The following is a 55,908-nucleotide window of genomic DNA, read 5'->3' as shown; positions in this document are numbered from 1 at the left end:
TCCTCGGCGTTGCCCGTCACGTCGCCAGCGAGAATGCCTCTCTTCGATCCGGCGGCTGGCAGCGTTCGATCGGTTCCGATCTCAACGGCAAGACGCTCGGATTGCTCGGGCTTGGCAATGTCGGCTCGCGGGTCGCGACCATCGCCCAGGCATTCGGCATGAAGACCATCGCGTGGAGCCAGAACCTGACGGCCGATAAGGCCGAACAGTTCGGGACGACGCTGGTCTCTAAAGAGGCGCTGTTCCGGCAATCCGATTTCCTGAGCGTACATCTGGTGCTCAGCGATCGCAGTCGCGGACTGGTCGGGGCCGACGAGATTGCGCTGATGAAGCCTTCCGCCTTCCTCATCAATACCTCGCGCGGCCCTATCGTCACGGAGGCAGCGCTGATCGATGCACTCAAGCGCAAGGCCATCGCCGGTGCTGCGGTGGATGTCTTCGACGTCGAGCCGATGTTGCCGGATCATCCATTCCGGACACTGCCCAACGTCCTGGCAACCCCGCATATCGGCTACGTCTCGCAGTCGCTGTACGAGACGTTCTACGGCGATACCGTTAGCCATGTCAGCGAATGGCTGACCGCGAACGCCGGCTAGCGTTCGTGAAGGGACGGCTTGTACCGGCCCCTAATCGACCTCATCCGGTGCAAGAGGCGGCGCTATCTGCTCGAATGTGCACTGGCGCGGGTCCTTGTCCGGTCGCCAGCGCACCAGCGTCGTTCCGTGCCGGAAACGCCGGCCTGTCACCTGGTCGAAGCGGACTTCCACGACAAGCTCCGGCCGCAGGGGCTGCCACGCTGCGCTGCGCTCGGTCGTCCAGCGGCTGGGGCCGCCCGGCGCCTTGCCGGCAAAACCTGGTGGTGCCTGCAGCGCCTCGAGCTGTTTTGTGAGATCCGGTCGTTCCTCGTCCGAAATTGTCGAGGTGTAGCCGACGTGATCGAGCTTGCCGTCCTCGTTGTAGAGGCCGAGCAGAAGCGAGCCGACTTCGGCGCTGTTGCTCTCGTAGCGGAAGCCGCCGATGACGCAGTCGGCGGTGCGCAGGCGTTTCACCTTCAGCATCGCGCGGATGCCCGGCTCGTAGGCGCCGTCTCGGCGTTTGGCGACGACGCCGTCGGTGGCGCTATTTCCCGACGACGAAAGCCAGCGCTCAGCCTGGGTAAGGTCGGTCGTGAAGGGCGACAGTACCATCTGTCGCGGACGGGGGTTCTGCTTTGCGAAGCTTTCGAGTGCGCTACGGCGCTCGGACATCGGCAGGTCGACCAGCGGCATCCCGTCCGAAGACAGCAGCATGTCGAACATGACGAGGCGAGCCGGCGTGGCGGCGGCGAGCTTTCGAATGCGGCTTTCCGCCGGATGAAGGCGCATCTGCAGCGCCTCGAACGAGAGGTGACCGTCGATTTCGATCACCAACTCGCTGTCGATGATAAATCTCTCGGCCGGAATCTCGGCCAATAGTGCGAGAACCTCGGGAAAGTAGCGTCCGAGCGGTTTGCCGGATTTCGCATGAAGCGCGACTTCCTCGCCATTTTTGAACGCGAGGCAGCGGAAGCCATCCCACTTCGGTTCGTATTGCCAGCCATCGCCCTGCGGCAACGCCTCGGCGGAGCGCGCCTCCATCGGTGATGTATCGAGCGCGATGCCGAGCAGGTCTCCCTTGCTGACATCAGCCTTTTTGCCTTTCCGGCCTGCCTTCACCGCCATCAGGCCGCGTCCGCGCGCGATTTTGCGAGGCGCTTTACCGCCGGGGCGAGTGGGCGGGCGCCGTCGTTGTAGTCTTCCCAGGCCGAGCTCTTCTTCAGCAGGGCGGGCACGGTGCGGATTGTGAAGCCTTTCGGGTCGAGGTCGGACTTGACCTGCGACCAAAGGATCGGCATCGACACCGTCGCGCCCGGTCTCGCGCGTGTCGAAAGCGGGGCGACTGCCGTCGCCATGCGGTCGTTGCGCAGGTAATCGAGGAAGATGCGTCCGTTGCGAAGCTTCTTTGCCATGTTGACGACGTAGCGGTCAGGGGCGTCATGGGCCGTCTGAAGACAGAGGTCGTGGGCAAACGTCTTCGCCTCCTGCCATGTCAGCGCCGTCTTGCCTTCCGACAGAGGTGTGACGACGTGCAGGCCCTTGCCGCCGGTGGTCTTGCAGAAGCTGACAAGGCCTAGCTCCTCGAGCCGGTCGCGCAACTCGCGCGCAGCCTCGACTACGGTCGAGAATGGCACGTCAGGGCCGGGATCGAGGTCGAATACCAGTCTTCCGGGCACTTCGGGTTTTTTCGGCAGGCAATTCCAGGGATGCAGCTCGAGCGCCGCGACTTGCGCCACCGCGGCAAGGCCTTCGATGCGGTCGATTTCGAGATAGGGCTTGCGATCGCCTGATACGGTGACAAGATCCAGCAGGTTCGATGTGCTCTGCATTGCATGCCTCTGGAAGAACTGCTCGCCGCCGATGCCGTCGGGCGCCCGGATTATCGAGCACGGCCGACCGGCAATGTGGTCCATCATCCATGGACCGACCGCCTCCAGATACTGGGCAAGATCCAGCTTGGTGACCGGCTCGCCGTCGCCGGCGTCAGGCCACATGGCCTTGTCTGGATGGGAGATCGCCACGCCCATGACCGACGCCCGGGCTGCTGCGCCCCGCCGGGTTGCGTGGACTTTCTCTTCCGGATGCGGCACCTCTACCTTTACAGGCGATGCAGGCTTTTCGGCCTCGACCTCGGATGCGGGCTTGTCGTCGCGCAGGCCCTTGAACGCCGCCTGTCGAACCTGCCCGTCATTCGTCCAGCCGGCGAATTCGATCTCGGCGACGAGCTCCGGCCTTGCCCAGACAATGCTCGCATCCTTGCGCGGGGCACCGATGCCGGTGAATGGCGATTTGTCAGCTTTGACGGCTTCCAGTCTTGGTTCGAGCGTCTTGAGTTTCGCCTCGCCATATCCGGTGCCTACTCGGCCGACATAGACGAAATGATCGCCTCTGTAGACGCCAACCAGCAGCGAACGGAACCGTCCGTTGGTCGTTGCCCATCCGCCGACCACCACCTCGTGGCCGGCGCGGCATTTCGACTTCGACCACGAGGCGCTACGGCCGGAATGGTAGGGAGCGTCGAGCTTCTTCGAGATGATGCCTTCAAGGGAAAGCTGGCAGGCGGAGCGCAGCACCGCGTCGCCACCGGTGTCGAAATGCTCGACAAACCGGATGCGGGCATCGGGCTTTGCTTTGTCCAAGATCTTCTGCAGGCGAATCTTGCGCTCGGAAAGAGGTTGTTCGCGCACGTCCTCCCCGCCATCGAACAGCAGATCGAAGGCGAAGAAAACGAGATCCTCAGTCTTTCCCTCTGAAAGGGCTGCCTGCAGGGCGGCAAAGTCCGGCGCGCCATGGCTGTCGAGCGCGGCGATTTCCCCGTCGATGATGCCATCGGGCAGAGCCTCTGCGGCGCGGGCAATCGCGCTGAACTTGTCCGTCCAGTCGAGGCCCTTGCGGGTCTTCAGGCTGACGCTACCGCCCACTATCCGCATCTGGATGCGGTAACCATCGAACTTGATTTCGTGTACCCAGCCCTTACCGGACGGTGGCCGTGCGCCCGTGTCACAAAGCTGCGGCGGTATGAAATCCGGCATTGCCGAGCTGCTTTCCTTTGCGCCGGCTTTGCCCTTGACCTCGGCCTTGGCTGACTTGCGCGTTGGCTCTTTGGTAGCGCGTTCTTCTGCAGCCAGTCCCTCGCTGGTGTCCCAGACAGCGCCGGCGGACGAAGTGCTCTTAGCAAGCATGAAAGGTTTGGGGGCCTTTCCCTTGCCTGCGGCAATCGTTTCCAACGAGCGGCCGGACGCGACGGAGCTATCCTTCTCGAGAATTTTCTCGCCGCCGGTGTCCACGGCATGATCGTCATGATGCTTGATCAGCAGCCAGTTGGTTCGCTTGCCGCCGTTCCGGTCGTGCTTCATGCGGACAAGCACAAAGCTGCCATGCAGCTTTTCGCCCTCGAGACTGAATTTGAAATCGCCGTCTTCAAGCGCTCTTTCCGGGGTCTTGCTGCCTTCCGGCTCCCAGTATCCGCGGTCCCACAGCAGCACCGTGCCGCCGCCATACTGGCCTTTCGGAATTGTACCTTCGAAGTCGCCGTAGTCGAGCGGATGGTCCTCGACCTCGACGGCAAGGCGCTTGTCGCCGGGATCGAGAGACGGACCCTTGGTGACTGCCCAGGACTTGAAGACGCCGTCGAGTTCCAGGCGCAGGTCATAGTGAAGCCTCGTCGCGTCGTGCTTTTGGATGACGAACCGCCTTCTGTTCGAGGCAGCAATCTCCGTTTCGCCGCTCGGCTCCTGCGTTTTCTTGAAATCTCGCTTGGCGCGATAGGTCTTGAGATTTTCGTCGCCGACCATGGGTGTCTCCAGAGTTCCGTCATCGACACAACACAGGCGCGTGGCCTTTGTTCTGTGCCCGGATTCACTTTCGCCCCCTGCGCCGGAGTCTGGCGCGAGGGAGACGAAAGGATTGCGGGCGGATCAGCGGTGGCGGTTGACGCCGTGTACGGCCAGTGCCAGGAGATATCCCATGCCGGCTGCGGTCAGAACGCTGAGGACCGGGTGCAGCCTGACGGTCTCGTCGACCACCGCCTCTACCGCATTCGCGTTTGACTTGAGCTTGGTGCGCGCCGCATCTGTCATATCGGCTATGTAAGTCGACAGGCTGGCGACCTCGGCCTTTAGCGCTTCAACCTGGTCGGCGACGGTATCTGAAAAGTCCGACTTCGGCTGCGCCAGGGCTTCATCGACGAGCGGCGCGTCGGAGGGCTCGATGATGCCTAGCGGCGTAGCGGGTTTCGGTGTGAATTCTTCGGCCATGATGTCCTCCTGAGGTTGAAAAGCAGCAACCAGTCAGGATGGGATATGTTCCCATGGTTAGGAGCGTGATGGTTTCGGTTCGCGCATATGTAGGCACAGCTCATAACTTCGATCGCAAGCCACGGAGCAGCGGAAGCTTCTGGACGTCTGCGCCGGCTTTGGGGATCAGGACTTCGGCTTGTGCTCGGCTTCGATAGCCGCGTCATGATACCAGCTGCCGCCATAGGCAGCATCCGCATACGCACCTTCGGAAAACCGATTGAGCTTTCGATCGAGCAATACGACGGTCGCGTCACCACCGAGGTCGCGTCGGACCTTACGGGTGATGATGGGAAACTGGTAGATCGTTGCCGTTTCTGCGTGTGTGTTTGCCATTGATGTCTATCTTTCGTTTCCCCGTGGAGATCACGACTCCCGGCATTCTCAATGTAACATGTCTGCCTGCCATTTGCTCGAAATGATTAAAAAGAAATCATTATGTTGAATATGTAGGCAATTCGCCGTTTTCCGCAAGGGAAATCGTGGTGATATTGTGGCGTAAATTTACGCTGACAGATCATTGTCAGCGTTGTGCCGGCCTATGCCGTGAGCGAAGCGAACCGGAAGATGCGCTTCCATGCGGAAAAGGCCGCAGATGTCGCCACCAGCGCAGCGCGCTGGCCTCTTTAATATGTGAATTTTAGAATATTCTGGTTAAAGAAGTGTGCCAACCGCTGGAAGATGGCGTTGCGAAGGGGTTGGCGCAGAAACTGGCATAGCAAATGCATGTCTCTTGGCAAACGTGGACGGCCACGATCCGAGGCCGCCGACGCCGATAGACTTTACTGACCTTAGCTTCGTAAACCTATGAGAGGTTCGCCATGACGAAATATAAACTCGAGTACATCTGGCTCGACGGTTACACGCCGGTTCCCAATCTGCGCGGCAAGACGCAGATCAAGGAATTCGCCGCATTCCCAACTCTCGAGGAACTGCCTCTCTGGGGTTTCGACGGATCGTCGACGATGCAGGCCGAAGGCCGCAGCTCCGATTGCGTGCTGAAGCCCGTTGCCGTTTTTCCGGACAGTGAGCGCTTGAACGGCGTTCTCGTCATGTGCGAAGTCATGATGCCGGACGGCGTCACGCCGCATCCTAGCAATTCCCGCGCTACCATCCTCGACGATGCCGGCGCCTGGTTCGGCTTCGAGCAGGAATACTTCTTCTACGAGAACGGCCGTCCGCTGGGCTTCCCAGAAGCCGGCTATCCTGCTCCGCAGGGTCCTTACTACACGGGCGTCGGCTATTCGAACGTTGGCAGCATCGCGCGCCAGATCGTCGAAGAGCACCTCGACATCTGCCTTGCAGCCGGTATCAACCACGAAGGCATCAACGCCGAAGTGGCGAAGGGTCAGTGGGAATTCCAGATCTTCGGCAAGGGCTCCAAGCGCGCCGCCGACGAAATGTGGATAGCCCGCTACCTGCTGCAGCGCCTGACCGAAAAGTACGGCGTCGATATCGAATATCACTGCAAGCCGCTCGGCGACACAGACTGGAACGGCTCGGGCATGCACGCCAACTTCTCGACCGCCTACATGCGCGAAGTCGGCGGCAAGGCCTATTTCGAAGCCCTGATGGCAGCCTTCGAAAAGAACCTGATGGACCACATCAATGTCTACGGTCCTGACAACGACAAGCGCCTCACCGGCAAGCACGAAACTGCTCCGTGGAACAAGTTCTCCTACGGCGTTGCCGACCGTGGTGCATCGATCCGCGTGCCGCACTCGTTCATCAAGAACGACTACAAGGGCTACCTCGAAGATCGCCGCCCGAACTCGCAGGGCGACCCCTACCAGATCGCTTCGCAGATCCTGAAGACCATTGCAGAAGTTCCGACCGAAGGCAGCGTCTCCGCCGCCGCATAAGGTTAGTCTGTTGCGTCATCGATGGGCCGCCTCCTGAAAGGGTCGCGGCCCATTTTTTTGTTTATTGGCGGTACAAGGCGAACTGGTCGCGTCCTGCCGATTTCGCCCGGTACAGTGCGTCGTCGACATTCTTCAGAAGCGTCTGCCGATCATTGCCGGCCTCCGGTGCCACGGCCGCTCCGACGCTGACGCTGACGCGGATCATTTCCCCCTCGATCACAAAAGGCTCGCGGAAGGCCCCGACCACCCGTTCCGCCAATGCGGCTGTTGCTCTGGGGCTGCCGAGTTCCGGAGAGAAGATGGCAAACTCGTCGCCGCCCATGCGCACGGCGATGTCGCTCGAGCGGATGACTGCGCGGATGCGCTCCGCCCCCTGGCGCAGGATATCGTCGCCGCCGTGATGGCCGAGCCGGTCATTGATCGCCTTGAACCCGTCAAGGTCGATATAGAGCGCTCCGAACGGGCGGTCGGATTCGAGGGCCTTTGTCAAAGCGCTATCGACGAAGGCCGGCAGCGCCGATCGGTTGAAGAAACCGGTGAGCGGGTCCGTCATCGCCGCCGTGCGGAGATCCTGCTCGGTGAGCGACATGACGATATTCGACTTTTGCAGCCGCAACAGAGCGCTGGCGACCACCGCAAAGTTTCGCAATGTCTCGATCTGCAAGACGTCGAGCTCGCGCGGATGGGTGTCGAGAATACAGAATGCGCCCACTGCCAACCCCGGATCGAGCTCGACCGGTGCTCCTGCATAAAAGCGGAAAAAGGGATCGCCGTCGACGAAGGGGAGATGCCTGAGCTCGGGATCTTCCTTCAGATCGGGGACGACGAGCAGGTCGTTGCCGTAGACGACCCGTGTGCAGATCGACTGGTCGCGGCCGCAATCGCCGAGCACCAGGCCCGCCTGACCGGCTATGCGAAGCCAGTCCTCCTCTACGATGTTGATGGCCGCAAAGGCAGTTCCGAAAACATTGCGGGCAAGTCCTGCCAGAGCTTCCATTTCGGTGGTCGCGCCACCGCGTGCAGAACTCAGGGAACGGACGGCAATCAGCCGTTCCGCCTCGTTGTCTGGCTTCAGCCCAAGTCCTTGCACCCTTTCCTCCACCGCTTTTCGCCTGCTTTAGACATAAGGCAGATATCATGGAAAGGTAGAGGGCGCGGTTGTGCCATTCCGGTTACCTCGCCAAGAGACCGTTAACCAACTGCGCGTAAACAGGGAGCAGTAAACGAGGGTTTTGAGTCGCATGGCGTCGAAGTTGAGTGAACTGCTGAGTGTCGTTGGCAATGGCAATATCGTGGTGTTTCCGGTGGCAAGTCGTGCGGGTGATATCGAGCGTTGTGCGCGTGAACTGGACGACAAGCATGGCACCGACGCTGTCGATTACTGGAAAACTGAATGCCGAAGGTTGGCCGCGCAGCTGACGGCGGTGGGTCTTTCCGAGGATGACGTCCGCCGCCAGGTGATGCTGTTCCAGGACGAGGTACAGGCCGAGCTCGTGCGGCGCCACCAAGATCGCCAGCACGTCGAGGCGCCGGCCGAAAAGCAGGGCTGATCTCGCCTGAGAGTTTAACGTGTCGTCGAGCCGGTGGTCGACAGCAACGGGTACGATGCTGTAGCCTTGGGGTCGGCAGTTGGCATCAGCCTCCGCGACAGTCGAGAAATTACCATGAGCCTGATCTACGTCCTGAACGGCCCCAACTTGAACCTGCTCGGCAAGCGCCAGCCGGAGGTCTATGGCCATGAGACCCTGTCGATGGTGGAAGCCGATTGCCACCGGGTGGCGCAGGAGTTCGGCCATACGATCCGCTTCGAGCAGAGCAACCGGGAATACGAGATTATCGACTGGATCCATGCGGCCCGCGACGAGGCGGCTGCCATCGTCATCAATCCGGCCGCATTCACCCACACGTCAGTTGCCATCCTCGACGCGCTGAACGCCTTTGACGGCCTGGTGATCGAAGTGCACATTTCGAATGTTCACAAGCGCGAGGAATTTCGGCACCATAGCTTCGTGTCGAGCCGCGCAGACGGCGTTATTGCCGGTCTCGGTACGGAAGGCTATCAACTGGCCATCCGCAGGATCAGCTCGCTGCTGAAGACCTAGTGTCTTGCTGCAGCAAACCTGAAAAAGCCAGCCGACTTTAAATCAGCCCGCCTTGAGTTCCTCTGCCTTGACCTCTGGGGCGTCGAAGATTTCCTCGAGCAGCGCCAGGACCTTGCGAACACTTTCCGAATTGACGGTGTAGTAGACCGTCTGCGCATCGCGGCGGGTCTTCACCATGTGGGCCGAGCGAAGCTTCGCGAGGTGCTGCGACAGCGCCGACTGGCTAAGCCCGATCATATCGGCCAATGCGCCGACCGGCATTTCGCCCCGCGTCAGGATATCGAGAACACGCAGCCGCTGCTCGTTGGCCATAGCGCTCAGGAACGTTGACTTTTGCTCGAAGATAGGGTTTTCCAAAATGAAATTCCTTGAAAATTTGTTTAAAAATTAGCATCCGGACCTAATAAAGTCCAATCTAAAATGTCGGACTGATTAACGTGAGCGCATTTAACCACTTTTACGCGTGCTAATTGTGTACTCTACCCCAGAACCATGCCGCTTGTCTCCCGTTGGCCCTGCTGGGGAGGCGATCTCGGCAGATATTTTTGGGACATCTCTCATACAGGCTTGAAGGCATTTGGCCCAACAGACCTTTTTGCCCGAGGTTGTCCGACCAGCTTTCCTCGAAAAATGGGAACCTATCCAATAGGTCGTCGTTCGATTTTCAGGCTCCACCGCCTGAACCTTCGAAAGGACCTCCCCATGCGCGCACTCTGCTGGCACGGCAAAGAAGACATCCGTTGCGACACTGTTCCGGATCCGAAAATTCTCCATTCCCGCGATGCAATCATCAAGGTCACAAGCTGCGCCATCTGCGGCTCTGATCTCCATCTCATGGGCGGCTTTGCGCCCGGCATGAAGTCGGGCGACGTGATGGGCCACGAGACTATGGGAGAAGTGGTCGAAGTCGGCTCGGACAACAAAAAGCTCAAAGTGGGCGACAGGATCGTCGTGCCATTCACCATCGGCTGCGGTGAATGCCGCATGTGCCAGTCGGGCATGTGGTCGCTCTGCGAACGCTCCAATCCTGCTGGCGCCGAACAGGCCAAGCAGATGGGCTATGCCACTGCCGGCCTTTTCGGCTTCTCTCATCTCTATGGCGGGTTCCCGGGCGGCCAGGCCGAATACCTCCGCGTTCCCTATGCCGATGTCGGGCCGATCAAGGTGCCGGAAGGTCTCTCCGACGAACAGGTGCTCTTCCTGTCGGATATCTTCCCGACGGGCTACCAGGCGGCCGAGAACTGCAACATCCAGCGCGGTGACACCGTTGCCGTCTTCGGCTGCGGACCGGTCGGCCTGTTCGCCATCAAGTCGGCTTTCATGCTCGGTGCCGAGCGCGTTATCGCTATCGACACCGTTCCGGAACGCCTGGCGCTGGCTCGCCAGTCAGGCGCCGAGACGCTCGATTATGCGGCAGGTAACCTCCAGCAGCGCATCGTCGAAATGACCAACGGCAAGGGACCGGATTCGGTCATCGAAGCCGTCGGCATGGAAAGCCATGGCGAAGGCGGAATCATGGAAACCCTGCAGACCGACCTCACTTCGATGGAGCGGCCCTATGCACTGCAGCAGGCAATCATGGCCTGCCGTCCCGGGGGCACGGTGTCGCTGCCCGGCGTCTTCGTCGGCGCGGCTGTTCCGGTTGCGCTCGGTGCGGCGTTCGGCAAGGCGCTCACCTTCAAGATGGGCCAGACTCATGTCCAGCGCCATCTCGAGCCGTTGATGAAGCGCATCCTCGAGGGTGAGATCGATCCGTCGTTCATTATCACCCATCGCATCGGCCTCGAAGACGGTCCGGAAGCCTACAAGACCTTCCGCGACAAGAAAGATGGCTGCGTCAAGGTGGTCATCCACCCTAATGCCTGACCGATTTTCACAGGGCGGCCCTTGCTTGGGGTCGCCCTGCCCCTTTAAACCTCGGAGATAGTCTTTTCCGGGGATGCCCATGCCACTCGACGTCGTCATCGCCAATGCCCGCCTGCCCGGCGAACCGACGCCCGTGGACGTCGGTGTCGCCAACGGCCTGATCGCCGCGATCGCTCCCTCCCTCACATTCGAAGGCCCTGTCGAAAATGCCAGCGGCGGATATCTCTGCAGCGGGTTCGTCGACAGCCACATCCATCTCGACAAGGCCGGCATCCTCGGTAGATGCACCATCTGCGAGGGGACGCTTGCCGAAGCAGTGCGGGAAACGGCGCGGGCGAAAGCCGGCTTTACCGTCGAGGACGTCTATGCCCGCGCAGCCATCGTGCTGGAGCGCGCTATCCTGCAGGGAACGACCCTTCTGCGCACTTTTGTCGAGATCGACCCTCGCGCCGGGTTTCGCTCTTTCGATGCTATCCGCCAGCTGAAAGCGGACTATGCATGGGCCATCGATATCGAGATCTGCGCCTTTGCGCAGGAGGGGCTGACACAGGAGCCGGAAACCGAGGCTATGCTGGCGCAGGCGCTTGCCGACGGCGCTGATCTGGTCGGTGGCTGTCCCTACACCGATCCCGACCCCACGGAGCATATCCGCCGTATCTTCGATCTCGCGGAGCGTTTCGGCACAGCGGTGGACTTCCACCTCGATTTCGATCTGGACCCGGAGAACTCCAACCTTCCCTCGGTGATTTCAGAGACGATGGCGCGCGGTTACAGTGGGCGGGTCTCGGTCGGCCATGTGACCAAGCTTTCGGCAATGCCGCCGCAGGCGGTTTCCGAGATCGGTAGCCGGCTAGCCGACGCCGGTGTGGCAGTGACGGTGCTGCCGTCAACAGACCTCTTCCTGACCGGCCGCGACCGGGATCATCTGGTGCCGCGCGGCGTCGCCCCGGCGCTGGATCTGTCAACGCTCGGCGTGGTGACATCGATCGCCACCAACAATGTCATGAACCCTTTCACCCCCTATGGCGATGCGTCGCTGATCCGTATGGCCAATCTCTACGCCAATGTGGCGCAGGTTTCGCTCGATGCGGACATGCTGGGCGTCTTTGCAATGGTCACCGACGGCGCTGCGCGGTTGATGGGGCGGGAGCGTCATATAAAAATCGGCGCGCCGGCCGACATGATCCTCATCGATGGTAACGATCCGGCTGAGATCGTTCGCGAAATCAGGCCGGTACTGGCTGGCTGGAAAGGCGGCCGCAAGACTTTCGAGCGGCCGCGCGGACGGCTGATCAGGCCTTGACCTCCGCTCAAAGCACGCCCCAGCCTCGGTAGCGCCCGCGCCCGGTCATTTCGCGGATGCCGAGATCGGCGACAAGGTTGAGGGCGCCGCGCGGGGTAATACCGGCATGGCGGGCGACCATGCCGGCTGAGACGATCGGTCGCGACAGTACGAGGTCGATGGTTGCCGGCAGGCTGCTGTTGGAGCGGCGATCCTTGAGCCGTCGTTCCATCTGCGTCCTTGCCAGCGTCAGCCGGTCCAGTTCCTTCAGCCCCGCCTCGGCCGCCTCCGCCATCGCCTCGAGAAAAGCGGTCAGCCGCGTGAGGCGGTCGGGTGCGCGCCGTCGCTCGAAGCGGATGGCCTTCATCCCGACATTGAGGCAGAACAGGTGGGAGGTCACCTTGCCGCGCGACCGGAGATAGCTGGCCGTCAGAAGCCCCCCAAGCCAGTGCTGCCGACGCAGCGGCTCAAGGCGTTCCCAGGCATCGTAAAGCACCGCTGCGCCCAGTGCAGGCGGCATCCCGTCTGCATCACCGATCACGGAACGCCATTCGCGCAGGCGCTCGCTTTCATCCCATTCATCGTCGTGGATCAGGCCCAGCGGATCGTGATCTACGGCTGCCTTGGTTTCCGGCGCGCGGCCTTTGGTCTCCTCCAGAAGCCGGTCCGAGCGGGCCAGCACCGCATCGATCGCTGCCATCTCCAGGCTGAAGGCATCTTCGGCCCCGGTCTCCGACTCGGGATCGGCGGTCGCAGTCGAAGCTTCGCTGCCGCCCGTCTCGCCCGATCCGCGCAAGGCTGCAATGCCGGCTGGATCGAGCCCCCAGCCGGGCTCCGCCTGCCACAGCCGGCGCCGCGTGCGGAGCAGCGCGTGGGCGATGGTCAGTTCATGGGTCGGCGTGCGGGCATCCATATGGGCGTCGTGCAGCACGAGATCCTCGACATGCACCAGTTCACCGCCAACCCAGAGAGCCGCGACGGCATCGAAGAAATGGCCGCGCTCGCGAAATCCGTCGCCGATGGCGTGGCGCAGCACCCGTTCGTCCAGCCGGGCCAACCGGTCTTCGGCATGAATGATGGCCGGAAGGAGGGCGGACATCTGTGCCGCAGAAAGCTCATATCGCATTGGAATCATTTCGCACGTGTCGATTGCCTGAAGCTAACACACGAGCTGGCTTCCAGGTAGTTGCCGGTCTCGTTTGTCCAATGCAAAGAAACTGCTTGACCCTCCAGTCGCTGGAAGGTTCATAAAGCGAAACCTCAACGGGGTTTGGAGTACTGCCATGGCATCGAACGCCCACCATCACGACGCGCATCATGGTCACTCCCATGCCTCCGGCAATGGCATGCAGCCCGTCACCCGCGATCCCGTCTGCGGCATGATCGTCGATCCCGATGCGGGTAAGCCGCATCTGGCTTACGAAGGCCGCACATACCATTTCTGCTGCAACGGATGCCGGACGAAATTCGAGGCTGACCCGGGTGCATTCCTGACGGCCCGAGACCCTGTTTGCGGCATGTCTGTCGACCGGGCGACGGCGGCGCATTTCCTGCGGCACGAGGGCGCGAAACACTATTTCTGCTCGGCCGGTTGCCAGGCGAAGTTCGAAGCCAACCCGGCAGCCTATGTCGATGGAGCGGCCCCTGCCGCTTCGGCAATGCCTGCGGGCACCCAGTACACCTGCCCGATGCACCCCGAAATCGTCAGCGACAAGCCCGGCGATTGCCCGAAATGCGGCATGGCGCTGGAGCCGATGGGCGTTCCGGCCGCAGACGAAGGCCCGAACCCGGAGCTTGCCGACTTCATGCGCCGGCTCTTTGTGAGTGTGGTCCTTGCTGTGCCATTACTTGTTCTCGGTATGGGGCCGATGGTCGGCCTGCCTTTCGACACCCTGATCGGCGAGCGCCTGACTGGCTGGATCGAGCTTCTGCTGGCAACGCCGGTGGTGGTCTGGGCTGCCCTGCCCTTTTTCCGCCGGGCCTGGAATTCGGTGCTCAACCGCAGCCCGAACATGTGGACCCTGATCGGTCTCGGCGTCGGCGCCGCTTATCTCTATAGCGTCGTCGCCCTGCTGGCGCCCGATCTTTTTCCGATGGCCATGACGGCCCATGGCACCGGCGTGCCGGTCTATTTCGAGGCTGCGGCCGTCGTCGTGGCGCTGGTGTTTGTCGGCCAGGTGCTCGAACTCAAGGCACGCGAACAGACCGGCTCTGCCATCCGCGCCCTGATGGCCCTCGCGCCTGACACGGCACAGCGGGTCGGGCCAGATGGCACGGACCAGACGGTGGCGCTCGATCTGGTGCGCCTCGGTGATCGCCTGCGGCTGCGTCCCGGCGAACGGGTGCCGGTCGATGGCACGGTTGCCGAAGGCAGCTCGACGGTCGATGAATCAATGATCTCGGGCGAGGCCCTGCCCGTCGAAAAGCAGGTTGGCGCAATGCTCACCGGCGGCACCATCAACGGTAACGGCACCATGGTGATGGTGGCCGAGAAGATCGGCGCCGATACGACGCTGTCGCGCATCGTCGGCATGGTGGCGCTGGCGCAGCGCACGCGAGCGCCGGTGCAGGGCATGGTCGATCGGGTCTCGGCGGTCTTTGTGCCGACTGTCGTACTGGCCGCTTTTTTCACCTTCGGCATCTGGATGACGGTCGGACCGGAACCTCGGCTTGCCCATGCGCTGATGGCGGCGGTTGCGGTACTGATCATCGCCTGCCCTTGCGCTCTGGGTCTGGCGACGCCGATGTCGGTGATGATCGCCACCGGCCGTGGCGCGCGCGAGGGGGTGCTCATCCGTGATGCCGAAGCGCTGGAGCGCTTTGCCGGCGTCGATACGCTGGTGATCGACAAGACGGGCACACTGACCGAGGGCAAGCCCGAGCTCACGGATATCATCGCCGTCGAGGGTATGACGGAGGACCGGCTGTTGCAGCTCGCTGCCGGTCTCGAACAGGGCTCCGAGCATCCACTGGCAGCAGCCATCCTCGAGGCCGCGAAGCGACGGGGCATCGCTGCGGCCGCCGTTGCCGACTTCAAGGCGACAACAGGCATGGGCATTGGCGGCATCATCGAGGCAACATCCGCTGGCCTCGGCAATGGGGCTATGATGGAGGCGCTGGGCGCCGATCCGGCACCGCTCCGCGACCGGGCAGAGAGCCTGCGCCGCGACGGCAGGACTGTGGTTTTCCTCGCCATCGACGGCAAGCTCGCCGGCCTGCTCGCTGTGGCCGACCGGATGAAGCCGACGGCCGGAGCAGCGATTGCTGCCCTGCACCGGAGCGGCCTGAAAATCATCATGGCGACGGGTGATGCGGCGGCGACGGCCGAGGCGGTCGCCCGGCAGTTGGGCATCGACGAGGTTCATGCCGGGCTGTTGCCGGAGGGCAAGAAGGCGCTGGTCGATGCGCTGCATTCCGCAGGCGCCCGGGTGGCGATGGCGGGCGACGGTATCAACGATGCGCCGGCGCTGGCCGCAGCCGATGTCGGCATTGCCATGGGCACCGGCGCAGATGTGGCGATGGAGAGCGCCGGCATCACGCTGGTGAAGGGCGATCTTGGCGGCATCCTCAGGGGCCGACGCCTGTCGCAGGCGACGATCCGCAACATCCGCCAGAACCTGATCTTCGCCTTCGGCTACAATGCGCTCGGCATTCCGCTGGCCGCAGGCAGTCTCTATCCGGTGTTCGGCCTGCTGCTGTCGCCGATGATCGCGGCAGCGGCCATGAGCCTGTCTTCCGTCTCGGTGATCGCCAATGCCCTCCGGCTGCGCCACGAAAAGCTTCAGGAGGCGACATGAACATCGGCGATGCATCGGACCGGTCGGGCCTGCCGGCAAAGACCATTCGCTACTACGAGGAGATCGGCCTTGTCAGCCCCGACCGCAGCAGCAACGGTTATCGCGACTACCGCGAGGCCGACATCCACAAGCTGCGCTTCCTGCAGCGCTCCCGGGGCCTCGGCTTCTCCGTCGAGGAATGCCGCCAGCTGCTGGCGCTCTATGGGGATCGCGACCGCGCCAGTGCCGACGTGCGCCAGATCGCCAGCGCCAAGCTCAGCGAGATCGACCGGAAGATCCGCGAATTGAGCGAGCTGCGCCGCACCCTCGAAACCCTGGTGCACGCCTGCCACGGCAACGACCGTCCGGATTGCCCGATCCTGGAAGAGCTCGCCGAGGGTCCGGGCGACGGGCAGCCCTCTTAGATCCAACGTCTCCCGACGATTTCTCCAGCCTGGCGCTTGCCGAATGCTGCTTTCGACCAAGATAGCGCGATTGGAGAAATTTAGACCATGGCGTTTTTCGAGAGCCTGCTGACGCTGCTGCTGGTGGCAATCGTATTCCTGCAGCCATCGCGCCGGCTGATGATTCCCTATCCGACGATGCTGGCTGTCGCCGGCCTGCTGGTGGCGACCCTTCCCTGGGCGCCGACGATCTCGATCGATCCGCAGCTGGCGCTCGCCATCTTCATCGCGCCGGCCCTGTTCGATGCCGCCTACGACCTGCCGCCGAGAGCGCTGCGTGAAAACTGGGTGCCGCTGATTTCGCTTGCCGCCATCGCTGTCATCCTGACGACGGCAGCCGTCGCCTTCGTCGGCGTTACCTTTGCCGGGCTGCCTGTTGCCGCTGCCATTGCGCTCGGAGCCATCGTCGCGCCGCCGGATGCTGCGGCGGCAAGCGCGATGCTCAGCCGGTTCGCATTGCCCCGCCGAACATTTGCGGTTTTGAAAGGCGAGAGCCTGCTCAACGATGCCGTGGCGCTGCTGATCTTCGGCGCTGCCGTGGCGTTTTCCACAGGCGGAAATTCTGCGTCCGTCGTCATCCCGGAACTGGCGCTGGCAGCCCCCGGAGGCCTGGTGCTCGGCATAGCGCTTGGATTTCTCTACATCTTCATTGCGCCGCGGCTCGCAGGCACGCTGGGCGGCTCGCTGTTCGAATTCGTCGCCACGTTCGGCACTTGGGTGATTGCCGAGCGCCTGCATCTGTCGGCGGTGCTCGCCATCGTTGCCTACGCCATGGTGATCGCCCGCTACATGCCGGAACGCCAGACGGCGCGAAATCGCATCCATTCCTATTCGGTCTGGGAGGCGACGATCTTCATGTTCAACGTGCTCGCCTTCCTGCTGATGGGCATGCAGGCGCGCGAGACGATCCAGCAGCTTTACCCGAAAAACATTGAATTCGCCTTTGCCTTCGGTGGCGCCATCCTGCTTGTGGTCGTTCTGGTCCGGCTCGGATGGGTGATGCTTTATAACCGCGTGATCAATTATCTGGCACGTCGCAAGCTGGTCTCCGAGGAGCCGCCGACCGTCGGCATGAGCCTGGTCGCGGGCTGGTGCGGCATGCGCGGCTTGCTGACGCTGGCAACGGCGATTGCTCTTCCGGCGGATTTCCCGTCCCGCGATCTCATCGTCTTCGCCGCCCTGACGGTCGTCCTCGGCACCCTGATACTCCAGGGGCTGACGCTCGGGCCGCTCATCCGCATCCTGAAATTCGGCAACGACGACTCCATGCGCGAGGGCATCACGAATGCTCGCATGACGCTGCTCGACACCGCCCTTGCCGACCTCGACACGCTGGAGGAAACAGGCGAGGTGCGAACGCTCCGGGCGATCTACGAGGGCGACCGCAAGCTCACCGCCAACGGCATCCACCCGCGCGAAAAAAGCGAACTCGACAGCCTCCGGCGTCGCTCCATCAAGGCCAAACGCGTCAAACTCGCCGAACTCCGCCGCACCGGCTCCATCGACGACGACGTCTTCCACGCCCTCGAGCAGGAGCTAGACTGGGCCGAAATGGCCGCCTCGCCACCGGACAGGTTCGAGATTGTCGAGGGGTAGCGGTGTGTTGGCAGCGCGTTTCGGGGATGATCTCGATTGACGGGAAATATGTACGATAGCGCGCGATGTCGCATGTCAGCAACGGAATTGCCGCTACGACTGCGTGGGCTCCGATGAAGAAATCGGAAAGCACTGCGAACCGCGTCTTCTGAAATTTGGTCAATTTTTTCCAGCGAGAAGAGTAGAGTTTAGTGTCAAATCTCCCTCGGGACCGATTTAGCACCTGGATAGCTATTGCGGTTTCGCAGTTTATTTTTACGCTAAGAAACTTAAATTATGTTTTTATTATTCACCTTCTGGGTTGCGCTGGAGTTTTACAGGCAGGTTCCGGATACACACGCGAGATAGCTCGGTCTCCGAAATCACCATCTATGACAAGCTATTGTGAATTCAGAACTCCGCGCATGCGCGGGCCACTGATTATTTGTCTTCAGTATTTTCTCATTAAATGAATGATAGTGGCACACGCAATTGTCAGCCAACAGCGGAGGCGGCCGGATGAATTTCGAATATTCTGACCCGCAAACGCATATAGAGGGGCTTTTCGGCGGCTTTTTCCACATAAGTGCCTTTGGGCAAATAGAGGAGGGCGATGACGAGAAATTTCAGAGATTTCTTGAGCGAGTTGCACCTCCTCCTAGAACTTCAGTCTACATTAACTCAGGAGGCGGTCACCTTGAAGTAGCAATTGCTATCGGTAGGTTGATTCGTGGCGCATGGTTCTCAACTTCCATTGGCACCTATATCCTAGATCCCCAGCAGCCTGACGAGTTGATAATCCCTCGTAAGTTTGCGCCAGGAAAATGCATAAGTGCTGCAACACTCATGTTTCTTGGAGGGAGGCTCCGTTATTATCCAGATGGATCAAAGTTTGGTGTACATCAATTTTCATTTAAGAACCCGTCGCCAGAAAGCATGGAGCGTTCACAACGCCTTTCAGCGGCAATAGCGGCTTACATCGCCGATATGGGGATCCCCGCCACTTTCTTAGAGCTTTCAGCTAACACGCGCGGAGACCAAATAACGTTCGTCAGCGAAGAACAGCTTAAAGGTCTGAAAGTCATCACTGGAGGTATGACGGAAGCCACTTGGGGTGTCGAAATCCATCCAGAAGCGACGTGGGTGCGTGGCGAAAGAGACTCTTTGTGGGGGCACGGCAAGGTCATTTTAATATACTCGAAAACAGACGGGTTCTCGTTTGCAGCTCTCATCGAAACGATGGGAAGGGACAAGGAGCTGATGAGCTTCCCGCTAGTCGAGATCGTCGTGAACGGTGAAGATATTAGGATCGACATTTCGGACCGATGCGCGCGCGCGCCATCTGGTATTTACACCATGTTCATGGCTAGCCTCGTGGAGAACGAAGCTTGTTTGCTAGCTTTCTCTAAAAGCTTCGGGATCCAAATCCGTGGCTCCCCTCAGGCGGAGATATTTTTTGGTATCGCGGCAGTCTCTACGGACGGTGCTGAGGGAAAGCTACAAGGGCTCTATAAGCTGGGTGCAACCTAAAGCAACGCCATTTTGATGATTTTTCCGTTTAGCCAAAATGCCCGCATTCAAGTTAGGCGATGTATTAGCTTTTGTGTAAGAAGTGCAATCCATTTTCGCATCCAGAGGCGTTCATTTTCCCGTCACCACTTGGGGGATGATCCAAGGTAGCTTTAGTGACTGAAGCGAGGGCGCAAAACAGTCCTCGTGCATTTTTAGCACGGCGACACTGATACTTATTTCCAAGAAAATTGAATCTATTGCAATTGGCGCACTTTAGATTCCGCTACAATGTCACCCCGCGTCAGGGCCATGATTTCGTCGGTTGTCAGCCCCGCGCCAGCGTGTCCACGCAGACTACCAAACCCGTCGGTACGGACCTTGCCTTGAGCCGGCACCATGATGACATTGCCGTCTGGTGTCTGGCGGAAATCGACCTGCGTCCCGGGCTTGAGCCCAAGCAGCTCGCGGACTGCCTTCGGAATGGTGACCTGGCCTTTGGCGGTAACGGTCGTGCTCATTGCAAGCCTCAATTATATCTAGGAAACAAGTATTCCTTTCCCGACGGTCGTTCAAGACCCGCCCTCACCCTCTCTGCGTCTGCTAAACGGCCACGTCACCAACCCGCCCGCATAGAGCGCCCACCAGACCAGCACCGGTTGCAAGGCGAGCCTCGGGGCGTGGTACCACCAGCCGAGAACGGGTGGGGTGGGGGCGGAGAGGCTGTCGATGGCGTGCTTGATGTTGGCGGGGTAGACGCAGACGGCGTAGGCGGCGAGAGCGATGCCGGCGATGGCGCGCGTGCGGCCGGTGAGCAGGGCTGCGGCGCCGGCAAGTTCGCAGAGCCCGGTGACAATAATCACCTCGTGCGGCTTGGGGACCCAGGCCGGGGTGATGGTGACGAACACGTCGGGGACAGTGAGATGAAACGCACCGGCGACCGCGTAGATCACGGCGAGCGGGATGCGTGCGCCCCAGCGCTGCGGCTTTGCCTCAGATGCCAGCATACCACTCATAGCCCCTGTCCTCCCAGAACCCGCCCTTGCCACCCCAGAGATCGTCGAAGCGGTCGCGGATTTCGATGCGCATGAGATATTTCGCGTGCTTGTAGCCGAGATGGCGCTCGACGCGCAGCCGCAGCGGTGCTCCGTGTTCCACCGCCAGATCCTTGCCATTCAGCGAATAGGCAAGGATCGATTGCGGATGGAAGGCGTCGATGAGGTCGATGCTTTCGTAGTAGACGCCGCTGCCGTCGAGCGTCTGCTCTAGTTCATCGGCACAATGCAAAACGGCATAGCGGGCGCCCGGCTTCAGCCCCGCCGTCTGCAGGATCAGCCCGAGCGGCACGCCCTGCCATTTGCCGATAGCGCTCCAGCCCTCGACGCAGTCGTGGCGGGTGATCTGGGTGCGCGACGGCAGCTTCTTGAGGTCGGCCAGCGAGAATTCCATTGGCTGGTTGACCATGCCGTCGATCTTCAGGCGCCAGTCGACAAAGCCTGTTTCGCTCATGCGGACGTAATCCGGGCTGTTTGGCTGGGTCGAGCCGTTCGGATGGAAGCTCGGCGATATCTCGGCTTCGGTGAACTCTGGCGCCAGCGCCTGGCGCGACACCAGCAGGCGCTGGCTGCCCATGGTCAGTTTTTCCGCCATCGCCAGCACCTTCTGGACCTGCTGGTTGCCGGCGACATCGTCACAGCCGGTAAGGCCGATGGCGCCGAGGCCTGCGGCCGAACCGATCAGGAAGCGGCGACGGGAGAGAATATTGCTCATGGCTTGGTCTCCGCGGATATCGCATAGCGGCCGGTCACCATGGAGCGCATATTGTTCCAGAGGCCGGACAGAATGACCATGATCACATGGACGACGACGAAGAGCACAAGGCTCCAGGCGGCGATGAAGTGGATACCGCGGGCCGACTGGCGGCCGCCGAATATGTCGAGCAGGAAGGGATAGCCGGCATCCATCGCCGGAGACATGGTGAGCCCGGAGCCGACCATCAGCGGCAGCAGGATGAAGATCACGAGGATATAGGTCAGCTTCTGCAGCGCGTTATAGCGGCGCGCCTTCTCTCCCTTGGGAAAGCGCAGCCGGGCGTGATCCTTTATCTCCTGCCAGACATTGCGCGGGGCTATGTCATGGGCGGTTGGTGCGAGGTCGCGCCGGAAGTGGCCGCCGATCAGGCCGTAGAGAACGTAGAGCAGGCCGTTGATGACGAACAACCAGGCGAAGAAGAAGTGCCAGCGGCGGCCGGTCGCCAGATCCTGGAAGCTCGGAATGGTGGCCCAGGCCGGAAAGGCCCTCGCTGTCATCTCGCCATCCACCCGGGATGCTCCGAGCACGCCGGTGGTGGTCAGCGTCACGCTGCCGATGCGGGTGGTGCCGATGATCTTGTCACCGTCCTCGACGCTGGCAATCTCGAACCAGGATGGGTCCTCGACCGCGCCGTATTGTCCCCAGTGAAGCTGCGGATGGGCATTGAAGATCTGCATGCCGCTCATCAGCAGCAGCGTCAGACAGAGAACGTTGATCCAGTGGGTGATGCGGGTGACGACCGAGTGGCGCCTGATGTAGATCTTTGCCGGCTCTGGCGGCGGAGCGACCCCGATGTCTTCGATGCTGGCCATGGACAGTCCTCGTGCGATGCCGCTGACGCAGCCGGATCATTTTGAAGTGCGACGGTGCTGTGGCGGACGAACAGAACAGCCCGACTGCATGGTGCAGCCGGGCCGTATGACGATAGCGCATGAGCGCTGGATCACATAGGCGGAACGACGCCGTTGATGCCGACGACGACGCGGTCGGCTTCGACCATGTTGTCGCCTGCCGTGGTGCCGTTGATGATCACGCCGGCGCCAGCCTTGATGTCGCTCTTGGTGGCCGGGGCGATGGTGACGACAGGCGTGCCTGGCGGGATGGAGATCTTCTTCTCGCCGCCCTTGTAGGTCAGTGACAGCGTCGGACCGTTAACGGAGGTCACCGCGCTTGCAACCGTCGCATTGGTCATCGAGCTTTTTGGCTTCAGGTCCCAGCCGTAGTCGCCTTCGCCGGTGCCCTTCATGGCGGCCGGGAAGATCAGCACTTCGAGCGCGCCGTTGACGCCGCTGTCGGTCGGCATGGAAGCAATCCCGACGAAATCGCCCGGCTTGATGTCGCTGACGTCTGCCTTGACGATGCCGTTGACGGCCCAGCCGGACTTCAGCATGATCATCACATCCTTGCCTTCGCGCGACTTTACCTTCAGCGTATCGCCGCTCAAGCTCTCGACCACGCCGCGCACGCGGATCTTGTCGGCAGCCTGCGCACCCTGCGGGCCGACAACGGAAATCATCAGTCCGGCGGCCAGCGCCAGGGCGCCCGTCTTCATCTGTTTGCTGTTCATGATTTTCTTCCTTGATTGACCGCCCAACCGGACGGACTTCCGGCAATCGAGCACCTGCTCCCATGCCAATTTCGGGTCGCATGGCCAAAAAGCAAATTCGGTCGTGCGCAATACAAATATCTTATCGGTCAGGTGCGAGAGCAGCCAATCAATCTATAGTGAGACAGGAAGGCGAGTTTTGCTGAAACTCTCCGCCCCCGGCCGCCGTTACCTATTTCTGTTTTTCACGGGCTGAGAGAGCCTCGGGCCAGATGGCCGAGGACATGGCAGACGAGGCGACCGACCACGATGGCGGAGATGTCGTTGATATCCGCCCGTGGCTGGAATTCGACGATGGAGAACCCGGCCAGCCGGCGACCTCGTAACACTTCGGCGATCAGCGTGGTCATTTCCTCGAATGAAAATCCGCCCGGCGATACAGCGTTGACGCCCGGGCACGTTCCGGGATCCATTGCATCGCAGTCGATATGGATCAGCACCGCGCCGTCTCTCGGGATGCCGCCGATCACGGCACTCAATCCCAGCCGTCGCGTTTCAGATACCGTCACCAGCCGCGAGCCCCAGGCTTCTGCGGCTTCAACCTCCGGCCGCCGTGCGCTGCCGACGGCGCGGATGCCGACCTGCGTCATGGATGCAACGAACGGCAGTTCCGACGCCCGGCGCATCGTGCTGGAGTAACCGAGCCTTTCGTCGCCAATGTTGTCGCGCCAGTCGATATGGGCGTCGACCTGGAGAACATGCAGCGGGCCTGCTGCCCCGAGGCCGCGCATGAACGGGATGGCGACGGAATCGTCACCGCCGATCAGCACGGGAATGGCACCGGCGGCAAGGACGGCGCGCGTCGTGCGCTCGATATTTTCGCGGTTGGCGGCCGCATCCTGTGGATCGGTGAAGACATCGCCGAGGTCAATGACTTCGAGCGCGCCGTCATTCAGCAAGGGGCCGCCGAAATCGAAGTCCCAGTTTTCGAGATGGACGCACGCAGCGGAAATTGCCCTGCGAACTGCCTCGGGACCTGTCTCGCCGTCCTGGCGAGTGGCATCTGGATAGGGTGTGCCGTGCACGGCACCGAAGATCGCAACCGAGCCGGCGTGTGGCATGACTGCAGCAGGAATGCCGAGGAATGTCTGCCGTGCAGCCTTCAATGTTTCGGTGAGATCGGTGTGCATATATTGCTCCTCGTTCGATGGTGCATCGCTCTGGACTTGCCTAGGCGCTCTTCCTCAGATGCTCGCGCATCGCTGGCAACGTGTCGATAGGGGGCAACGGACCGAAATAGTTTGAGTTCGACCCATTTCTCAATCAATGTGCCTTGAGTGTTTCCGCGGCGCAAAGCCAAGAGTGTCGTTTCCGCCCACTATGCTGTCAGCAGGAAAGGCATCGAAGTGAACAAGCCTATTGCTGCTATACCTGCATTCGAAAATGAAACGGAAGAGCGCGCGTTCTGGGAAGATAACGATTCCGCGCTTTATCTCGATTGGAGCAAAACCCAGACCGTAGTGCTTCCCAACCTGAAAAAGAGTGCAATGTCGTCTGAGCCAGATAACGGGCCGCGCACTGACTCATAAAAACTGTGGCCGCAAACGGCACGCAAGCCATCACCATGACCCTCACTTCCGCGCCGCGAGAAATCTCTCCATCGTGCCAAACGAGAATGCGGAGATCGGCAGGTCTGTTCGGCCATCGAGAGCGAGGTCTGCGAGTATTTCGCCGATGACGCTGGTGAACTTGAAGCCGTGGCCGGAACAGGGCGAGGCGACGACGATGCGCGGGTTGCCGGGCATCAGGTCGATCAGAAAATCCTCGCTCGGCAGCATGGTGTAGCGGCAGGTAATGGCGTTGACGCGCAGCCCGTTCGCAGCGGGCAGGCGCCTGGCGATGAAGGCGTCGAGGAGCGCCGTATCGGCGTCGTTCACCGGTGGATTGGGCTCGTTCGGATCGATCGGTTCGCGGAAATGCGCATGGCGACCGATCTTGACCCCGTCGACGCCGATGGCCGGAAATCCGAAATAGGAGCCGTCGTCGCCTTCGTCGCGTATGAAGGCGGGCATGCGCTGCGGCTGGGTCACGAAGCCGTCGCGCGGCTGGTACCAGGCGACCACCTGCCGGATCGGCACTGCATGCTCTTTCAACTGCGGCACGAGTTCAGAAATCCACGACCCGGTGGCGACGATCACCTTGTTTGCCCGATACTTGCCCACGGCAGACGTAACAGTCACGCCGGCGTCGTCAGGCTCGATCCCGGTGACTTTCTCGCCGAAATGCAGCACGGCACCGTCTTCGGCGGCAAGCCTTATATAGCCCGCGACAGCCGCTTCCGGGCGGATATAGCCTCCCTGAGGATCGAGCAGGGCGATCTCGCCGGCATCCAGTGAGAACACCGGAAACCGCGCCTTCATCGCCGCCCGGTCCAGCTCTTCGATGGTAAGATCGTGCAATTTGCAGGAGGCGCGCGTGCCTGTCACGATAGTGCTGTCGGGCGCGCCGATTTGCAGCACGCCGGTGATTGTCAGGACTTCGCTGCGCAGCCGCCCTTCCAGTGCCCGCCAGTTGGCATAGGCCCGCTGCAGCAGCGGCACATAGGACGGGTCCTCGAAATAGCCGAGCCGGATAAGCCGGCTGTCGCCATGGGAAGAGCCCAGCGTATGGGCCGGATAGTAGGCATCTATGCCGATGGCTTGCACGCCGCGGGCGGCAAGATGCGACAGGGCCGCGCTGCCCATGGCACCGAGACCGATGACGGCGACGTCGAATTGCGGTGTCATGGCTACATTCCCGATTTCAGTGAGGCGGCGGTGGCACGTCGCGGATCAGCGACCTGATCGCCTCGATGTCGCCGCCAAGCGGACGGTCGTCGGCATAATGCGCGACGCGGCTGCGGACAAGCCGGTAAATCGTCTCTGTGCCATCGGCGCGCGCTGCCACCTTAGACAGGAAGTCGTGTGCCTGTGCGGCTGCCATCAGTTCGATCGCAAAGATGTACTCGGCGTTGTCGAGCACCGCGAGCAACTTGTTGGCGGCCGCGGTCGGATGGGCGAGAAAATCCTCCTGCAACGCCGATGTCAGGCCGCCATCGGTGCTGGCGGGAGCAGCCAGTCGACGGTTTTCGTTGGCGAGCGCTGCCGCACTGTACTGGGCGATCATCAGGCCGGAATGGCTGCCTGCGTCGCTGGCGAGGAACGGCGGCAGGCCGCTCACCAGTGGATTGACCAGTCGGTCCATCCGGCGTTCGCTCATGCCAGCGATCTGCGCCAACGCAATCGCGAGGCCGTCCGCTGCCTGGCCGAGTGCCGGCGATACGGCATGGGCCTCCGAGGAGACGACGGGATTGTCCGGCGTGCCGTAGACGGCCGGATTGTCGGTGACGGAGGCCAGTTCCTGGTCGACCACGCGGGCGGAATTTTCGAAGACATCGCGGGCCGCGCCATGGGCATGCGGGATGGCGCGCAGGCTGAGGGCATCCTGAGTGCGTTTGCCGAGCGCTGCCGCAATCAGACCGCTGCCGGCGAGCAGCCGCCGTAACGATGCGCCGACTTTCTGGACGCCATCCGAAACCTTGAGGGCGAGCGCGGTCTCGTCGAAGGCTGCCATCTGTCCGCCGGCTGCCTCGAGCGTCAGCGCGGCAATGGCATCCGCCCATTCGAGAAGATTGGCTGCACGCGCCAGTGCCACGCAAGAAAGCCCGGTGGCGCAGGCCGTGCCATTGACGAGACTGAGCCCCTCCTTGGCGCCCAGCACCAGCGGCACAAGGCCGATAGCCGCAAGCGCCTCGCCACCGGTCATCGGCTGTCCTGCAACATGGGCCGCACCCTCGCCGATCAGCACCAGTGCCGTGTGGGCATTGTGGGTGAGATAGCCTGCCGATCCCCTGGAGGGGACGTCTGGAATGCAGTCCTTGTCGAGAAACGTCCGGAGGTGGTCGACGATCTCGCGGCGCACACCGGAATAGCCGTGGGAAAAATTGGCGATCTGGGCGGCGATGATCGCCCTGACTTCGCGCCGGGACAGAAGCGGTCCGACGCCGCAGGCATGGCTGAGGATAATGTTGCGTGACAGCTTGCTCTGCGATGCGAGGTCTACCACTGTATCCGATAGGGCGCCGACGCCGGTGTTGATGCCGTAGGCCCGCTGGCCCGTTTCGACGATGCGGGCAACGATGCGGCTGGCATTGTCGATGCGCGCCCAGACTGCGGGGGCGAGCGACAGGCTTTCGCCGCCTGCGATGGCCGCGACGTCGCGCCAGCCGAGCTTTGCTTCGAGAGTGACGGTCATGGGATCAGCTTCCGAAATTGCCGATGAACTGGCGGAAAGCCGGCGAGCCGCCGCCGCCAAACATCTCTTCCGGGCTGCCGGAACTGTCGATCAGCCCTTCGCGCATGAAGACGACGCGGTTGGAGACGTTGCGGGCAAAGCTCATCTCGTGGGTGACGACCAGCATGGTCATGCCCTCTTCTGCCAGCGCCCGCATGACGCGCAGCACCTCGCCGACCAGTTCCGGATCGAGTGCGGATGTCGGTTCGTCGAACAGCATCACCTTCGGCTTCATCGCCAGCGCCCGCGCTATCGCCGCGCGCTGCTGCTGGCCGCCGGAAAGATGGGCCGGATAGGCATGGCGCTTGTCCGCGATGCCGACCTTCTCGAGCAGCGCCTCGGCGTCAGCAATGGCTTCCGCACGAGGCCGCTTCAGCACGTGGATCGGGCCCTCGATGACATTCTGCAGGATGGTCATATGGGACCAGAGATTGAACGACTGGAACACCATGCCGAGTTCCGAGCGGATGTGGTCGACCTGCCGGTTGCTCTCCGGCTTGCTCCGTCCGTTCTTGTGGATCATGCGGATTTGCTCGCCATCCACCCAGATTTCGCCGTCGTTGGCGACTTCGAGAAGGTTGATGCAGCGGAGGAATGTCGACTTGCCGGAGCCGGAAGCGCCGAGCAGGGATATGACGTCGCCATCCTCGGCATCCAGCGAGATGCCGCGCAGCACCTCGTGGGTGCCGAAGCTCTTGCGGATATTGCGGACCGAAAGTCGGTTGACGCGGGCCATGGTCGCTCCAGTTCAGACTGCGTTACGCCTTCAAAGCCTGCGGCGCTGCGCGGCGATGGCGGGAGAGGCGATATTCTAGCAGGCCGAAGGCCTGCAGGATGATGAAATTCAGGACGAGATAGATGACGGCGGCGCAGAGAAATACCTCCATCGTCCGGTAGGTGTGCGAGATCAGCCGCTGTGCGACGCCGGTTACCTCCCAGACGGTTACGAGGCTTGCGAGCGCCGTCGACTTCAACATCAGCACGATCTCGGTCGAATAGGCAGGCAGCGCATGGCGGAAGGCGATGGGCGCCAGAATGCGGCGCACCAGCAGAAAGCCGGACATGCCGATCGAGCGGGCTGCCTCGATCTCCTTCGGCGAAACGGCGCGGATGCCGCCGCGAAAGATCTCTGCCGTGTAGCCGGCCGTGCAGAGCGCCAGCGACAGCACGGCGCAGACAAAGGGCTCGCGCAGCAGCGGCCAGAGAAACGAGTAGCGGATGATGCCGAACTGGCCGAGGCCGTAAAAGATCAGGAACATCTGGATCAGCAGCGGCGAGCCGCGAAACACGAAGATATAGGCCTTGGCGAAGGCCGAAAGGATCGGATTGCCGCCGGTGCGCATCCAGACGAGCCCCAGCGCCAGCAGGCCGCCAAGGGTGATCGACGTGATGAACAGGGCCAGCGTCATCGGCAAGGCTGCGAGCAGCGTGGCCATGGTCGATGACAGGAAGGCGATATCCATGGCTCAAGCCTTCCCCATCGTTGCCGACGGCATGCTACGGTTGGCGCGACGCTCGGCTCGGTTGAAAACCTGGTCCGAAAGACTGGTCAGGATCAGGTAGAGGCACCCGCCGGCGATAAAGAACAGGAAATAATGCCGCGTCGAGCCGGCCGCCACCTGGCTGGTGCGCATCAGTTCGGCAAGCCCGGTAACAGAGATCAGGGCTGAATCCTTGAGGCTCAGCTGCCAGACATTGCCGAGGCCGGGGATGGCAAGCCTCAGCACCTGCGGCAGGATGATCCGGCGGAAGCGCAGTCGCGTGCCCATGCCGATCGCCGAGGCGGCTTCCAGTTCGCCCTTCGAGATCGCCAGGTAGGCGCCGCGAAACACTTCAGCCTGGTAGGAGCCGGAGATGACCCCCACGGCAAGGGCGCCGGCGGCAAAGGACGGCAGGCCAAGGAAGCCGTCGTAGCCCAGTGCCTTGCCCATGGAGGTCAGGGCGCTCGAGCCGCCAAAATAGATGAGATAGATGATCAGCAGTTCAGGCACGCCGCGAAAGACGGTGGTGTAGGCATGGCCGAGCGCCCATAGGAGCCGGTTGCCGGAAAGCTTGGCTGCGGCGACGAGCGTGCCGAGCACGGCGCCGATCGCCAGCGCCGCTGCAGTGACGGCGAGCGTCAGCAGCGTTGCCACGAGAAGCAGGGCGCCCCACCCGGTCGAACCGAAGCCCAGCAGTTGCAATGTCGACATCTGTTATTCCGAAATGACGAAAACAGTGACGCCCCCGGCCCTATCGACCGGAGGCATCTGTTGGAAAAGTTATTTCGGGCTGACGTCGGTCTTGAACCACTTCATCGACAGGGTCTTGACGGTGCCATCGGCGAGTGCCGACTTGATCGCCGCGCTGAACATGTCGCGCAGGTCTGTGTCGGACTTGCGAACGCCGAGGCCTTCGCCGATACCCCAGATGGGTCCGGCAATCTGCGGGCCGGAGAAGCCGAGCGCGCCATTGGCTGCTTCGAAGGCGGTTTCGAAATAGACGGCGTCGTCGAAGCCGAGGTCGATGCGGCCGTTCTGCAGGTCGAGGTCGCGGTCTGCGCCGGTCTTGTATTCGCGGATCGTGGCGATGTCTGCAAAGTTGTCATAGACGAACTTGGCGTAGACGGTGGCCGCCTGGATGCCGATGGTCTTGCCCTTGAAGGCTTTCTTCAGGGCATCGATCTCAGCCACGCCGGTCTGGCCGGGCGTCATGGTGATGGTCTTGCCGGTGCCGGCGGCATTCGCCAGCGGACTGTCCTTGGCGACGGCAAAGGCTGCCGGGGTGGCGGCATAGGGAACGGTGAAGTCGATGACCTGCTTGCGCTCGTCGGTGATCGACAGGGCATCCATGATGATGTCGAACTTGCCGGCGTTGAGCGCCGGGATCATGCCGTCCCAGTCGGAGGCCACGAGCTTGCACTCGACCTTGGCCTTTTCGCAGAGCACCTTGGCCAACTCCGGCTCGAAGCCGCCCAGCGTGCCGTCGGCATTGGTCATGTTCCAGGGCGCATAAGCGCCTTCGAGCGTGATGGTGACGGTTTTCCAATCCTTGGCTTCGGCGGCAGGTCCGGCAAGGGTGGCCAGCGCCACGGCGCCCGATAGTAGCAATGCATTGATTTTCATGGTCTCTCCTCTGGGGGCAAAATTGGCCGCGTCGTTGCACTGCCGGTCTGTGCCGGGTTGCTGCCTCGACATGGCCTCGGTGTAAAATGGTTTAAAGCCAATGCACCATATGAGATTTCGGAGGCGCGGCAAGCCGCCCCTTATTTAATATGCAAATTTGATTGCTGCTCAATGATTGGGCGATCCAGTCTGCGTCTCGCATAGGCCTCGCTGCGACATAAGTCTATATTTATGAAAATGCCGGATATGCCTCAGAAACTTCAAGCATTTCTGATAGACCTATGATTCTCAAATTTCGGTGATGAACGGAGACAGCCGCCGATGGCCATTCGCCCCCTCTTGATCGGTCTCACTCTCATTCTTGCGCTGGTGATGATCGTGCTCAGCATTCTGCTGGTCAATCCGACGCACACCATCCGCCAGGCCGAACCCTTTGCGCCGCAGCAACCTGGTGCAAATCCGCAGCAGTAAGCTGGTATTGTCGGGCCCAGGACCCCACCTACGGAACTGTCTGCTACGCGGTGCGTTTGTCGGGCAAGTTCACAAGGAAAAGTCCAATGCGAGTAATGATAGCCGTCGTAACGATCATGGTGGTGTCTGTTCTCAGCCTGTCGATGCTGACACCGGCCGGCGAAGAGATGACCGGCAAGGGTTCCAAGCTGGAAGCCTCCATCAACTAATTTGCGCTCTGATGACATGCTTCTCGTCTAAGCCGAAAGCAGACGGGTCATGGTGGCAACAAAACGCTTTCGGATCCGGTCCCGCCCGACATGCACTCCACCGCTGACCTGCTTGCGCCCGAGTGCCCAGACACTGTCGATCTTCACGCCTCCGGCAAACATCCAGTGATCGAGCAACTGGTCGCCTTCCAGATAGGGCACGGCGGATACATCCAGCGATACGAGATCGGCGTAGTTTCCTTCTTGCAGTCCTGTCGCGGTCTGTAGGGCGATACCACCGCCTCTTAATGCCTGATCGAACAACGCACGACCGGTCGAGCCGTTTTGAGGTGCCACCACGTTGCGGGCGCGGAGGTCGAGGCGCTGCGAATACTCCAGCTGGCGTAACTCTTCAGGCACCGAGATCAGGACGTTCGAGTCCGAGCCGATGCCGAACCGCCCTCCCTCTGACATGAACTGCGGGGCAGGAAATGTCCCGTCTCCAAGGTTGGCCTCGGTGATCGGGCAGAGGCCTGCCACCGCGCCGCTCTTGGCCATGCGTGTCGTTTCATCCTCCGTCATATGTGTCGCATGTATCAGGCACCAGCGCGCATCGACATCGGCATGGTCGAGCAGCCATTCGACGGGCCGTGCGCCGGACCAGGCAATGCAGTCCTCTATTTCCTTGACCTGCTCTGCGACGTGGATGTGGATTGGCCCGTTCCGCCCAAGCTCTGCGGCAAAACTCAGTTCTTCCGGCGTCACCGCCCGCAGGCTATGCGGCGCAAGGCCGAGCACGCCGCCTTCCAGTGCGCCAATCACCTGCCGGCATCCCTCCATCAGTGTCGCAAAGCTATCCGGCGTATTGATAAAGCGGCGCTGGCCCTCGATCGGCTGACCGCCTCCGAAACCGGACCGCGCGTAAAGCACCGGCAGCAGCGTCAGCCCGATACCGGCTTGACTGCTGGCAGCGCCGATACGTTCGGCCAATTCGGCAATATTGGCATAGGGCCTGCCGTCCTTGTCGTGGTGCAGGTAGTGGAATTCCCCGACGCGGCAAAAGCCGGCCTCCAGCATCTCCATGTAGAGTTCGGCCGCGACCGCCTCGACATCCTCGGGCGTCATCGTCAGGGCGAATTTGTACATCACCGTCCGCCAGCTCCAGAAGCTGTCGCTGCCGGGGCCTCGCACTTCGGCAAGACCTGCCATCGCCCGCTGGAAAGCGTGGCTGTGCAGGTTTGGCATGGCGGGTACGAGCACTGCGTGGCGCTCGTCGGCGGCCTCGGCCGGTACGCCCGCAGCGATGCTGACGATGCGCCCGTCGGCAATCTCTATGCGTACGTTCTTTTGCCAGCCGGTTGGCAATAGGGCTGATCCTGCGTGAAGTCCGACCATCGGCATTCCCCTTCTATTTGCGGGCGATCCGTCCTAGGTTCCTCGCCAGCTGCCATATTTTTGCTTGTCACACGACTATTATGTATATACATGTTAGGCCATAAAGAAAGGCGCAAAGCTGATGACCGGGAACAATTCCTCCGAACAGAATACCGCATTTCTAGGCCGCCCACGTTTGCTGCGCAACGCCCGGCTTGCGACGCTGGACAGCCGCCTGCCCGGCCTCGGCCTTATCGAAAAGGCTGCAATCGTCGTCGAAAATGGCCGCATCGCCTATGCTGGCCCCGAGAGTGAATTGCCGGTCTGGGCCATCGAGACCGCCGATATCCTCGACCTCGAAGGGCGCTGGGTGACCCCCGGACTGGTCGATTGCCACACGCACATCATCTATGGTGGCAATCGCGCCCGCGAGTTCGAAATGCGGCTCGAGGGCGCCACTTACGAAGAGGTTGCGCGCGCCGGGGGCGGCATCGTTTCCTCGGTCAATGCCACAAATGCCCTGTCCGTCGAAGGACTGGTGGCGGCCGCCTTGCCGAGGCTGGACACGCTGCTGGCCGAAGGCGTCACCACCATCGAAATCAAATCCGGCTACGGGCTGAACGTCGATGCCGAACTGCGGATATTGCGCGCCGCCCGAGCCATTGAGCGCATCCGTCAGGTCCGCGTCGTCACCTCCTATCTCGCAGCACACGCGACGCCCGTCGACTACAAGGGGCGCAACGACGCCTATATCGACGAGGTTGTGCTTCCCGGCATGCGGCAGGGCGCGGCGGAAGGCCTGATCGATGCCGTCGACGGATTTTGCGAAGGTATCGCATTCTCGCCGTCCGAAATTGCCCTGGTGTTCGACGCTGCCAAGGCGCTCGGCCTGCCGGTCAAGCTGCATGCCGAGCAGCTTTCCAATCTCGGTGGCGCCAGGCTCGCTGCATCCTACGGGGCCCTGTCGGCCGATCATCTCGAATATCTGGATGCTGCAGGCGTGGCTGCACTTGCCGCGAGCGGCACGGTGGCCGTGCTGCTGCCCGGCGCCTTCTATGCCATCAACGAGAAGCAGAAGCCGCCGGTCCAGCTGTTGCGAGACGCCGGGGTGAAGATCGCCATTGCCACCGACAGCAATCCCGGCACCTCGCCGCTGACATCCCTGCTGCTCACCATGAACATGTCGGCGACCCTGTTCGGCCTTACGGTCGAGGAGTGCATTGCCGGGACGACCCGCGAGGCCGCGCGGGCCCTAGGCGTGCTTGCTGAAACCGGAACTATCGAGGTCGGGAAATCGGCGGATCTCGCCACCTGGAACGTCGATAGCCCGGCCGAACTTGTCTACCGGATTGGTTTCAATCCGCTTTATGCGCACCTGTTCAAGGGCGAGAGGATCGATCGATGACCATCACACTCCATCCAGGTTCGGTGACGCTCGCCGATCTCTCGATTATCTACTGGACGGGCGAACCTGTCGTCCTCGATCGCTCGTTCGACGCCGGTATCGAGCGCGCCGCCGCCCGTATTGCCGAGATTGCCGCCGGCAATGCGCCGGTCTACGGCATCAACACCGGCTTCGGTAAACTGGCGTCGATCAAGATCGACCGTGCCGATGTCGCGACGCTGCAGCGCAATCTGATCCTCTCCCATTGCTGCGGCGTCGGCCAGCCCCTGGCCGAGAATATCGTCCGGCTGATCATGTCCCTGAAGCTGGTGTCGCTCGGGCGCGGCGCATCCGGCGTGCGGCTCGAAATGGTGCGGCTGATCGAGGCGATGCTTGAGAGGGGCGTTATCCCCGTCATTCCGGAAAAAGGCTCTGTCGGCGCCTCCGGCGACCTCGCGCCGCTCGCCCACATGGCGGCGGTCATGATGGGTGAAGGCGAAGCATTTTTAGCCGGCGAACGAATGAGTGGCGGTGCGGCATTGGAAAAGGCCGGGCTGACGCCGATGGTGCTGGCCGCCAAGGAAGGCCTGGCGCTGATCAACGGCACTCAGACCTCGACGGCGCTGGCGCTCGCAGGCCTCTTCCGCGCCCACAGGGCCGCCCAGGCGGCGCTGATCACAGGAGCGCTGTCGACCGATGCGGCGATGGGCTCGTCGGCGCCGTTCCATGCCGATATCCACACCCTGCGCGGCCATCAGGGCCAGATCGACACGGCGGCGGCTCTGCGGGCTTTGCTCGACAATTCGGTCATCCGCGCAAGCCATATCGAGGGCGACGAGCGCGTCCAGGATCCCTATTGCATCCGCTGCCAGCCACAGGTCGACGGCGCCTGCCTCGATCTGTTGCGCCAGGTGGCAAAAACGCTGGAGATCGAAGCCAATGCGGTGACCGACAATCCGTTGGTGCTGTCAGACAATTCGGTCGTCTCCGGCGGTAATTTCCACGCCGAGCCCGTGGCCTTCGCCGCAGACCAGATCGCGCTCGCCGTCTGCGAGATCGGCGCCATCGCCCAGCGCCGCATTGCGCTCCTGGTCGATCCGGCGCTGTCGCATGGCCTGCCGGCCTTCCTTGCCAAAAAGCCCGGGCTCAATTCCGGGCTGATGATCGCCGAGGTAACATCTGCCGCGCTGATGTCTGAGAACAAGCAGATGTCGCACCCGGCCTCGGTCGATTCCACACCGACCTCGGCCAACCAGGAAGACCACGTCTCCATGGCCTGTCACGGTGCCCGCCGACTGCTGCAGATGACCGACAACCTGTTTGGCATCATCGGGATCGAAGCGCTGACGGCGGCCCAGGGGATCGAGTTCCGCGCGCCGCTGGTCACCAGCCCCGAACTCACCGCCGCCGTCGCCGCCATCCGCCGCGTCGTGCCGACGCTCGAAGAGGACCGCTACATGGCAAACGACCTTGCCGCAGCCAGCGACCTGGTATCATCTGGCACACTGAATGCAGCGGTGTCCGAGGGTATCCTGCCGGGTCTGGAGGGCTGATCTTATGGAGGCTATTCCAAGCGGCAGTTTGCGCACGCAGAGGCCGACAACCGCCAAGGAGACCATTCAATGAGCGCTCCTGCTTTCGAAGTCCACCAGGGCTCCTCGCCCGTTGTGCTCGCCTTTCCCCATACCGGCACAGACGTACCAGCCGACATCTGGGAGCGGCTGAACGACAATGGGCGCATCCTCGCCGATACCGACTGGCACATCCACCGGCTCTATGACGGCCTGCTCGACGACGCGACGACGGTTCGGGCCACCTTCCACCGCTATGTCATCGACGCCAATCGCGATCCCGATGGGTCAAGCCTCTATCCCGGTCAAAATACCACCGGCCTTATCCCGGGCACGGATTTCGACGGCAAGGCGATCTGGAAGAATGGCGCCGAGCCTTCCGACTCCGATACCGCAGCCCGGCTGTCCGCCTTCCATGCACCCTATCATGCGGCCCTCGCTGCCGAGATCGCACGCGTCAAGGCGATCCATGGCATTGCCGTGCTCTATGACTGCCACTCGATCCGTGCCGACATTCCCTTCCTGTTTGAGGGCACGCTTCCGGATCTCAACATCGGTACCGACATGGGCAAGACCTGCGCGCCGGCGATCGAGGCTGCAACCGTTGCCATCGCCGCTGAAGCCGCCGGCTACACCAGCACGCTGAATGGCCGTTTCAAGGGCGGCTGGACAACGCGCTATTATGGCCAGCCGGCATCGGGCGTTCATGCCATCCAGATGGAGCTGGCGCAATCGACCCATCTTGCCGCCGAAGCTCCGCCCTTCGCCTATGATCCTGAAAAGGCCGAGGCGCTGCGCATTCCGCTCAAGTCCATCCTGTCGCGCATCGAACAGATCGCGCTCGACCTCATCAGCTAAGGGGATTTCGTCATGACCAATTCACGCCACAACATCCGCGAGATCCGCGCGCCGCGCGGGCCGGATCTCAACACCAAGAGCTGGATGACGGAAGCGCCGCTGCGCATGCTAATGAACAATCTCGACCCTGACGTCGCCGAAAACCCCAACGAACTCGTCGTCTACGGCGGTATCGGCCGGGCGACACGCACCTGGGAAGACTTCGACAGCATCGTCGCGACCCTGAAGACGCTCACCGAAGAAGAGACGCTGTTGGTGCAATCCGGCAAGCCGGTCGGCGTGTTCCGCACCCACAAGGATGCGCCGCGCGTGCTGATCGCAAACTCCAACCTCGTGCCACACTGGGCGACATGGGATCATTTCAACGAGCTTGATAAGAAGGGCCTTGCGATGTATGGCCAGATGACGGCCGGCTCGTGGATCTATATCGGCGCCCAAGGCATCGTCCAGGGCACTTATGAGACCTTCGTCGAAGCCGGACGCCAGCACTATGGCGGCAGCCTCAAGGGCAAATGGATCCTCACCGGCGGTCTCGGCGGCATGGGTGGCGCCCAGCCGCTCGCCGCGGTCATGGCCGGTGCCTGCTGCCTCGCCGTCGAATGCGACGAAACCCGCGCCGATTTCCGACTGCGCACGCGCTATGTCGACGAAAAGACCGACAGCCTGGACGAGGCACTGGCCAAGATCGATCAGTGGACCAAGGCCGGCGAGGCAAAATCGATCGCGTTGATCGGCAATGCTGCCGAAATCTTCCCCGAGCTTTTCAAGCGCGGCGTCCGACCGGATATCGTTACCGACCAGACCTCCGCCCACGACCCGCTGCACGGCTACCTGCCGCTCGGCTGGACCGTGGCGGAATGGAAATCCAAACAGGAGACTGCGCCAAAGGAAGTCGAGGCCGCTGCGCGCGCCTCGATGAAGATCCACGTCGCCGCCATGGTCGATTTCTGGAACGCCGGCGTGCCGACGCTCGATTACGGCAACAACATCCGCCAGGTCGCGAAAGACGAGGGCCTGGAGAATGCCTTCGCCTTCCCCGGCTTCGTCCCGGCCTATATCCGGCCGCTGTTCTGCCGCGGTATCGGCCCGTTCCGCTGGGCGGCGCTGTCGGGCGATCCGGAGGATATCTACAAGACCGACGCCAAGGTGAAGGAACTGACGCCCGGCAATACCCATTTGCACAACTGGCTCGACATGGCGCGTGAACGCATCGCCTTCCAGGGCCTGCCCGCCCGCATCTGCTGGGTGGGTCTCGGCGACCGTGACCGGATCGGTCTGGCCTTCAACGAAATGGTCAAGAACGGTGAGCTTTCGGCGCCCGTCGTCATCGGCCGCGATCATCTCGATAGTGGCTCCGTCGCCTCGCCGAACCGCGAAACCGAGGCTATGAAGGATGGCTCGGACGCCGTCTCCGACTGGCCGCTGCTCAACGCCCTGCTGAACACCGCCTCGGGCGCCACCTGGGTATCGATCCATCACGGCGGCGGCGTCGGCATGGGCTTTTCACAGCATGCCGGCATGGTCATCTGCTGCGACGGCTCGGAAGACGCCGCCCGCCGCATCGCCCGCGTCCTCTGGAACGACCCGGCCACCGGCGTCATGCGCCACGCCGACGCCGGCTACGACATCGCTATCGACTGCGCCAAGGAAAAGGGCCTGCGCCTGCCGGGAATTCTCGGCAACTGAGGTCGCGAGGTCAGTAAAGGCCGCCGCCTTTGGTGGCGGCCTTGGGGGATTGAGTCGCAGCGGGGCGTGGATTGGCGATTTTTCCGGCACGACGCGAGTAAGTCCCGCTGGTGATCTAGGACCGGTGCCAAAAGCGGAGAACTTCGCGTGACAACGCCGCCATGGCGCGCGCAGCATCTTGGCGTTTCATCTGCAACGCATCGCAAACGTGCTGTAATTCCACCCTGTCGGCCAACCTGTCAACGACCCACAAAGCTTTGCGTCCGATATCGCCGCCATAGGCATTTTCCGCCTTCGTGACTGCGTCTTGCGAAATCGCGCCGTGATAATCTATCAGCATGCCGAGATCGATTGCATCGCGATATGCGACTGCGCGATCCTGGCACCGGTCGGCATTGGCAAGCAATTTCTCCGCCATCATGTCGCTCGGCAAAAGGACTGGTACGCCGAGCCCAGCATTCATTATGCCGTCCAGCGGAATGCGGCTTTCCCGAACGATTTCGAAACGGATCGTTTGTTCGTCGAGCGAGAGCAGCGTGCGTACGCCATACTGATCTGCCCTCACTTCGCGTAAGGCTGTAACCGGCGCCGCAAACAGGCCACCGACACCCTTTTCGACGGCGAGGCTGCGCATGGCGCGGTAGCCATCCATATCGGCACAAAGGAAGTCTACGTCGAGGGAACGACGGTATTCGCCGTGCATCATGACAACGGCCGTGCCTCCGGCAAACCAGCAACGATTTAACACGAGAAGTGTCGGATCCATAAGCCTCAATGCCTTGGCAATTATCCGATGCTCCGGTCGCTGGAAGTCAGTCATGTGGTTCCTGCCCTCTGTGGCGACCGGGTGCGTGGCGGCTAACTTGAAACCAATAGTTCCCCGTGTCCGAACCGAGCGGTCAGCTCTTCGATAAGGGCTTTCTCACTGGGTGTCAGTCGCTGCCGATCGACAAAGCGCCAGTTCCGCTCGTAAATTGCAAACGCCTCGGCTGCGGCAACCGGGCGTGTCGCATCCCGGCTCCACACTATCAGGGCAAGCTCCGGGTAATCTGCAGGAACGATCATCATATCGGCATCGATTGTCATGGTGGCATAATAGGCCAAGATCGGGGTCCGGGGAAGAGCGGCCGATTTTTGTAATCAAGTTCGAAGGCATTCGAGGCAGGGTCGTGACGTTAATTACGTGACTTTCGTTCACTTGTCATGGATGTCATAAGAGCTATGAAAGCTCGGGTCTTTATCACAGATATCGTAGTTTTTTCTGATTGACGAAACGGCTTGATCCCGGTCTTTCAACGAAAAACAAAAGGAACCGCGGCACCAACGCCCCAGCCTAAAAAAAATCCACCACCGCTCGCGGGTGCAGACACCGTTGTCGCGGGGCGTATGGTCGGGTAGTTCTTGTTCTCCACGCGGCGGAATGACGAGGGACATCAGGATGACGGACGAGCCGGTTTTGGATAGCAAGCTGACCACTTCCAAGCGGCGGTGGGCGGCGGAGGGCAAGTTTCTGACCGGTCGCGTCAGCCGGGCGGAGAGCGAGCGGTTGCCGCCGGGGCAGCATCTGGTGAAGAACTGGCCGGTGCTCGATCTCGGCACCCAGCCGGAGATCGCGCTTTCCAGCTGGCGGCTGGAGGTCGGTGGCCGGGTCGAGGCGCCGCTATCGCTCGACTGGGCGGCATTCGGCGCCCTTGAGCAAAGCAGCAAGGTCAGTGACATGCACTGCGTCACCACATGGTCGCGCTATGACAACAAATGGGACGGGGTTTCCACCCGCGATCTTCTCGATCACGTCATGCCCAAGTCGGATGCCGACTATGTGATGCTGACCAGCTATGACGGCTATACGACCAACCTGCCGCTGGCCGATTTCGCTGCCGAGGACGCGATCCTTGCGACCGCCTGGGAAGGCCAGCCGCTTAGCCGCGATCACGGCGGACCGATGCGCCTCGTCGTGCCGCATCTCTATCTCTGGAAGAGCGCCAAATGGTTGCGCCGCATCGACCTGATGAAATCGGACAAGGCCGGTTTCTGGGAGAAGAACGGCTATCACATGCGCGGCGATCCCTGGCGGGAGCAGCGCTACACGGAAGACTGAATTCGACATTACGCCGGCAATTTGCCGACATCTCAATCGCACTCGGCGCAATTGAGCCGAGAGTGACGCCTGTCGGCTCTTCAATTTTACCGTGATCGCAGCGGGGCACGGAACTTAGCCCCGCTCCATGTGTTCCCCTGCCATCGCATATCACAATGACAGGAGAGCATGATGTTTCTCAAATTATTTGCCGCCTCGACACTCGCTTTGAGCATGGCTACCGCTGTTGTCGCGGAGCCGCTCACCCTGCGCGTCACTCCAAAAGGTCCGCGCGTAGTTACCGTTTACAGCGCCGTTATCGATCACTCCAAGGATGCAATCTCGCCAAGCGGTATCATCAATGTCGACCTGCCGTTCACGGGCACCACCAACCGCACGCCGATCCGTATCCAGTGCGATTCAAACCCGACGACGTCTGTGATGCGCAGCAACACTTTCGATGCTGCACCGCTTTCTGACTGCCCGTAAGGGCGGCGTGGCGCGGTCTCGCCTCAAGCGGCCTCTATGTCCGTAGCAGCAAAGCCGTTGCCAGAAAAAAGCAACGGCTGGCGGTAATATTTGGCGCAAGCATATGTCAGCCAGTCGTCGAGACTGAGACCGGCGCCGCCTTTACCAAAATTGTCGTTTTTACCAAAATTGGAGTAGGCCTCCACCGCCAGTGAAGCGGCTCGCGGGGGCACAGCCACTGACTGGATATTCATCAGTTGCAGGAAGGTGGCGACAGCCTCGGACGCTTCATCGACCGGAATTTCCAATTCGGCGACAAGCGCCAGTGTCGTTCGAGCCACAGTCATTGGCGACGTGAGGCGCACGGTCGACGCCTGCATCCGCCTTGCAAATTCGCGCGCGGCTTCCTCGTCGGTCATCATTGCCAGCAGTACAGAGCCATCGATAAACATCAGCGCGGCTCTGCATCGGCGTTTCGCACGTTGGTCTTCGTGCGCAGGTTTCGGCAGAAGGCCACGGCGATATCTTCCAGCACCGGCTTTGCCAGTTCGGTATCGAGCGCCAGTTGCAGCGCCTTGCGGACAGCCTCGGTCTTCGATGGCGCCTTGGTCAGCGCCTGATAGCGACGTGCCAGGCGGTCGATGGCATCGTCCTTGATGTAGAGTGGCATGGATCTGTCTCCTTGATGCCGCGGTGTTACGACCTCGGGGATGGCTGGACAAGCCGGCATCTGCGGCGCAGATGGTGAGAACACGTAGCCAGTTTCATTCGAGGCAGATATCGCTATGACACCTCCCGTCGCACTCGTCACCGGCTCGACATCGGGCATCGGTGCGGCAATCGCCCGGCGGCTTGCCGCAGAAGGCTATGCAATCGTCCTCCATTCCCGGTCGTCTGTTGACGCCGGGCTGGCGCTTGCAAGCATGCTGCCGATGGCGACCTATATCCAGGCCGATCTCGCTGTCGATGCCGACAGGGCAAGGCTGGTCGCCGGGGCGGTTGCCCAATGGGGCCGGCTCGACGTGCTTGTGAACAATGCCGGCATCAGCCGCGTCATTCCCCATTCCGATATGGCTGCGGCCACGCCGGCGATCTGGCATGAGCTCTACGAGGTTAACGTCGTCGCGCCGTTCCGGCTGGTGGCCGAGGCAGAACCGGCGCTGCGAGCAGCCGCTGGCACGGGACGACCGGGCTCTGTCGTCAATATTTCCTCCCATGCCGGTATCCGCCCCAAGGGTGCCTCCATCCCCTACGCTGCTGCAAAGGCGGCACTCAACCATGCGACGCAGCTGATGGCCCTGTCGCTGGCACCCGATATCCGCGTCAATGCCGTCGCGCCCGGTCTGGTCGATACGCCGCTGACGGCGGACTGGACTGCCGCACAGGATTTGTGGCGAAACCATTCGCCGATGCGCCGGGCGGCGACACCGGAAGACATCGCGCACGCTGTCTGGATGCTTGTCTCTTCGGACTATGCGACGGGAGAGATACTGTTGCTGGACGGCGGTATCAATCTCACCTAGTCCCAGCCCCAAAAGCCGTCCTGGCCCTCAGTGCGGGTGGTGTTGAAGCCGCGCTGGCGCCGGCTCCTCGGCAAGGTCGTCGAGAACGTCACGCAGTGTCCTTGCGATATCCAGCCGACCGCTTTTCAGCGCGGCACGGTGGGCTTGCGAGCAGAGATCCTGCAACGTCGCGCTCTCCTCGACGACGGGCACGACGGGGAAAACGATGCCTGCATATTGCGAGGGTGTGCCGTCTGCGTTTCGAAAGCAGCGGCCGAAGGCCATGATCTCGGTATAAAAACCTCTTGCAGACCGGACGCGGTAATTTTGCTGGCAGGGATACCCCGAAACCACGGCTTCATGCACGGCTTTTGCCACACGCGCCTTATCTTCCGGATGGACGCGATCGAGGTATCGCTCCATCGGCAGGCCGACCATCGTTTCTGACGGATCTAGGCCGAAAAGGGAGGCGAAAGCGCTATCGGCGAAGAATTGGTCGGTTTCGATATCCCAGGTGAAAACTCCCGAGTCCATCGGAGATGGCTGCGAATTCCGGACCAAAATCTTGTCTTTTGCCATGTACCTCTCCATGCCCGTTATTCAACATGAGCGCGCGGGCAGGCCTCTGCAAGGGACAAAAGGGCATGGCGCTGAAAAATATCGACGTTTCCTCGTCAGAATGCGTCGTAAGTACCCGCGTCATGCCGGAAAATCATCGACTTGCCGACGTGCCTGCCTCACCGCCCTTGCATTTCACTCGCGTGCCGGACAGCGGCCACGAAGGAGATCTCAGTCTTGATCTCCCGCGTCGACATCGACGTGACCGTTCGGCGCACGCCCGGCAGGCGGCTGAGCTCCTGACGCAGCTGGCGATCGAGTGCCACCATGTCGACGGCCAGGATATGTAGCAGGTAGTCGGCGTCGCCGGTCGTCGCATGACAGCGCCAGATCAGCGGGTTTTTCCGGACTGCTTCCTCGAACGCGTCCGACAGTTCGAAATCGATAGATACCTGGACAAACGCCTCGAGGCCGAAGCCGAGCTGGGCCGGATCGAGCGTCGTGGTGTATCCCCGGATGAGACCGGCAGCCTCCAGAGCCTTGACGCGCTTCCAGCAGGGCGTCTTGCTCAGCCCGACCTGCTCGGCCAGCGCTGCGAACGACATGCGGGCATCGCCTTCCAGCGCCGAAACGATTTTGAGATCCACCGGGCTTAAGATCATCGTTCTCTCTCTTCGCGCTAAAACAGAGCGATCGTTCTATCAGCTACGCATACTGCATGACAGAAAGGAACAATGTTCGAGAGAATATTTCGTATTCTTCCGAAAAAGAGCTGCTCAATAAGGGGACCAAAATGGATAAGCAGGAATACTGGGAGCGTATCGAGACACCCGATATGAAGGATTACGGCGTCTATCTGCAGTGCGACAAGCTGCTTACCTGCCAGAAGCCTCTGTCTGAAATGGCCAATGCAGACGAACTGCAGTTTCAGATCGTCCACCAGGTAGAGGAGCTGTGGATGAAGCTCATCGCCTACACGCTGGTCGAGGTGATCGGCTACATCGAGGAAGACAATCCCCACCGTATCGTCACGTTGATGGGCCGGGTGCACCGGCTGATGCGGATGATGACCACGCAACTCGATATGCTGGAAACGATGTCGCCGAAGGAATACCAGGAAATCCGCCTTCAACTCGGCAATGGCAGCGGACAGGAGTCACCGGGCTTCAAACTGCTGCTGCGTATGCCTGCCGATCTCTGGCGAGCCTTCAAGGCGACCTATCTGGATGGAAAGGGCCTCACCGTCGACGATGTCTATGACGGCAAGTACGACCATGGTGACAGCTATGTGGTGGCCGAGGCGCTGATAGAGTTCGACGAACTTTTCCAGAAGTTCCGCGCCAACCATGTCTACCTCATCCACCGCTCGATCGGGCTTGGATCAAAATCGCTGAAGGGTCGGCCGGTAGATCTTCTGCAAGCCGGCGCCCGGCACCGCTTTTTCCCCGATCTCTGGGATGTCCGCTGTTCGATGACGGACGCCTGGGGTAGCCAGTATGGCGTCGTCAGGGACAGTATCTCGAAGCCGGAGGCCGTGGCAGAATAAGGCAGCTCGCCGCGCAACTCCGCTGAAACTTGCGCCTGGGATGTGTAAGCGTCTCGAAACTTGCGCAGGGATTGTGTCAGGCTGTGTATATTGACGACGGGTGTCGGCTCGCCTAGTTTTGGCCACGTTCTCCCATAATTTGGGGCGAGCTAAATCCGAGGGCAATCCGTTTTCATGACTGAAGGTCCGCTTTACGTCCAGTTCCCCGCGGAAGCGGCGATACCGGCGCAGCCGCATCATGAAACATTCCACCTGCCGTTTTTTCCGCGCTCCGCCCATGCACGTCATCTCATCGCGCTCGGACTTGCCAGCGCCGGATCGATGGCGCTGCTGGCAGGTGTGCTTTATCCGCTGATCACCCGCAGCGCCGTGGCGTTGCCGGTGTTCGTTCCTCCCGCCCAGATCGTCCAGCCGATGCCTCTCGCACTGAAGGGCAACCGTCTCGAGGCGAAGCGTCACTTCGACGGCTCGCGCTTTGCCCAGGTGGCCGAAAAGCTGTCGACGGGGGAAACGCGTATTTTCACCTATCACCGGCTGACGCTGGTCTTCAATGGCGATAGCGAGCAGCGGGATGCGCCGGTCGCCTCTTCCTTCACCGAGGAAAACGAGGCCGACACACCGATTGCGACGCCAGCAGTGGCAACTTTTGCCGACAGCATCTATCCGAGATCGGCAAATTTTGCCTCGCAGCGCCGGTCGCGTTTCCCGATACGCGGCGTTCCGCTGAATGTCAGTGTGGCGACGGCGGGTACCACGCAGCCGCACCGGGAATTCCAGCGGCTGGTGTCCATGCCGAAAAGCCGCCAGGATCTTACCGATATCCTGAAGACCGCCAGTATCGCGGAGGACCGTCGTGAGCAACTGGTCCAGGCGCTGGCAACGGATACGGTCGTGCCGGGCGATAGTCTCGAACTGCTGATGGAAAAGGGCCGCGCGGAGGGTTCGCCAAAGCTGGTGCTCGCCAAGTTGCGGAGCGAGAACGGCAGCGAGCGGGTGGTGGCCAGCGACGATTCCAACGGGTTCAAGCCGCTGGCAGATGACCGGCTGTTTTCAACGCTTTACAGCGAAGGCCAGCCGGATGCGCCGTCTTCCTCAGAAGTCGCTGCCGTCGACCTGAAGGATCTCGGCAGTGGCGACCAGAAGGACGTGCGGGAGCGCCTGACGAAAGCCGGCTTGTCGGACACGGCAATCGAGCGCCTCGTAAAGCTTGCCGCTGCCAAGGGCATTCCGCTGGCCGGCACCACCGGTACGCCTGACAGCGTCGATCTGCTGTTCCGCAAAGCCGATGACAGCGACAGCGAGCTGATGTTCATCGAGTTTCACTCCGGTGACGAGGCGCACCGCTTTTATCTGCACAAGGACGGAACAGACTCGTCTGAATATTATGACGAAAAAGGCCATTCGGTCGCCAAGGTGCTGAATCCCAAGCCTGTCCCCAACGGACAGCTGGGAGACGGCTTTGCTTGGCGCATCCACCCGATCCTCGGAGTGCGGAAATTCCACAACGGGGTCGATTTCCGCGCACCGATGGGCAGCCCGATCATGGCGGCAGGCGACGGCACGGTCGAACTGATCTCCACCGAGGTCGGATACGGCAAATATATCCGCATCCGCCACGATGGCGGCTATGAGACCACCTACGCGCACATCTCGGCCACGCCCTCCGGCTTGAAAGTCGGGCAGCGCGTCAAGCAGGGCCAGGTGATCGCCTATGTCGGGTCGACCGGCTATTCCACCGGCCCGCATCTCTACTACGAACTCCGCGTCAATGGCCGCTACGAAAACCCGCTGACGGCCAAGCTGCCGGCCGGGACAAACCTGACCGGTGCCTCCCTCGACAGCCTCCGATCGCAGGTCGATCATGTCGACAGCATCATGAGCTACCTTGACGTGCCGACACCGGAGGTTTCACGCTCCTCGCTGCCGATGGACAGGCCCTTCGGCCTGTTCCAGGATCATGCGGGCCACATCCACCGTTGAGCGGCCTCTTGATGCGTTAAGTTGGCGACAACGCTTGAGTTATTCCTGCTCTCTCAGCGCAGCGTCTCACCGAAGAAGTCGAGTAGCCGTTTCCAGTGACGTTCCGCTGCCTTCTCATTATAAACGCCGGCATGGTCGGGGATCGTCCAACCATGAGCGGCGCCGACATAGTTCTCGATGACATGATCGACTTCGGCAGTCCGCAGAGTTTCTGCCAAACGAGCCGATTGCTCCGGCGGAAAGCTTCCGTCGACGCCCGCCGTACCGACGTAAATCCGGGCCTTGCCCTTTGCCGCCGCCTTGTGCGGGCTGTCGTCCGCATCGGTAGCAAGACCACCGCCGTGGAAGCTGGCGGCAGCTGCGATCCGCTCCGGATAGGCGCCGGCTGCCGTCAGTGCACGGCCGCCGCCCATGCAATAACCGACGGCCCCGACCGGCCCCGTGGCACCTTCGTCGTCGAGGGTCTTGAGAAAGGCGGCTGTATCGCTTTTCGTCATCGCCTGGGTCGTGCCGTGCAGCATGCCCATGATCTGGTCCCGCATCACAGGATCGGCAAATGCCGACGACTGGAACGGTCCATATGCACCATAGCGATAGAAGAGGTCGGCAAGCAGCACGATATAGCCAGCGTCTGCCAGGCGCTGCGCCATTCCATCCATCGCCGGCCGTGGCCCGAGTGCATCCATGTAGAGCAGAATGCCGGGCGCGGGGGCTTCCGCCGACTGTGCGTCGCTGCGGAAAATCGCTGCCTTGGCGACGCCATCGGCGGTCGTGATATCGATGGTCTTCTTCATGGGCTCGTCCTTTTTGTCGACGGTCGGTCGGTTGTTGTTGGTCAGACGGCGCTGATTGCGCGCAGAAGGCTGCGGTTGTTATAGGGCTTTTGCAGCAAAACAGGTTTCGGACCGATGGAAACGGCAGGCATGTCCGCATTGCCCGTTGCGAAGATGATGCCCATCTGTGGGTAGATTGTCCGGATCTTCTCGGCCAGTTCGCCGCCGGAGAGGCCCGGGAGGCCGAGATCGGTCAGCAGGATGTCAAAGCGTTCGGACTTTACCAGGACCAGCGCCTCCTCGGCGCTACCGGCATCCACCACGTCGTGGCCAGCCTCCTGGAGCTGTTCGACGGTATCGAGCCTGATCAGTGCGTCATCCTCGACGACGAGTATCTTTAGTGGTCTGGGCGCTGGAGCGGAGACAGGGGGCGGCGTGATCGCAGCTTCGGCTGCGGCGGCCATGTCGATCTGCCGTTGATCTAGCAATTGGCGGATGCGCCGGGCCAGGGCGTCGCGGCTGTAGGGCTTCGACAGCAATTCGACCCCGGCATCTAGCCGCCCACCGTGGACGATGGAGTTCTCGGTGTAGCCCGAGGTGAAAAGAACGGCCATGTCGGGCTGTCGCTGCTTGGCCTTGCGAGCCAGTTCCGCGCTCTTCAGCGGGCCGGGCATGACGACGTCGGTAAACAGCAGATCGATCGGCAGCCCGCTCTCGATGATGGTCAGGGCGCTTGCGGCATCGACGGCCTTCAACACCCGGTAGCCGAGGTCTCCGAGCATCTCGACCACTGTCGCCCGTACATCCTCGTCATCCTCCGCCACCAAGATGGTTTCCGTTCCGCCACTGGCGGGGCCGAATTCCGTCTCGGTCAGCCGGTCCTCGGCCTGCATCGAGCGTGGCAGATAGATACGGATCGTCGTTCCCTGGCCGTTCTCGCTATAGATCTTGATATGTCCGCCGGACTGCTTGACGAAGCCGTAGACCATCGACAGGCCCAGGCCGGTTCCCTTGCCGAGCGGCTTTGTCGAGAAGAACGGCTCGAAGACCTTTTCGATGATGTCGGCAGGAATGCCGGTACCGGTATCGGTCACCGCCAGCATCACATACTGGCCCGGATCGACGTCGACGTGCTTGTGTGCATAGGCCTCGTCGATAAAGGCGTTGCCGACTTCGATCGTCAGCTTGCCGCGGCCGTCCATGGCATCGCGGGCGTTGATGGCAAGGTTTAGTATGGCGTTCTCGATCTGCGCGGGATCGACGAATGTGTTCCACAGGCCGCCCGCCTGGATGGTCTCGATCTCGATCGCCTCGCCGATTGTCCTGCGCAGCATGTCTCCCATGCCGGCGACGAACCGGCCGATATTCATCACTTTCGGCTCCAGAGCCTGGCGCCTGCCGAAAGCCAGCAGCTGGGCGGCGAGCTTTGCACCACGGTTGACGCCGGCCAGCGCATTGTCGATGCGCGCCCGTGCCCGAGCGTTGTCAGCCACTTCCTTGCTGAGCAGATGCAGGTTGCCCGATACCACTTGCAGCAGGTTGTTGAAATCGTGTGCCACGCCGCCGGTAAGCTGGCCTATGGCCTCCATTTTCTGGGCTTGGCGGAGTTGTTCCTCGACCCGATCGAGCGCCGCAGCTTGCTCTCTTTCCGCTGTTATATCGCGTCCATAGGCGAATATCATACCGTCCTGGGAGGAGATCCGCCAGGAAATCCAGCGGGGCGAGCCGTCCTTGTGGCGATTGCGAGCCTCGAAGCTTTCGAGATCTGCGACCGATGCGGCGCCTTGCAGTGCCCGCTTTGTAAGCCGCAGATCGTCCGGCCAGACGAAATCGAAGAACGATCGGCCGATCACCTCAAGCTTGGCATGCCCAAGCACTGCCGGCCAGGCGGGATTTACGGCGTGTAGCAGCCCGTCGCTTCCGATGATCACCAGCAGATCCCGGGAGTTTCGCCAGACGCGGTCGAGATCGGCGGTACGGGCAGCCACCTGTCGCTCCAGCGAACTGGCGAGTTGCTGGAGATCCTGTTCCGCGCGGCGACGCTCGACGGCGGTGCGGGTGCGCTCGGCGACTTCCCGGATGAAGACAAGCTCCTCGGGCTTCCAGTCTCGCGCAGTCGCATGGTTGAGATAGAGCAGCGCGACAAGTCCACCGTGCTCGGAGATCGGCATGTTGACGACCGACTGGGCGCTGATAGCAATGAGTTCGGCCGCATTTTCGCAGGTGCGGGGATCTTTCGTCGCGTCGGAAAAAACAACAGTTTCTCCTCGCTTGAGGTCCTCGATGTAACTGCCGTAGTCGCGAAAATGCAGCACACCGGCCAGCGTCTCTATGCCGGGGGCATTCCAGTCACGCTCGATGGTGATGGTTTCGCGTAGCGGGTCGATTGTCCCATAGCCGACACGACTGACATTCATTGTCTGCCCGAGGATCCTGGCGGCGTTGAATGCAATATCTGCGGGGTCGCCGACGTCGCGAAGGCTGTCGTTGAGCGAAATCAGCGCCGAGCGATAGACTTCCTGCAGGCGCGTGTCGGTGATGTCATTGTCGACGCCGATCAGCCCCAGGAAGGCCCCCGCCACGTCGTAGCGTGGCTGGGCCTCGGTCTGGATCAGCCGATAGTTGCCGATAGCATCGCGATACCGTGCCTCTAGGGTGACCCGGCTTTGATGGCGCATCGAACGGTCGAGCTTGGCAAGGAACGCTTCCCGGTCGTCGGGATGCACGGTCGCGCCCCAGTCAAATGTCGGGACTGCCGCCTCGGAAATATTCCAGAATGCGCGCTTTCGGGCGTTGAAATAGACACTCTGTCCGTTCGCATTCGCCATCCAGAGCATCACCGGAGCGTTTTCAGCGATAAGTCTGAACCGGGATTCGCTTTCCCGAAGCGCCTCTTCGGAGACGCGGCGGTCGGTAACGTCATTGCCCTGCACAAAAATCCCGGTGACTGAGCCCCACTCGTCGAACGTAGGTTGGTAGATGAAATCGATATAACGCTCCGCCTGCTCCCCATTACGCTGCTTCAGCGCGATCAGTGCAGATTGACCGATGAACGGCTTGCCCGACCTGAAGACGTTGTCGAGTAGATCCACAAACCCCTGCTCGACAACTTCCGGCAGGGCCTCGCGAACTGGTTTGCCAAAAATGTCGCGGTTGCCGATGAGGTCGAGGTAGGCCTTGTTGGCGATCTCAAAAATGTGGTCCGGCCCGGAGACTGTTGCAACGAAGCCGGGCGCCTGCTCGAACATCTTGCGCAGACGATCGCTTTCGCCTCTCAGCCTCCGCTCTGCCCGTACCTTGCCAGTGGTCTCGACAACGATGGCGATAACACCGACAGGCTTGCCGTCGTCGCCCAGCAATGGCGAGTAGTCGAGGTTGAGCCAGACCTGCTCCGGCTGTCCGTTCCGGTGCAGGACGAATTCCTGGTCGCGGTAGGCCAGGCGCTCTCCGGAGAGACAGGTCCTCATGACATGGTCGTTGAAATCTGCGGCTTCTGGCCAGCCTTCCCGCACCTTCGATCCCAACAGCGCAGGATGGCGTTTTCCGGCCACCACCGAATAGGCATCGTTGTAGATCATTATGCCGTCTTCGCCCCAAAGGGTCGCGATCGGTACGGGCGAGCCGAGTATGAGGCTACAGGTCGCTTTAAGTCCATGCGGCCATCGTTCGATTGGTCCAAGGGGTGTTTTGGACCAGTCGAAACTGGCTATAACGGAGGCAGCCTCGCCCCCTGAAGCCAGGAATGCAGGAGCCGGTTTGGTTGGTTCCGCGCCCTCGGTCATGGCTGGTCGCCTTTTCCGGCGTCTACGGGCATCCCCTGCATCGATATACTCTCTGTTCGCATGACGTGCCGCCTTTCCAAGGGCGGCGACGGACAGCTTTGAGAAATATAAAAGTGCCGTCGATTGGCAAGGTTCTCGTGGCGTTTATTATCGGTTGCAAGAGGTGCCGGCGAATAGCGAGAACGACGGTTGGCGGACAAAGCGGTGCGCCGGTCTTGCATAACCCAAATTTTCGATTATCTTCATCTCATCATTAACGCAACGAAAGGAAGGTGATCCAATGTCTAATGAGATTTCGGTACTCGTGATGGACATGGGAATTGTTGGGAACGAAGCGGGGCAGCCCTCGCTCTGATCCTACCTTCCTGAGGATTGCCACTGCAATCCAGGTCTTTCACAGACCAAAGCTCATGGAGGGCCGCGTCAAGCGGCCCTTTTTGATTCCGGAGAACAGGTCGGGCCAGAAGTCTCCGACGAAAGCGATCGTCTGTGTCACGCGACCTTGCGTTTCGGCTTTTCGGGCTCGGCTTTGCGCCTTGCGATATCCTGCCGAGCACGACGGTTCTCGATAAAAGCCTCTGCATCCGCGCGCGCCATGGGGTGCCCGATCAGATAGCCCTGCCCTTCCCCAAACCCCTCGGCCTTCAGCGCTCGCATCTGCTCTTCGGTTTCGATGCCCTCAGCTGTCGTCGTCGCGCAGAAGCCGATACCGATCCCCACCACGGCGCGGATGATCGACAGGCTGCCGGGGTCCGTTTCTATGCCGGAGACGAAACTGCGGTCGAGCTTGATCTTGTCGAAGTGAAAAGCGCGGAGATAACCGAGCGATGAATAACCGGTGCCAAAGTCGTCGATTGCTATGCGGATACCGAGAGCCTTCATCTCGTGTAGCAGGGGAACGCTCTGGGCGCTGTCGGAGATGAACACCGATTCTGTAATTTCGATCTCAAGGCGATCCGGCCTGAGATTGGTCTCGTCGAGCGCGGACGTGATGGTTGCCAGAAGGCCCTGATGGCGGAACTGGCATACTGACAGATTGACCGCAATTCGCAACTGATCCGGCCAATTGGCAGCGGTAGCGCAGGCTTGCCGAAGGACCCAGGCGCCGATGGTCGTGATCAGCCCGGTCTCCTCGGCTACCGGAATGAATTCTTGCGGCGCAACGAGGCCGCGTTGCGGATGGCGCCAACGCAGCAGCGCTTCGAAGCCGACCAGGGTGTCGTCCTGCAGCGAGACGATCGGCTGATAGTGCAATTCGAATTGCTGCTGGTCGATCGCCTGGCGCAATTCGCCCATGAGATCGTGGCGACGCTTTGCGGCCAGCCGCATCGAAATTTCATAGAACCTGTAGGTCGAGCGTCCTGCCGCCTTGGCGGCATAGAGGGCGAGGTCGGCGTTGCGCAACAGCACCTCGGCGTCACCACCGTCCTGGGGCGCGACGGCAATGCCGATGCTGCAACTGATGTATTCTTGGATTCCTTCCAGATCGATCGGCTGTGCTAGCGATGCGAGCAGCCGGTCGGCGAACTCACGGGCGCGGTCGACGCCAGCATGAACCTGCAGGGCAACGGCGAATTCATCGCCACCGAGACGGGCTATCAGGTCGTCGCTGCGTGTGATCCGTCGAAGGCGGGTCGCAACCTCGCGCAAAAGCGCATCTCCGGCGGGATGGCCGAGGCTGTCGTTGATATGCTTGAAGTGATCTATATCGAAATAGAGCAGGGCAATCGGGTTTTCTTCCGTCGCCTGATCGGCGAGGTCGCGGATGCGGTCTGAAAAGAACGACCGGTTCGGCAGCCCGGTCAAAGCGTCGTGCATGGCGATATGCGCCATCTTCGCCTCGACCGCCCTCGCGACGGTCACGTCCTCCGTGATGCCGAGAAGATAGCGGGGACGTACGCCGTCCGGGGTCGGAAGGGCGCGTTTGAACGTCCGCACCAGTCTCTTCTCCCCGTCGAAGCCTTCCACTTCTTCCTCGACGGTCAATGTCTTGTCGGCGTCGAGGATCACCTGGTCCTGCTCGCTGAAACGCATGGACTGGCGCGGCGAAAACAGTTCCTTGTCTGTCTTGCCGACGATCTCGCCCGAGGACAGACCGACGATATCGCTGCTCGCCTGGTTGTGGAGCACGTAACGACCTTCATCCATCAGGTCCTTGACGAAGACCCCCACGGGCAGGTTTTCGACGATGCTGTTCAGCAGGGACTGCGTGTCGCTCGCCTGCTGGTGGGCGGCGTTGACCTCGGTCCTGTCCTGGACGACGGCAAGAATAGCTGCCGAACCCTCGAAGCGGACGCTGCGACCGTAGGTTACGACCTCGAAGACCTCGTCATTGGCTTTCAGGTGCTGCCAGCGCTTGACGCGCTCCATATCAGTGCCGCCCGCGACGGCTTCGATCATCCGCTGGCGCTCGCTGGCCGGGCGAATGTCGAGTACCGTCATCTGCAGGTATTCTGCGGGGCTGTATCCGTAAAGTTCGACAGCCGCTTCGTTGACGATCAGGAACCGCAGGCTGATCGGATCATAGACCCACATCGGGCTCGGATGGGTGGCAAACAGCGAACGGAAGTCGTCATCGGACGATGCCGCGTGCGGTCCGAGCTCGTGACTTTTCGATTGCTTCGTTTTCCCCAATGCCCCGCTCCACCGCAATCGCTGGCAGGCGCATGGACATCTGCCCGTTGCCGCACTGCACCGACTGACGGTAGAAAGTATGCGCGAAACGTGAATATTTTGCCAACTAACTCCTTGATTAAATTGGCGGCAGAGGCGCAAAAGATGAGCATTTTAGCGATTTTTTCGGCACATCCGGAGGTAGCCTATCCCGGGATATCGCAGCGGGCGAAGTGTATCTCCACGGCTCTCAGATGATCCCGCCACTGCCGCCGGTAGACGCCGGCCGGATGGCGCTGACCATCGCGCGATATCCGCTGGCCCGATAGGTCGCAACCGGATCGATGGCGCCGCCAGCCCGGCGGCGGGCCTCGGCCAGGATCGGCTCGACATCGGCGCGATAGGCGCGTTTCAGCGTGTCGGATGCCATCAGCGCGTCGTTGGCGTCCTGATAGCCTGATAGCGCAGTGCGATCGACGAGCAATGCCTGGGCATAGGCGCGGCGGATTTCGTTGGCGCTGGAGATCAGGCTTTCGATCGGGTCGGTGACGTTGTGCGACTGGTCGATCATGTGCGCCGGGTGGAAGCCCTTGACGCCACGGTGCTCGGCGTCGACCAGTTCGTTGAATACCAGGAACAGCCGGTAGGGATCGATCGAGCCGGCGTCGAGGTCATCGTCGCCGTATTTCGAATCGTTGAAATGAAAGCCCCCGAGCTTCTCGAACTGGATCAGCCGCGCGACGATCATCTCGATATTGGTATTCGGCGCATGGTGGCCGAGATCGACGAGGCAGAAAGCCTTTGGACCGAGCGTCTGGGCGATCAGGTAGTTGGTGCCCCAGTCCTGGACGATGGTCGAATAGAAGGCCGGCTCGTACATCTTGTGCTCGGAAAAGATACGCCAGTCGTCCGGCAGCGCCTTGTAGACTTCTGCCATGGACGAGAGATAGCGCTCGAATGCCTTGGTGAAATTGCTCTGGCCAGGAAAGTTCGAACCGTCGCCGATCCACACGGTCAGCGCCTTGGAGCCGAGCGCGTTGCCGATCTCGATACATTCGATGTTGTGCTCGATTGCCTGCGTCCGCGTTGCTGCGTCGACATGGCTGAGCGAACCGTATTTGTAGGAGTGGTCCTGGCCGGGCGCGTCCGAGAAGGTGTTGGAATTCATCGCGTCGAAGGAAAGTCCCAGGCTTTCGCCCTTGGCCTTCAGATCGCGGACGTCGGTTTTGTCCCACGGGATATGCAGCGACACAGCCGGCGTTGCGCGGGTCAACTGGTTGATGACCGCGCAGTCGTCGAGCTTGTCGAAGATGCCGCGCGGCTCTCCGGTGCCGGGGAAGCGGGCAAAGCGCGTGCCGCCGGTGCCGACGCCCCAGGACGGCACGGCGACGAAAAATTCGGAGACTTTCTGCGTGACGGCCTCGATGTCGATGCCACGGCGATCGAGGCTGGCGCCGAGCGCCTGATAGTCGGCGTCCAGCGCGCTGGCACGTTTTTCGTTCTCCTGCGCAACGACATCCTGCGCGATCTTCAGCTCAACCATAAAATCCTCCCTTGGTGCGGCGAACAAAAGGGCTCCCCCTGCGTTCTACCGCCCGAACTCCCAATTCATGAACGAGGCGACCTTGGATATCATACGCATACTGCTCGCAATCTTCCTGCCACCGGTTGGCGTCTTCCTGCAGGTCGGTCTCGGCCTGCAATTCTGGCTCAACATCCTGCTGACCCTCTGCGGCTACTTTCCGGGCATTATCCACGCCCTCTGGGTGATCCTCCGGAAATAGCCCTCAGCGGGTGAAAGCCTGCGCGTTGCCTGCGTCGACGTTGATGATGTTGCCGGTCGACTTGGCCGACGCGTCCGACGTCAGGAAGTAGATTGCCTCGGCGATGTCTTCCGGAAAAACGTTGAGCTTTAGCAGCGAGCGCTTGCGGTAGTGCTCCTCGAGATCGTCTATCTCTATCTTCGAGGAAGCCGCACGCTGCTCGCGCCATTCTCCATTCCAGATCTTGGAACCGCGCAGCACAGCGTCCGGGTTGACGGTGTTGACGCGGATACCGGCGTCTGCACCCTCTAGCGCCAGGCAGCGGGCAAGGTGGATTTCTGCCGCCTTGGCCGTGCAATAGGCTGCCGCACCCGGTGACGAGGCAAGCCCATTTTTCGAGGCGACGAATACGACATTGCCGCCGAGATTTTGCCTGCGGAACAGCCGAAAGGCCTCGCGCGACACCAGGAAATAGCCGGTCGCCAGAATATCGATGTTGCGATTCCACATCGACAACTCGGTGGTCTCGATCGGTGCCGACGAGGCAATGCCGGCGTTCGAGACGAGAATATCGATGCCGCCAAATTCGACACAGGCGTCGGCGAAGGTGGAAATGACCCCCTCTTCCTTGGTGACATCGAGCCTGACGCCGCGCACCGTATCGGCGCCGAACTGTTTTGCGAAATCAGCCTTTGTTGCTTCAAGCGCCGCTTCGTCGATGTCGGCGAGCACGACGCATGCGCCCTCTGCTATCAGCCGCGAGGCTGTGGCGCGTCCGATGCCGCCAGCACCGCCGGTGACGAAGGCGACACGGCCGGCAAGGCTCTTCGGCTTCGGCATGCGCTGCAGCTTGGCCTCCTCTAGCAACCAGTATTCGATGTCGAATGCTTCCTGCGCCGGCAGGCCCTGATACTCGGAGACCGTCGATGCGCCGCGCATGACGTTGATCGCGTTGACGTAAAATTCGCTGGCAATGCGGGCGGTCGCCTTGTCGCGGGCAAAAGACAGCATGCCGACGCCGGGGATGAGGAAAATCACCGGATTGGCGTCGCGCATGGCTGGGGAATTCGGATGCTTGCAGCTCTCGTAGTAGCTGGCGTAATCGGCGCGGTAGTCTTCCAGTGCCTTGTCGAGACCGGCAATGACCGCATCGACGTCAGGCATGGAAGGATCGAAGTCGACGATGAGCGGCTTGATCTTGGTGCGCAGGAAAT

General features: G+C 61.4%; 54 protein-coding genes (2 of these 54 running past the window's edge). 23 read left to right on the top strand and 31 right to left on the bottom strand.

All coding sequences use genetic code 11. From position 1 onward, the window contains the following. Positions 1-596 carry the 3' portion of a D-2-hydroxyacid dehydrogenase family protein gene (locus J5274_RS26290; RefSeq protein WP_142824879.1) on the top strand. Its footprint begins 340 nt before the window's first position, so the window shows 596 of its 936 coding nt (coding positions 341-936); its start codon lies off the left edge, out of view; the stop codon is at positions 594-596. 30 nt (positions 597-626) lie between these two features. Here the strand turns inward: J5274_RS26290 and J5274_RS26285 are convergent, their stop codons facing one another. From J5274_RS26285 to J5274_RS26270, 4 genes are all read right to left on the bottom strand, one after another. Beyond that, positions 627-1,700 (bottom strand): ATP-dependent DNA ligase, encoded by a 1,074-nt coding sequence (locus J5274_RS26285; protein ID WP_142824880.1) that lies wholly within the window; start codon positions 1,698-1,700, stop codon positions 627-629. Next, positions 1,700-4,369: a DNA ligase D gene (gene ligD / locus J5274_RS26280; protein WP_142824881.1), complete on the bottom strand. Its 2,670-nt coding sequence runs from the start codon at positions 4,367-4,369 to the stop codon at positions 1,700-1,702. The genes J5274_RS26285 and ligD overlap by 1 nt, the downstream gene beginning before the upstream one ends. A gap of 123 nt (positions 4,370-4,492) precedes the next feature. Next, positions 4,493-4,831 (bottom strand): hypothetical protein, encoded by a 339-nt coding sequence (locus tag J5274_RS26275; protein ID WP_219276095.1) that lies wholly within the window; start codon positions 4,829-4,831, stop codon positions 4,493-4,495. 165 nt (positions 4,832-4,996) lie between these two features. Further along, on the bottom strand, positions 4,997-5,206 hold the full coding sequence (locus tag J5274_RS26270; protein ID WP_142824883.1) for a DUF2735 domain-containing protein: 210 nt from the start codon (positions 5,204-5,206) through the stop codon (positions 4,997-4,999). A 485-nt stretch (positions 5,207-5,691) separates the two neighbouring features. Between J5274_RS26270 and J5274_RS26265 the strand changes: the two genes are divergently transcribed. Beyond that, entirely contained in the window at positions 5,692-6,732 is a 1,041-nt protein-coding gene (locus tag J5274_RS26265; protein WP_142824884.1) for a glutamine synthetase beta-grasp domain-containing protein, read from the top strand. Positions 6,733-6,793: 61 nt separating this feature from the next. Here the strand turns inward: J5274_RS26265 and J5274_RS26260 are convergent, their stop codons facing one another. Continuing rightward, the gene (locus J5274_RS26260) at positions 6,794-7,822 is read right to left on the bottom strand and encodes a sensor domain-containing diguanylate cyclase (protein WP_224128021.1); all 1,029 of its coding nucleotides are present in this window, start codon (positions 7,820-7,822) and stop codon (positions 6,794-6,796) included. A 151-nt stretch (positions 7,823-7,973) separates the two neighbouring features. Here J5274_RS26260 and J5274_RS26255 point away from each other — a divergent pair, with 151 nt between their 5' ends. Continuing rightward, complete coding sequence (locus tag J5274_RS26255; protein ID WP_142824885.1) at positions 7,974-8,282, top strand: DUF6074 family protein; 309 nt, start codon at positions 7,974-7,976, stop codon at positions 8,280-8,282. A 114-nt stretch (positions 8,283-8,396) separates the two neighbouring features. After that, the gene (gene aroQ / locus J5274_RS26250; protein ID WP_142824886.1) at positions 8,397-8,834 is read left to right on the top strand and encodes a type II 3-dehydroquinate dehydratase; all 438 of its coding nucleotides are present in this window, start codon (positions 8,397-8,399) and stop codon (positions 8,832-8,834) included. Positions 8,835-8,876: 42 nt separating this feature from the next. On the opposite strand, the gene J5274_RS26245 is transcribed toward aroQ, so the two are convergent. Further along, entirely contained in the window at positions 8,877-9,146 is a 270-nt protein-coding gene (locus J5274_RS26245) for a helix-turn-helix transcriptional regulator (RefSeq protein ID WP_142829438.1), read from the bottom strand. 390 nt (positions 9,147-9,536) lie between these two features. Between J5274_RS26245 and J5274_RS26240 the strand changes: the two genes are divergently transcribed. Both J5274_RS26240 and J5274_RS26235 read left to right on the top strand, forming a co-directional pair. After that, positions 9,537-10,700, top strand: a complete 1,164-nt coding sequence (locus tag J5274_RS26240) for a zinc-dependent alcohol dehydrogenase (protein WP_142824887.1) — start codon at positions 9,537-9,539, stop codon at positions 10,698-10,700. Between the two features lie 79 nt (positions 10,701-10,779). Next, positions 10,780-12,003 (top strand): amidohydrolase family protein, encoded by a 1,224-nt coding sequence (locus J5274_RS26235; RefSeq protein ID WP_142824888.1) that lies wholly within the window; start codon positions 10,780-10,782, stop codon positions 12,001-12,003. Between the two features lie 7 nt (positions 12,004-12,010). Here J5274_RS26235 and J5274_RS26230 read toward each other — a convergent pair whose 3' ends face one another. Next, complete coding sequence (locus J5274_RS26230; protein ID WP_142824889.1) at positions 12,011-13,108, bottom strand: RHE_PE00001 family protein; 1,098 nt, start codon at positions 13,106-13,108, stop codon at positions 12,011-12,013. A 157-nt stretch (positions 13,109-13,265) separates the two neighbouring features. Between J5274_RS26230 and J5274_RS26225 the strand changes: the two genes are divergently transcribed. The 4 genes from J5274_RS26225 (at position 13,266) to J5274_RS26210 (ending at position 19,327) form a co-directional block, all read left to right on the top strand. Beyond that, positions 13,266-15,779, top strand: coding sequence for a heavy metal translocating P-type ATPase (locus J5274_RS26225; protein WP_142824890.1), 2,514 nt, complete (start codon positions 13,266-13,268; stop codon positions 15,777-15,779). Further along, the gene (gene cueR / locus J5274_RS26220) at positions 15,776-16,183 is read left to right on the top strand and encodes a Cu(I)-responsive transcriptional regulator (RefSeq protein ID WP_142824891.1); all 408 of its coding nucleotides are present in this window, start codon (positions 15,776-15,778) and stop codon (positions 16,181-16,183) included. The genes J5274_RS26225 and cueR overlap by 4 nt, the downstream gene beginning before the upstream one ends. A gap of 87 nt (positions 16,184-16,270) precedes the next feature. After that, entirely contained in the window at positions 16,271-17,818 is a 1,548-nt protein-coding gene (locus tag J5274_RS26215) for a sodium:proton antiporter (RefSeq protein WP_142824892.1), read from the top strand. Positions 17,819-18,316: 498 nt separating this feature from the next. Continuing rightward, positions 18,317-19,327, top strand: coding sequence for a hypothetical protein (locus J5274_RS26210; RefSeq protein WP_142824893.1), 1,011 nt, complete (start codon positions 18,317-18,319; stop codon positions 19,325-19,327). Between the two features lie 236 nt (positions 19,328-19,563). On the opposite strand, the gene J5274_RS26205 is transcribed toward J5274_RS26210, so the two are convergent. The 6 genes from J5274_RS26205 to J5274_RS26180 form a co-directional block, all read right to left on the bottom strand. After that, positions 19,564-19,827, bottom strand: coding sequence for an AbrB/MazE/SpoVT family DNA-binding domain-containing protein (locus J5274_RS26205; protein WP_142824894.1), 264 nt, complete (start codon positions 19,825-19,827; stop codon positions 19,564-19,566). A gap of 51 nt (positions 19,828-19,878) precedes the next feature. Continuing rightward, a complete protein-coding gene (locus J5274_RS26200) occupies positions 19,879-20,313 on the bottom strand; it encodes a DoxX family protein (RefSeq protein WP_142829436.1) in 435 nt (144 codons plus the stop codon). Further along, positions 20,300-21,076 (bottom strand): molybdopterin-dependent oxidoreductase, encoded by a 777-nt coding sequence (locus J5274_RS26195; RefSeq protein ID WP_142824895.1) that lies wholly within the window; start codon positions 21,074-21,076, stop codon positions 20,300-20,302. The genes J5274_RS26200 and J5274_RS26195 overlap by 14 nt, the downstream gene beginning before the upstream one ends. After that, on the bottom strand, positions 21,073-21,930 hold the full coding sequence (locus J5274_RS26190; protein ID WP_142824896.1) for a cytochrome b/b6 domain-containing protein: 858 nt from the start codon (positions 21,928-21,930) through the stop codon (positions 21,073-21,075). The genes J5274_RS26195 and J5274_RS26190 overlap by 4 nt, the downstream gene beginning before the upstream one ends. Before the next feature lie 131 nt (positions 21,931-22,061). Beyond that, positions 22,062-22,685: a hypothetical protein gene (locus J5274_RS26185; protein WP_142824897.1), complete on the bottom strand. Its 624-nt coding sequence runs from the start codon at positions 22,683-22,685 to the stop codon at positions 22,062-22,064. Positions 22,686-22,909: 224 nt separating this feature from the next. Continuing rightward, entirely contained in the window at positions 22,910-23,854 is a 945-nt protein-coding gene (locus tag J5274_RS26180) for an arginase family protein (protein WP_219276093.1), read from the bottom strand. A gap of 216 nt (positions 23,855-24,070) precedes the next feature. Here J5274_RS26180 and J5274_RS26175 point away from each other — a divergent pair, with 216 nt between their 5' ends. Next, positions 24,071-24,253, top strand: a complete 183-nt coding sequence (locus J5274_RS26175; protein ID WP_142824899.1) for a CopG family antitoxin — start codon at positions 24,071-24,073, stop codon at positions 24,251-24,253. Between the two features lie 42 nt (positions 24,254-24,295). Here J5274_RS26175 and solA read toward each other — a convergent pair whose 3' ends face one another. From solA to J5274_RS26145, 6 genes are all read right to left on the bottom strand, one after another. Beyond that, a complete protein-coding gene (gene solA, locus J5274_RS26170; protein WP_142824900.1) occupies positions 24,296-25,450 on the bottom strand; it encodes an N-methyl-L-tryptophan oxidase in 1,155 nt (384 codons plus the stop codon). A gap of 16 nt (positions 25,451-25,466) precedes the next feature. Further along, entirely contained in the window at positions 25,467-26,957 is a 1,491-nt protein-coding gene (gene hutH / locus J5274_RS26165; protein WP_142824901.1) for a histidine ammonia-lyase, read from the bottom strand. 4 nt (positions 26,958-26,961) lie between these two features. Then, positions 26,962-27,732, bottom strand: coding sequence for an ABC transporter ATP-binding protein (locus J5274_RS26160; protein WP_142824902.1), 771 nt, complete (start codon positions 27,730-27,732; stop codon positions 26,962-26,964). A 22-nt stretch (positions 27,733-27,754) separates the two neighbouring features. Beyond that, on the bottom strand, positions 27,755-28,459 hold the full coding sequence (locus tag J5274_RS26155) for an ABC transporter permease (protein WP_142824903.1): 705 nt from the start codon (positions 28,457-28,459) through the stop codon (positions 27,755-27,757). Positions 28,460-28,462: 3 nt separating this feature from the next. Continuing rightward, positions 28,463-29,188 carry an ABC transporter permease gene (locus J5274_RS26150; RefSeq protein ID WP_142824904.1) on the bottom strand — a complete coding sequence of 242 codons (726 nt, stop codon included), beginning with the start codon at positions 29,186-29,188 and terminating at the stop codon, positions 28,463-28,465. 69 nt (positions 29,189-29,257) lie between these two features. Beyond that, on the bottom strand, positions 29,258-30,100 hold the full coding sequence (locus J5274_RS26145; protein ID WP_142824905.1) for a transporter substrate-binding domain-containing protein: 843 nt from the start codon (positions 30,098-30,100) through the stop codon (positions 29,258-29,260). Positions 30,101-30,421: 321 nt separating this feature from the next. Here J5274_RS26145 and J5274_RS26140 point away from each other — a divergent pair, with 321 nt between their 5' ends. Together J5274_RS26140 and J5274_RS29175 are read left to right on the top strand one after the other, a co-directional pair. Beyond that, positions 30,422-30,571, top strand: a complete 150-nt coding sequence (locus J5274_RS26140) for a hypothetical protein (RefSeq protein ID WP_162854770.1) — start codon at positions 30,422-30,424, stop codon at positions 30,569-30,571. An 86-nt stretch (positions 30,572-30,657) separates the two neighbouring features. Continuing rightward, on the top strand, positions 30,658-30,780 hold the full coding sequence (locus J5274_RS29175) for a hypothetical protein (RefSeq protein WP_257625765.1): 123 nt from the start codon (positions 30,658-30,660) through the stop codon (positions 30,778-30,780). 27 nt (positions 30,781-30,807) lie between these two features. On the opposite strand, the gene J5274_RS26135 is transcribed toward J5274_RS29175, so the two are convergent. Next, on the bottom strand, positions 30,808-32,154 hold the full coding sequence (locus J5274_RS26135; RefSeq protein WP_142824906.1) for a formimidoylglutamate deiminase: 1,347 nt from the start codon (positions 32,152-32,154) through the stop codon (positions 30,808-30,810). A 121-nt stretch (positions 32,155-32,275) separates the two neighbouring features. On the opposite strand from J5274_RS26135, the gene hutI reads away from it, so the two are divergent. The 4 genes from hutI (at position 32,276) to hutU (ending at position 37,632) form a co-directional block, all read left to right on the top strand. Beyond that, positions 32,276-33,538 (top strand): imidazolonepropionase, encoded by a 1,263-nt coding sequence (gene hutI, locus J5274_RS26130; protein WP_142824907.1) that lies wholly within the window; start codon positions 32,276-32,278, stop codon positions 33,536-33,538. After that, on the top strand, positions 33,535-35,070 hold the full coding sequence (hutH, locus tag J5274_RS26125) for a histidine ammonia-lyase (RefSeq protein ID WP_142824908.1): 1,536 nt from the start codon (positions 33,535-33,537) through the stop codon (positions 35,068-35,070). The genes hutI and hutH (J5274_RS26125) overlap by 4 nt, the downstream gene beginning before the upstream one ends. 69 nt (positions 35,071-35,139) lie before the next feature. Further along, a complete protein-coding gene (gene hutG, locus J5274_RS26120) occupies positions 35,140-35,946 on the top strand; it encodes an N-formylglutamate deformylase (protein WP_142824909.1) in 807 nt (268 codons plus the stop codon). A gap of 12 nt (positions 35,947-35,958) precedes the next feature. Next, a complete protein-coding gene (gene hutU, locus J5274_RS26115) occupies positions 35,959-37,632 on the top strand; it encodes a urocanate hydratase (RefSeq protein WP_142824910.1) in 1,674 nt (557 codons plus the stop codon). Between the two features lie 115 nt (positions 37,633-37,747). Here the strand turns inward: hutU and J5274_RS26110 are convergent, their stop codons facing one another. Then, positions 37,748-38,452, bottom strand: a complete 705-nt coding sequence (locus J5274_RS26110; RefSeq protein ID WP_142824911.1) for a nucleotidyl transferase AbiEii/AbiGii toxin family protein — start codon at positions 38,450-38,452, stop codon at positions 37,748-37,750. A gap of 38 nt (positions 38,453-38,490) precedes the next feature. Beyond that, positions 38,491-38,697, bottom strand: coding sequence for a hypothetical protein (locus J5274_RS26105; protein WP_374113788.1), 207 nt, complete (start codon positions 38,695-38,697; stop codon positions 38,491-38,493). 373 nt (positions 38,698-39,070) lie between these two features. Here J5274_RS26105 and J5274_RS26100 point away from each other — a divergent pair, with 373 nt between their 5' ends. Beyond that, the gene (locus J5274_RS26100) at positions 39,071-39,730 is read left to right on the top strand and encodes a sulfite oxidase-like oxidoreductase (RefSeq protein WP_142824912.1); all 660 of its coding nucleotides are present in this window, start codon (positions 39,071-39,073) and stop codon (positions 39,728-39,730) included. A gap of 171 nt (positions 39,731-39,901) precedes the next feature. After that, positions 39,902-40,198, top strand: coding sequence for a hypothetical protein (locus tag J5274_RS26095; protein WP_142824913.1), 297 nt, complete (start codon positions 39,902-39,904; stop codon positions 40,196-40,198). A gap of 23 nt (positions 40,199-40,221) precedes the next feature. Here the strand turns inward: J5274_RS26095 and J5274_RS26090 are convergent, their stop codons facing one another. Both J5274_RS26090 and J5274_RS26085 read right to left on the bottom strand, forming a co-directional pair. Continuing rightward, on the bottom strand, positions 40,222-40,629 hold the full coding sequence (locus J5274_RS26090; RefSeq protein ID WP_219276091.1) for a type II toxin-antitoxin system VapC family toxin: 408 nt from the start codon (positions 40,627-40,629) through the stop codon (positions 40,222-40,224). Then, a complete protein-coding gene (locus J5274_RS26085; protein ID WP_142824915.1) occupies positions 40,629-40,847 on the bottom strand; it encodes a type II toxin-antitoxin system VapB family antitoxin in 219 nt (72 codons plus the stop codon). Before J5274_RS26085 ends, J5274_RS26090 begins: the two co-directional genes overlap by 1 nt. Before the next feature lie 115 nt (positions 40,848-40,962). On the opposite strand from J5274_RS26085, the gene J5274_RS26080 reads away from it, so the two are divergent. Next, positions 40,963-41,700 carry an SDR family NAD(P)-dependent oxidoreductase gene (locus J5274_RS26080; RefSeq protein ID WP_142824916.1) on the top strand — a complete coding sequence of 246 codons (738 nt, stop codon included), beginning with the start codon at positions 40,963-40,965 and terminating at the stop codon, positions 41,698-41,700. A 27-nt stretch (positions 41,701-41,727) separates the two neighbouring features. On the opposite strand, the gene J5274_RS26075 is transcribed toward J5274_RS26080, so the two are convergent. Further along, the gene (locus J5274_RS26075) at positions 41,728-42,258 is read right to left on the bottom strand and encodes a PAS domain-containing protein (protein WP_142824917.1); all 531 of its coding nucleotides are present in this window, start codon (positions 42,256-42,258) and stop codon (positions 41,728-41,730) included. A 158-nt stretch (positions 42,259-42,416) separates the two neighbouring features. Further along, positions 42,417-42,899, bottom strand: coding sequence for an Lrp/AsnC family transcriptional regulator (locus J5274_RS26070; protein ID WP_142824918.1), 483 nt, complete (start codon positions 42,897-42,899; stop codon positions 42,417-42,419). 131 nt (positions 42,900-43,030) lie between these two features. Here J5274_RS26070 and J5274_RS26065 point away from each other — a divergent pair, with 131 nt between their 5' ends. Further along, positions 43,031-43,783, top strand: coding sequence for a tryptophan 2,3-dioxygenase family protein (locus J5274_RS26065; protein WP_142824919.1), 753 nt, complete (start codon positions 43,031-43,033; stop codon positions 43,781-43,783). 174 nt (positions 43,784-43,957) lie between these two features. Beyond that, positions 43,958-45,763 carry a M23 family metallopeptidase gene (locus J5274_RS26060; RefSeq protein WP_219276089.1) on the top strand — a complete coding sequence of 602 codons (1,806 nt, stop codon included), beginning with the start codon at positions 43,958-43,960 and terminating at the stop codon, positions 45,761-45,763. Positions 45,764-45,816: 53 nt separating this feature from the next. On the opposite strand, the gene J5274_RS26055 is transcribed toward J5274_RS26060, so the two are convergent. The 4 genes from J5274_RS26055 to rhaI form a co-directional block, all read right to left on the bottom strand. Next, positions 45,817-46,557, bottom strand: a complete 741-nt coding sequence (locus J5274_RS26055) for a dienelactone hydrolase family protein (RefSeq protein ID WP_142824921.1) — start codon at positions 46,555-46,557, stop codon at positions 45,817-45,819. A gap of 41 nt (positions 46,558-46,598) precedes the next feature. After that, a complete protein-coding gene (locus J5274_RS26050) occupies positions 46,599-50,114 on the bottom strand; it encodes a PAS domain S-box protein (protein WP_244615323.1) in 3,516 nt (1,171 codons plus the stop codon). Between the two features lie 696 nt (positions 50,115-50,810). Next, positions 50,811-52,853 carry a bifunctional diguanylate cyclase/phosphodiesterase gene (locus tag J5274_RS26045; RefSeq protein WP_257625766.1) on the bottom strand — a complete coding sequence of 681 codons (2,043 nt, stop codon included), beginning with the start codon at positions 52,851-52,853 and terminating at the stop codon, positions 50,811-50,813. A gap of 328 nt (positions 52,854-53,181) precedes the next feature. After that, positions 53,182-54,474 carry an L-rhamnose catabolism isomerase gene (rhaI, locus tag J5274_RS26040; RefSeq protein ID WP_142824923.1) on the bottom strand — a complete coding sequence of 431 codons (1,293 nt, stop codon included), beginning with the start codon at positions 54,472-54,474 and terminating at the stop codon, positions 53,182-53,184. Positions 54,475-54,556: 82 nt separating this feature from the next. Between rhaI and J5274_RS26035 the strand changes: the two genes are divergently transcribed. Then, positions 54,557-54,715 carry a YqaE/Pmp3 family membrane protein gene (locus J5274_RS26035; RefSeq protein ID WP_142824924.1) on the top strand — a complete coding sequence of 53 codons (159 nt, stop codon included), beginning with the start codon at positions 54,557-54,559 and terminating at the stop codon, positions 54,713-54,715. A gap of 3 nt (positions 54,716-54,718) precedes the next feature. Here the strand turns inward: J5274_RS26035 and J5274_RS26030 are convergent, their stop codons facing one another. Beyond that, positions 54,719-55,908 carry the 3' portion of a bifunctional rhamnulose-1-phosphate aldolase/short-chain dehydrogenase gene (locus J5274_RS26030; protein ID WP_142824925.1) on the bottom strand. Its footprint extends 904 nt past the window's final position, so the window shows 1,190 of its 2,094 coding nt (coding positions 905-2,094); its start codon lies beyond the right edge, outside the window — the gene reads right to left on this strand; the stop codon is at positions 54,719-54,721.

The sequence above is a fragment of the Rhizobium sp. L51/94 genome, from assembly GCF_019355555.1.
GTDB lineage: Bacteria > Pseudomonadota > Alphaproteobacteria > Rhizobiales > Rhizobiaceae > Rhizobium > Rhizobium rhododendri.
Note: the sequence above shows the minus strand (reverse complement) of the source record. Positions and strands in the feature narration are given on the sequence as shown.

What these genes read in the sequence shown, in the direction of transcription:
- J5274_RS26240 (WP_142824887.1), top strand. Translation starts at nt 9,537, where the DNA reads ATGCGCGCACTCTGCTGGCACGGCAAAGAAGACATCCGTTGCGACACT.
- J5274_RS26060 (WP_219276089.1), top strand. Translation starts at nt 43,958, where the DNA reads ATGACTGAAGGTCCGCTTTACGTCCAGTTCCCCGCGGAAGCGGCGATA.
- J5274_RS26275 (WP_219276095.1), bottom strand. Translation starts at nt 4,831, where the DNA reads ATGGCCGAAGAATTCACACCGAAACCCGCTACGCCGCTAGGCATCATC.
- J5274_RS26225 (WP_142824890.1), top strand. Translation starts at nt 13,266, where the DNA reads ATGGCATCGAACGCCCACCATCACGACGCGCATCATGGTCACTCCCAT.
- J5274_RS26110 (WP_142824911.1), bottom strand. Translation starts at nt 38,452, where the DNA reads ATGACTGACTTCCAGCGACCGGAGCATCGGATAATTGCCAAGGCATTG.
- J5274_RS26195 (WP_142824895.1), bottom strand. Translation starts at nt 21,076, where the DNA reads ATGAGCAATATTCTCTCCCGTCGCCGCTTCCTGATCGGTTCGGCCGCA.
- J5274_RS26205 (WP_142824894.1), bottom strand. Translation starts at nt 19,827, where the DNA reads ATGAGCACGACCGTTACCGCCAAAGGCCAGGTCACCATTCCGAAGGCA.
- J5274_RS26270 (WP_142824883.1), bottom strand. Translation starts at nt 5,206, where the DNA reads ATGGCAAACACACACGCAGAAACGGCAACGATCTACCAGTTTCCCATC.
- J5274_RS26245 (WP_142829438.1), bottom strand. Translation starts at nt 9,146, where the DNA reads ATGGCCAACGAGCAGCGGCTGCGTGTTCTCGATATCCTGACGCGGGGC.
- J5274_RS26095 (WP_142824913.1), top strand. Translation starts at nt 39,902, where the DNA reads ATGTTTCTCAAATTATTTGCCGCCTCGACACTCGCTTTGAGCATGGCT.
- J5274_RS26105 (WP_374113788.1), bottom strand. Translation starts at nt 38,697, where the DNA reads ATGATCGTTCCTGCAGATTACCCGGAGCTTGCCCTGATAGTGTGGAGC.
- aroQ (WP_142824886.1), top strand. Translation starts at nt 8,397, where the DNA reads ATGAGCCTGATCTACGTCCTGAACGGCCCCAACTTGAACCTGCTCGGC.
- J5274_RS26285 (WP_142824880.1), bottom strand. Translation starts at nt 1,700, where the DNA reads ATGGCGGTGAAGGCAGGCCGGAAAGGCAAAAAGGCTGATGTCAGCAAG.
- hutH (WP_142824908.1), top strand. Translation starts at nt 33,535, where the DNA reads ATGACCATCACACTCCATCCAGGTTCGGTGACGCTCGCCGATCTCTCG.
- J5274_RS26145 (WP_142824905.1), bottom strand. Translation starts at nt 30,100, where the DNA reads ATGAAAATCAATGCATTGCTACTATCGGGCGCCGTGGCGCTGGCCACC.
- J5274_RS26070 (WP_142824918.1), bottom strand. Translation starts at nt 42,899, where the DNA reads ATGATCTTAAGCCCGGTGGATCTCAAAATCGTTTCGGCGCTGGAAGGC.
- J5274_RS26080 (WP_142824916.1), top strand. Translation starts at nt 40,963, where the DNA reads ATGACACCTCCCGTCGCACTCGTCACCGGCTCGACATCGGGCATCGGT.
- J5274_RS26055 (WP_142824921.1), bottom strand. Translation starts at nt 46,557, where the DNA reads ATGAAGAAGACCATCGATATCACGACCGCCGATGGCGTCGCCAAGGCA.
- J5274_RS29175 (WP_257625765.1), top strand. Translation starts at nt 30,658, where the DNA reads ATGCGAGTAATGATAGCCGTCGTAACGATCATGGTGGTGTCTGTTCTC.
- hutH (WP_142824901.1), bottom strand. Translation starts at nt 26,957, where the DNA reads ATGACCGTCACTCTCGAAGCAAAGCTCGGCTGGCGCGACGTCGCGGCC.
- J5274_RS26210 (WP_142824893.1), top strand. Translation starts at nt 18,317, where the DNA reads ATGAATTTCGAATATTCTGACCCGCAAACGCATATAGAGGGGCTTTTC.
- J5274_RS26050 (WP_244615323.1), bottom strand. Translation starts at nt 50,114, where the DNA reads ATGATCTACAACGATGCCTATTCGGTGGTGGCCGGAAAACGCCATCCT.
- rhaI (WP_142824923.1), bottom strand. Translation starts at nt 54,474, where the DNA reads ATGGTTGAGCTGAAGATCGCGCAGGATGTCGTTGCGCAGGAGAACGAA.
- J5274_RS26085 (WP_142824915.1), bottom strand. Translation starts at nt 40,847, where the DNA reads ATGCCACTCTACATCAAGGACGATGCCATCGACCGCCTGGCACGTCGC.
- J5274_RS26215 (WP_142824892.1), top strand. Translation starts at nt 16,271, where the DNA reads ATGGCGTTTTTCGAGAGCCTGCTGACGCTGCTGCTGGTGGCAATCGTA.
- J5274_RS26185 (WP_142824897.1), bottom strand. Translation starts at nt 22,685, where the DNA reads ATGAACAGCAAACAGATGAAGACGGGCGCCCTGGCGCTGGCCGCCGGA.
- J5274_RS26155 (WP_142824903.1), bottom strand. Translation starts at nt 28,459, where the DNA reads ATGGATATCGCCTTCCTGTCATCGACCATGGCCACGCTGCTCGCAGCC.
- J5274_RS26045 (WP_257625766.1), bottom strand. Translation starts at nt 52,853, where the DNA reads ATGTGGGTCTATGATCCGATCAGCCTGCGGTTCCTGATCGTCAACGAA.
- J5274_RS26265 (WP_142824884.1), top strand. Translation starts at nt 5,692, where the DNA reads ATGACGAAATATAAACTCGAGTACATCTGGCTCGACGGTTACACGCCG.
- J5274_RS26135 (WP_142824906.1), bottom strand. Translation starts at nt 32,154, where the DNA reads ATGGTCGGACTTCACGCAGGATCAGCCCTATTGCCAACCGGCTGGCAA.
- J5274_RS26100 (WP_142824912.1), top strand. Translation starts at nt 39,071, where the DNA reads ATGACGGACGAGCCGGTTTTGGATAGCAAGCTGACCACTTCCAAGCGG.
- J5274_RS26190 (WP_142824896.1), bottom strand. Translation starts at nt 21,930, where the DNA reads ATGGCCAGCATCGAAGACATCGGGGTCGCTCCGCCGCCAGAGCCGGCA.
- J5274_RS26140 (WP_162854770.1), top strand. Translation starts at nt 30,422, where the DNA reads ATGGCCATTCGCCCCCTCTTGATCGGTCTCACTCTCATTCTTGCGCTG.
- solA (WP_142824900.1), bottom strand. Translation starts at nt 25,450, where the DNA reads ATGACACCGCAATTCGACGTCGCCGTCATCGGTCTCGGTGCCATGGGC.
- hutG (WP_142824909.1), top strand. Translation starts at nt 35,140, where the DNA reads ATGAGCGCTCCTGCTTTCGAAGTCCACCAGGGCTCCTCGCCCGTTGTG.
- J5274_RS26090 (WP_219276091.1), bottom strand. Translation starts at nt 40,629, where the DNA reads ATGTTTATCGATGGCTCTGTACTGCTGGCAATGATGACCGACGAGGAA.
- J5274_RS26255 (WP_142824885.1), top strand. Translation starts at nt 7,974, where the DNA reads ATGGCGTCGAAGTTGAGTGAACTGCTGAGTGTCGTTGGCAATGGCAAT.
- ligD (WP_142824881.1), bottom strand. Translation starts at nt 4,369, where the DNA reads ATGGTCGGCGACGAAAATCTCAAGACCTATCGCGCCAAGCGAGATTTC.
- J5274_RS26150 (WP_142824904.1), bottom strand. Translation starts at nt 29,188, where the DNA reads ATGTCGACATTGCAACTGCTGGGCTTCGGTTCGACCGGGTGGGGCGCC.
- J5274_RS26075 (WP_142824917.1), bottom strand. Translation starts at nt 42,258, where the DNA reads ATGGCAAAAGACAAGATTTTGGTCCGGAATTCGCAGCCATCTCCGATG.
- J5274_RS26160 (WP_142824902.1), bottom strand. Translation starts at nt 27,732, where the DNA reads ATGGCCCGCGTCAACCGACTTTCGGTCCGCAATATCCGCAAGAGCTTC.
- J5274_RS26235 (WP_142824888.1), top strand. Translation starts at nt 10,780, where the DNA reads ATGCCACTCGACGTCGTCATCGCCAATGCCCGCCTGCCCGGCGAACCG.
- J5274_RS26230 (WP_142824889.1), bottom strand. Translation starts at nt 13,108, where the DNA reads ATGCGATATGAGCTTTCTGCGGCACAGATGTCCGCCCTCCTTCCGGCC.
- cueR (WP_142824891.1), top strand. Translation starts at nt 15,776, where the DNA reads ATGAACATCGGCGATGCATCGGACCGGTCGGGCCTGCCGGCAAAGACC.
- hutI (WP_142824907.1), top strand. Translation starts at nt 32,276, where the DNA reads ATGACCGGGAACAATTCCTCCGAACAGAATACCGCATTTCTAGGCCGC.
- J5274_RS26065 (WP_142824919.1), top strand. Translation starts at nt 43,031, where the DNA reads ATGGATAAGCAGGAATACTGGGAGCGTATCGAGACACCCGATATGAAG.
- J5274_RS26200 (WP_142829436.1), bottom strand. Translation starts at nt 20,313, where the DNA reads ATGCTGGCATCTGAGGCAAAGCCGCAGCGCTGGGGCGCACGCATCCCG.
- J5274_RS26180 (WP_219276093.1), bottom strand. Translation starts at nt 23,854, where the DNA reads ATGCACACCGATCTCACCGAAACATTGAAGGCTGCACGGCAGACATTC.
- hutU (WP_142824910.1), top strand. Translation starts at nt 35,959, where the DNA reads ATGACCAATTCACGCCACAACATCCGCGAGATCCGCGCGCCGCGCGGG.